Here is a 56,122-nt window from a genome sequence, read left to right as displayed (position 1 = left end):
CGGGATATCACATCCAGTAACGAAGACCTGTTCCAGGAAGAGGTGAGTGAGCTCAAGGGCCACCTCAAGGAGGCACTGGAAGTGTGCCAGAGCCAGGGCGTGGAAACAGAAACCATGCTGCTGGATGGCGATGCCCGCAAGATGCTGCTGTTTGCAGCCGAGAAGAAAGTACGGCCCGACATGCTGGTACTGGCCCGCCACAGCCATGAGCCTGATGGCGGCTTTATCGCTCGTTCCCTGACCTATTTCGTGGATGAACTGGACTACATGACCTTCGGCAGCGTCAGCTCGTTTCTGGCCCGCCGTGTCCAGTGCCCGCTCCTGATTCTGCCCAGCCGCTGAAGTGGCTGGGATTATCTGTTCCCCTCGTTGCTAGCCCCGGAGGCTCAAAATGAAAGTCGCTGACGTCTTCCGCGTCCGCAATCCGGAGATCAGGGCCCTGCACCTGACCTGGATTGCTTTCTTTATTACCTTTTATGTCTGGTTCAATATGGCGCCCCTGGCATCCAGTATGCTCAAAAGCGTCGATTGGCTGACCAAAGACGATCTACGCCTGTTCGCCATCTGTAACGTGGCGTTGACGATTCCTGCCCGAATTATCGTCGGCATGGCTCTGGACCGGTTTGGGCCACGCCGCGTGTTCTCGGTGCTGATGGTGGTGATGGCCATTCCCGCCCTGGTGTTTGCCTTTGGTAACACCATGGCCCAGCTGCTGATCAGCCGTCTGGTGCTGAGCTCCATCGGTGCCAGCTTTGTGGTCGGTATCCACATGACCGCCATGTGGTTCAAGCCGAAGGACATCGGCTTCGCCGAGGGCTTCTACGCCGGCTGGGGTAACTTTGGTTCTGCGGCTGCGGCGATGTCTCTGCCGACCATCGCCATCACCATGTACGGTGGCGATGACGGCTGGCGTTGGGCGATTGCCCAGAGCGCCATCGTGATGGCCGGTTACGGTGTCTGGTACTGGTTCGCTATTACTGACGGCCCGGAAGGCACTGTGCACCGCAAGCCGCGCAAGGCGTCTGCCATGGAAGTGAGCAGCTGGGGTGACTTGGTCAAGCTCATCCTGTGGACCATTCCGCTGATCGGCGTGCTGGCCATCCTGGTGTGGCGTATCCAGAACCTGGGCTACTTGAGCCCCATGGGTGCCGCTATCTGCTACGCAGTCATCTTCGCCATTGTTTGCTATCAGATCATCCAGATTCTGCGGGTGAACATTCCCATCCTTAAAAAAGGTGTTCCGGAAGACGACAAATACCCGTTCAGCAGCGTGGCTGCCCTGAACAGTACCTACTTCGCCAACTTTGGTGCCGAGCTGGCGGTGGTCTCCATGCTGCCGATGTTCTTCGAGGAAACCTGGAGCCTGAGTGCCACTGCGGCGGGTCTGATCGCGGCTTCCTTTGCCTTCGTTAACCTGCTGGCGCGCCCGATGGGTGGTCTGGTGTCTGACCTTATGGGCAATCGCCGGTTTGTCATGCTCAGCTATATGTTCGGTATTGGCCTGGGCTTTGCGCTGATGGGGCTGCTAAACTCCAACTGGCCGCTGATCATCGCCGTGGGAATCACCGTATTCACCTCGTTCTTCGTGCAGGGTGCAGAAGGTGCCACCTTCGGCATCATTCCGTCCATTAAGCGCCGGCTGACCGGGCAGATATCTGGTATGGCGGGGGCCTACGGTAACGTCGGGGCGGTGGTCTACCTCACCATCTTCACCTTCGTAACACCGTCTCAGTTCTTCTTCATTATCTCTGCCGGGGCGTTCATCAGCTGGGTGCTGTGTATCCTCTGGCTGAAGGAGCCTGAGAGCGCGTTTTCTGATGAGTACCATGTGTCTTCTGTGGATCTCCAGATTGAAGAGGAAGAGCGCCAGAGAGCGGCACTGCTTGGGGCAAAGTAACGCCTTAGAGCTGGAGCAAGCCAAGCCCGCCACGGAGCAATCCTGGCGGGCTTTTTTGTGCTTGTGATAAACGGATGGTCAGGGTTTTTCGAGCGACTCTGCATTTTGATCAACGGTTGGATGGACTGGATGTGGTGATGGTCTGCCATGGTTTCCAGAGGGCGGTGCGACTGCGCTGGTCGTGTGTTTTTGAGGTGTGTAGGGGGGGTGGGGGGCGGTTTTGCGATGCTGGAGGCGCTCGTCAGAGGCTTCAGGTGGGCGTTGTTGGTCCGGGTTCCAGCGCTTGACCGCAGGATGTCTGGGCACAAAAAAGCCGGCCCTTGTGGGGCCGGCAAGCAGAGGTCTAACGCGTTGGTTGGTGCAATTACGGGTTTTTGATGTAGGCGTTTTTGCGCAGGTAGAACCACCAGTTAACCACCAAGCATACGGCATAGAATACGGCAAAACCGTACATGGCGATCTCTGGTGTACCGGCCTTGATTTGCTGGCCCATCACAATCGGAGCGATGAACGCACCGTAGGCGGCAACTGCTGAGGTCCAGCCCAAAACCGGGCCCTTCTGCTGCTGATTGAAGATAAAGCCAATGCTGCGGAAGGTCGAACCGTTACCGATGCCGGAGGCGGCAAACAGTAGAATGAACAGCCCCAGGAACAGTGGGAAGTAAGCGTTGGGATCCGTTGAGTTGTAGGCCAGCATCATCACATAGCCGGTAGCAACGGACGCGACCACCATGATCACAGAGATGATCTGGGTAACAATAGAACCGCCCATCTTGTCAGAAATCCAGCCGCCAACCGGGCGAATCAGAGCGCCAACAAAGGGGCCCATCCAGGCCCAGGTCAGGGCGCTGGGGCCGTCGGGATTGCTTACCCGGGTAACCGTGCCGTCGGCGGCCACTTCCATCATGTTGCCGAAAATAATGCTGATAGACAGCGGCAAGGCGGCGGAGAAACCGATGAATGAGCCGAACGTTAGGATATACAGCACCGTCATGGACCAGGTGTGCTTGTTGCTGAAGATGGCGAACTGGTTTTTGATGTTGGGCTTGATGTCACCCGGAATCAGGCGCAGAAGCACCACAGTGAGAACGATGGTCAGGGGCAAGGCAACCCACATGCTCATGATCGACAGCGCCCAGACGCCAACGATGGACGCCAGGATACCAACGCCATACAGCCCGAGAATCTTGCCGAACGCGGAAATGGGGGAGCCTGGATTCGGAGTGACAACTTTCAGGTTGTTCATGCCAAACCAGCCGGCAAAGGCGAGTGGGATCAGGAAGACCAGCCAGATGAAGCCTGCGTTCTGAATCCAGGTTTCGGTACCTGCCTCAATCCGGCCGATCAGGGTACCGCTGGCGCTTTGAAGTTCCAGCGGCCCGCCGGCGAGGGCACCGAAGACGCCAACTGTCATCACCAGCGGAATCAGGATTTGCATGGTGGTTACGCCGAAGTTACCCAGGCCGGCATTCATGCCCAGGCCATAACCTTGCTTGCTCTTCGGGTAGAACGAGCTGATGTTGCTCATGGAACAGGCAAAGTTACCACCACCGATACCGGACAGCAGTGCCAGTGCCTGGAATACGATGAACGGAGTGTCCGGATTCATCAGGGCGACACCGGTACCGAAAGCCGGAATCATAAGCAGTGCGGTGGTCAGGAAGATGGTGTTACGGCCGCCGGCGATCTTGATCATGAACGAGGCGGGAATACGTAGGGTAGCCCCTGCAAGGCCGGCCACTGCCGTTAACTGGAAAAGCTGATCCGTAGAGAATGAAAAGCCCAGGTTGGCCATCTGGGTGGTAATCATGCCCCACATCAGCCAGATGGCGAAGCCCATCAATAGGCTGGGTATGGATATCCACAGGTTGCGGGACGCAACTTTCTTGCCTTCCCGTTCCCAGAATTCCTCATTCTCGACATCCCAGTGTTCAATGTCTGCGTTGGTTTTTGCCATGGTGTTTGCTCCTTGGTGACAACATGCCGGAGCCACGGTCGTCGTGGTTTACGGGCGATGCGCCTATTGTGCAAATGAAGGCGTGGAACCATTCTTGATAAATGTCAGGGAAAATATGCCGCGCGAGTGCGTCGAAAATTGCCTCTGTATTGATGATGTTTGGGGCTTCTATAAATTTATTAAAAACAGTGAGTTGGGGTGGTAATACTTCATCGGTGGTAGGCCCGGGGGCAATTGGTGCAGTAGAGGTAGCCAATCATTTCCAGGCCTTGTCAGGTGTGGTTTGCCTTGTGTTTACTGCGTTGGAATAGCACCAGTAACTGATAAGCCAAACCGGAAAAAGCCAGGGCCCAGACGCCGCTGGCCAGCCACAGCAAAACCGGGTGACCATAGGGCGCGTTGCCGGTTAGATAGCGGCTGATGGCGGCGAGTGCCATGGCACCCGCCAGCGCCAGTACCTGCCAGGCTGGGGGGAAGGTACGGCATGCCCGTTGCCAGGCCAGCCTCAGCATGACGCTGCCAGACAAGGTGCCCAGGGCGCCAATGGTGATCAGGTGCAGGGCTGGCACTGATGAACGTCCAGCAAGCAGGTGTGCCCCGGTAACGCTGGCCCCCACGGCCAGCCAGAGGTAACCGAGAGCCAGTACCAGCAGATCCGGCCTGCCGGTGCAGTGCCAGAGCTTCCACCGGACAGTTCGGACAAGGATCAGGATAGAGGCCAGCAACAGCAGGGCGCCGGAAACCGGCCGGGTGCCCGGAAACGGCAGGCAAACCATGGCCAGGGGGAGCACGATCAGCAAAGCGCCTTCAATTTTTGGCTGAACCCTGGCTTCCAGGGGGATGCCCCGTTTCTCCAGGGTGCCAGCCACCGCCGGCGCGATGATTCGGCCCCCCATAAATGTCATCAGCAACAGCAAGCCCAGAATGGCGACTTCCATCATGCTTCTTTGGTTCAGCGCCACTGGCATCCACTCAGCCAAGGCATAGGCCAATGCCAGCAGGCACAGAGCCAGGATCAGCGGTCCGGCAATTTTGTTGCGCCATTTCTTGGCAGCCTGAAAGCGCGGCACTACCTGCCAGGCCAGCAGCAGGGCAAAGGCCGGGCTGAGCAGCTGGCTTACCAGCCACTCCGGAGCCAGCAGCCAACTGAACCTCGCAGCAAGCCAAAGGCCAAACAGGGGCGCAAGTAGTCTCCAGGGTTGCGGGCCGAGGGTATAACCGGCAATCAGCGCCAGGGCAAACCCGAAAATCAGCTCATGGCCATGGCCGGCACCCAGCAAGCCCGGCGGCCAGCCGGTTCCGGACATGACTGCAAACAATGACATTGGCACAACCACTGCGGCCCACAGAGCGGCAGCGGGAAAGAAAAGCCAGAAGGCGTGGATTCGTCCGGGGCTTTGCGAAGCACTCATGCGGTGGGCGTCTTTCACGATAGTGGCCATCAAGGTGACGGCAATCCATGGTGCCGGTAGCTTAACCTGTGCTAGTGCGTTGAGAAGATGATTTAGGTCATGAACCTCGCTGGGCCCGGCGGATATTGGGGTGTTAACTGTAATTGACGCTATTCAGGATGTACGGAGGGAAACCATGAATATAACGCAGCTTCTGAGTTTGCCGTTTTCCGGCAACGGAGTTTGGCAGGATCTGAAACGAATGGATTTGTCCGTGCCTTTTCTCGCCTGGGTCATCGTTGTTCCGATGTCGTTCTTGCCTCCGGTGCTGCTTTACTACGCCGGTACCCATTATGGCGACAGCTTCATCAACGGATTTGCTGATAAAGAGTGGCGCTTTATCACAACAATTCTGTTTCTGGCGGAGTTACTGACCTTCTTTGTGATGGGTTGGTTAATTCGGTCGGTTCTTGATAGTCACAAGCTTGGTATTGAGTATCAGGATGCGTACCTGCTTGCCGCCATAGCACCGTTGCCTTTATGGCTATCTTCCCTGGCACTTCTGGTGCCTGTGTTAGCGGTCAGCGTCGTGGCGGTGATGGCTGGATTGTTCTTGTCCTGTGCCTTGGTCTATCAGGGCGTGCGCTCGTTGTGCCATCGTGGCGACAATGATGTGGTCACCATGTCGGCGACTTACACGATCATGGCGGCATCTGTTTTGGCCTGGGGAATTCTGATGGCACTCGTCTGGGCATTCTGACAGACGGCGCCACCGCAGCCGGATCAACTCAGACTGTATGAGGCAGAACACCGAAATAGATGGCACTGAAATGGCAGGCACTGCCGCCGATAACAAACAGGTGCCAGACGGCATGCATATAGGGAATGCGGTCGGCCAGGTAGAATGCCACACCGGCAGTGTAGACAATACCCCCGGCGATGGTCAGGTAGAGGGCGGTTTCGCTCAGGTTGGCGACCAGATCGGATGAGGCGAAGATGATCAGCCAGCCCATGGCCACGTAAATGCCCACCCTGGCCAGCTTGAATCGGTTCTTGAAGATTACTTTCAGCACCACCCCGGTCAGCGCCAGGGACCAGATGACTGCAAATAAAGTCCAGCCGGTGGTGCCGCGCAGATTGACCAACAGGAAAGGTGTGTAGGTGCCAGCGATCAACAGAAAGATGGCGCAGTGATCCAGGGTTTTGAATGCGGTTTTCAGTTTCGGATGGCGGGTGCCGTGGTAAAGCGCAGAGGCCATATACAGCAGAATCAGGGAGGCCCCGAACACGCTGAAGCTGACAATCTTCCAGGCATCCCCCATCTGGCTGGCGCCCACTATCAGGGCGACAGTGCCGATAACGCTGAGAACAGCGCCAAGGCCGTGGGTAGCGCTGTTAATCCATTCCTCGATGCGGTTGTGGAGGGATTCTGCGGTGGTCTGGGCCTGGTTCATAGGGATGTTCATCTGCGGTTGTCTGTACAAACGGAAAGTATAATGCAGCTCAGCGTACACGTGTACGCAAATAAATGCCATGAACATCCTGTGACCATGTTCAGAAAAACTGAATGACCTGTCGGAAATCTTCCGTTTTCACCATTTGCCCCGGCCCGTTACGCTGTGATCATTCATAGCGAACAAGGAGATTATCCGATGACAAAAGTACTGGTTCTTTATTACTCAATGTATGGCCACATGGAAACCATGGCGAACACCGTGGCTGAGGGTGCAAAAAGTGTTTCAGGTGCCGATGTGGTGGTGAAGCGGGTGCCGGAGACCATGGCAGACCAGACATTCCTGAATGCCGGCGGCAAGGCCGATCAGGCGGCCCCGGTGGCCAGCCCGGCCGAGCTGGCGGATTATGACGCCATCATTTTCGGCACCCCGACCCGGTTCGGTAATATGGCCGGCCAGATGCGCACCTTCCTGGACCAGACCGGCGGCTTGTGGGCCGAAGGCAAGCTGCACGGAAAAGTGGCGAGTGTGTTTACCTCAACCGGCACCGGTGGCGGGCAGGAGCACACGATCAGCTCCTTCTGGACTACGCTGGCGCACCACGGCATGGTGATCGTGCCTCTTGGTTACGGCATTCCGGACTTCTTCGATATCTCCGAAGTTAATGGCGGCACGCCCTATGGCGCCTCCACCATTGCTGGTGGTGATGGTTCACGCCAGCCCAGTGAAAAAGAACTCAACATTGCCCGCTATCAGGGCAAGCATGTGGCGGAGCTGGCAGTAAAGCTGCATGGCTGATTGACGGATTTGTGATTCGTTAAACGCGAACAAGGGCAGGAGGTGACCTCTGCCCTTGTTGTTTCTGGCGTTTTTTTTGCGGCGCGATCAGAACCGATAGTTCACCTGGGCCGCCAGGTTGTGCAGTGTGCCTTCACTGGTGCCGATAGCCCGATGATTGCTGCCCGCCGGGTTCTCCACCGCGGTTACATCACCCTCAGTGATTCGAATCCAGGAGTAGGCCAGATCAACCGACAGGTTGTCCCACCACTGATAGCTGGCCCCCAGGCCGACGATGTAGCGGTCGTTATCCGGCCCCCTCGGGGTGCGGAAATCCGAGTTGCGCAGGGGGCTCTGGTCAAAGCTGGCGCCGGTCCTGAGGGTCAGGCGGTCATCCCAGGCATAGCTTGCACCAACGCCGAAACGGTAACTGTCCTCAAATTCCAGAGGCTGAACCAGATCTCGCCGGCGCACATCGTCACCGCTTTCGGTAATGTCTGAGCCACCCCGGGCAGAGGTGTCTACGTACGATAAACGCAGTTCGTCATACACACTCCAGTTGGTGTAGGTGACGCTGCCCATTACCGCAATTCGATCGGTCCACTGATGGAAGGCGCTCAGCGTCAGTACATCGGGCAGGGTGATGGTGGATTCCAGGTCGCCGCCCAGGGCGCCACGCTCATCGAACGCGGAGGCAACGGCATCCCGGGCATCCTCCTCGGTGATGTTGGCGAAGCCCTGAACCGTCTGTACCAGGCGTTCCCGGAACTCCGGGTCAAACACTTCTTTACGCGTGGCCTGGCCGGTGGCCACGTGCTCGGTGCGGCTGCGGTAATTCAGCCCGAAGCGGGTCCGGTCGCTGTATTCCCACAACAGGCCAAAGCTCAGGCCGAAGGCCATGCTGTCGATTTCAATGTCGTTCTCGATATCGAACTGGGAGCCAATGCGGGCGACGGCATCTTCCGCCGTGGCGCGGGCCGCGGCTTCGCCTTCCTGTTCCCGAACCCGATCCACCAGGGCTTCCGCTACCAGATAACCGGTATCAATCTGGTTGGTGAGTTTTGCGTCGTACATCTGGATGAAACCACCAAAACCAACCGTCACCGTGTCGGTAGCGCGGAACGCGAACACCGGATTGATGTTCACCGTAGTCTGGGAAGTTTCCTCGGAGTGATAGCGCCCAGCCCAACCTGCGGGGAAATCACTGCCCGAGGCGAAGGGTGCATAGATGCCGACGCCCACAGCAGCATCGTCACTGATCCGGTGCGCCAGGTACAGGTGGGGCGCGATGGAGACTTCCTTACTGGTGGCGTTGCCCGGACCACTGACCGGTGTCGGATCCAGGCCGTAGGGCAGCTCGATTTTTTCCCGCTGCACGCGCACGTTGTAGTTCAGGTCAGCGTAGATGGCGCTGACGCCCAGACTGGTCTGGGTGCCGCTCAAGCGCAGCAGGCCTGCGGGGTTGTGGGCAACCACCGAAGCGTCTTCCAGCAGGGCCGCAGTGCCGGCAAAGCCATGGCCTGTTTCCTTGGTGCCGTGCTGGGTCAGCTCCAGACCGGCGCCGTGTGCAGTCGATGAAGCAGCCATGATGGCTACGGGCAGCCATGCCCGCAGCGGAGTGTTTGCAGAAAACATAATACTGTCCTGTTAACGGGTCACAGACGAACGTCGATAAATTCTTCGATAACGGTGAGTTCAGATGGGGTACTGAAGAAATCCGCCACCTGCATCTGCATTTCAAAGTGGACTTCTTCTCCGTTTGGCAGCGCCACGGTGGCATCGGGTTCATCGCTGCGAGGGTCGTCTACCAGGGTGTCTGGCAGCAGCGGCGAGGAATGCGCGCCGAAGCGGAAAGGCACGGCAATTTGCAGGCCCTGTGGCGTGGTGCCGTCGCTCCGGGTTGATGGGGTAACCTTGCCATTATTCAGGTTGCCCTGGCGGACGAACTCCAGCCCCATGGCATTGGCCAGGGGGGTGCTGCCGGCAAGCGGTGCGTTCTGGCCAACCGAGGGTGGCAACACCAGGTCAGACGGGCTGGCCTCGCTGCCATCATTGCCGACTACCTGCGAGAGATATACCGGGCGGGCGAAACTCTCTCCATTGGCATCCACCGGGTTGGCGATGGCCTGTGCGTGATTGAGCGGGTCCACCGAATCAATGGCGGCCTGCACCACCGCAAAGAATCGGAAGTAGTCCTCGGTGCCCGGAAACACGCCGGATTCCGCCAAGCCTGAAGCCAGTTGTGGCCCGATGGTGTCAGAGGCCGCCAGGGTTTCCATGATGCCGCCTGTGGGGGTCAGCATGGCAACGGAACGAATGTCCGGGTCCTGGGCCAGGAAGGGTGCGGCAACGATGTTGCCCACGGAATGGCCGAGGAAGTGGAGTTCGTCGAAGTTGACGTGATTGAACAGATTGATGTTAAAGCGGCTGGCATTGCAGGTTTTCAGCAAACCCGCCTCGCCGAACAGGGCGTCGGCCATACCGCACTGGCTCATCTGGCCACTGCGAATGTAATGGGCAAGCGAAACCAGATCCAGGCCGCCCTGGCGCAAGGTGTCGCGCTGGGTGAGTGGTTGTGACGGGTTCAGGAAGTGCGCGCCGGAGCCGTCGATGATGCCATCGGAAGTATCGTCGTCACCGCCAACGAGGTCCAGATAATAGGTGCGCTCGATTTTCAGGGGAATGATGTCCCTTGCGGCGTTCAGCGATGAGTTATAGAGCTGGTCGTTCAGGTTGGCCGCGTGCAGGGCCAACCGGCTGTCGTCGGTCGGTAACTGGTTGCGCACCAGTCCGTGCAGGGGCATGTCGATGGCAATCACTGCGAATCCTTTCCGGGCAAGCTCGGAGGCAATGGCCAGGGCATTGGTTCTGTCCTGCTGGATGGCGTGTTGGAAAATCACCAGCGGATAACCACCCGCAGGGCGCGCCGGCACCCCGGACGCGCTCGGGTCTGGCACGGCAAGTACCACGGGAACGGTGTTCCAGGTTGTCAGTTGGGGCATCTGGGCTTCACCACCGTTGCTTAGGCCGCGGGCATCGTCCGAGTTGCAGCTTCCAGCTTCACAGGTCCACTTGGTTGAAAGTACAACCTCGTCCGTCGCCGGGCTGTTGCCCCAGATATCCACGTTATCAGGTGTTGCGATAAACGATGGCAGCTGGATAGTTCCCGGGTAGATGATGGCTTTGTCGCCCGGAGCCTTCGGAGCATCCTGGCCTAGTAGCGAGCCGATGGTCAGAAAACAGATGGCCGTCTGGCAGGTTGTGCTGCCATTGCCGGGCATCGAAAGCTGGTTGTCCTTGATGGCCTGGGCGGCTGCCAGGAAGGTGTCGTCCTGTTGCTGCGTGGTCACACCCCAGCCCAGCAACAGATCATCCCGGCTCAGGCCGAAACGGCTGTCCTCCACCAACGGTGCGATGGCCGGGTTGGTGGTGCACTGCAACAGGGCTGGGTCGGAGCGGTCCGGGCTGTCGCACTGGTCCAGCAGGTTAGTGCCTTTGGCAATGGACCATTGCAACGGGCTGCCAACCAACGCGCCGTCAGGGTCCAGCACGCCTTTGGTAATGACGGCGGTATAGCTGGTGCCTTTCTCCAGGGCGCGGGTGGGAACGATCAACAGCTCGCGGGCTTCAGCGTTGTACTGCACACGGTAATCGGTTTCCGGTACCAGCTCGCGGTCGACGGCGGTGGGTTGAACCCGCTCCGGGTAGGTGTTGGCGGCCGTGGTCATCCGGAACACGCGAACTGTATTGCCTGCCAGCAAGCTGGCCGCATCCACATCACCGGTAAAGGCGACGCGCCAGGGAGCGATGGTGGAGAAGCCATCCAGCTCGTTCAGTCCTTGAACCAGTGCGGCAGAGGAGGCTTCCGGGTCTGCTACCGGCGCGTTGATGGTGCCGTCTTTCGGCGCACTGGCATCTGCTTCGAACAGCAGGTTGGTGGGAAACGGCAGAACCTGGTTCGCCGGGTCGAAGGCCACGTTCACTGTGGAAAACGCGCGCCCATCCTGACCGTCGGAACCGTTGCCGGCGCCTGTGGCATCGTTAGAGGTGGCTTCACCTCCTGTGCTCAGGCACCCGGCCAGCATGATGGCAATGGAACTTGCCAGTAATCCTTTTATCGAAGCAACCGGCAGACGGCTTGACTGCAACTTCATTGTGCAACACCCCATGTTACGACTTTTCGTATTTGTTTACGGAACGGAACAGGATGTTACGTATGTGGCGGAGAGGTTTATTGGCCTGATCAGCAAAGGGCCGCGTCAGAATGGCATAATTTGCACGTTGACGGGTCTCCGGCCCTTGGCATGGCGGTCATTGGGCAGCTTTGTGCGTGATGTCTCAAATTGGCCGGTTCAAGCCTTTGCTGCAGTTTTCAGTCGGGAGAAAGTGGCGGGTACAACACCAAGCCACGAGGCAAGCTGGTTATCCGGTACCCGTTTGATCAGTTCCGGGTATTCGTCCACCAGAAGGGCGTAGCGTTCTTTGGCAGACATAGTGTGCTTGCGATATTCCCGCATGCTGGTGAGCTCTGCCATTTCCTCTGTGAGCACCAGGGCAAATCTGGCCCACAATCCGTCGCCGTGGCTCTGAATAGCTGACCGGAAAGCCGCGAAATCGGCAACCCAAACGGTGGCGGGCAGCACGCTGGTAAGGCACAGGGTATTGCGCACGGTGCGGCTGCGCCCGAACACCGGCCAGATCAGGTCGCCTTCGGTGAAGAAGTGATGAATGGCCACTTTGCCGGTCGGGGATTCCCTGAACAGTCGGAGGATGCCGTACTGGATGAGGTAAACGTTGGCCCAGGGGCGGTCGTGTTTTTCCAGTGGTGTTTCGGCGTCGATGCGTTTCTGGTGGAACAGGCGGGCCAGGTCGCTGAGGAACAGGGCTTCGGGGGTGTCCTGTTTTTCATTCAGGCAGATCCCGAACGCATGGCTCAGGCCATTTAACAAGGCCACTTCCGCCGGGGCTGCGTCGTAGCGGATTATCTCGTTGGTTTCATCCCCCAGCAAGCAGGGTGCGGAGGCCATGGGTGGCCTGAAACTGCTGTTCATAATCTAACCTTCGCGACATTGGCGTAGGTCAATTATCCTACCATAAAACAAACATCCAAAATGACTTATATTATTAAGCTTATTTGACGAAATCGATAAGTATATTGCCGCTGCTGGATGCCACAGGTGGGGAGGCTCTTTCCGAAACTGTGCGGAGCCAGGGATGGCGGAGCCCAAGCGACACATGGATGTGCCGCAAGGAGCGTGTTTCGGAAAGAGCCTCCCCACCTGTGGCAAAGGCACAATCTTGAAGGCTAGGTAATTAGAGAGCCACTTAGTGGCTGGTTCCCTCCTCGTAATTAATCTTGTTCCACACGTTGTACTTACCGGACGGCTTTTTCATTGGAATGCGCTTTTCTTCTTCGAGCGTGTCGGCGTCGTAAACAATGATGGCGCCGTCGTCGTCCCAGATGCTTAGTAGTAGTTTCTCACCATGGCGGTCGAATTCCACGTGGGCGGCGACTTTGCCGGGTTCCGGTTGCAGGGTTTTGACGATTTCCAGGGTTTGTTTGTCGATGATGTGGACCTTGTCGGCGTTGGGGCCGAAGAATACGTCGGCCCAGGCGTAGCGGGAGTTTTCATGGCTGCGCATGAAGAAACCGGGGCCTTCGGTGTCCAGGGTTTTGATCACGTCCCAGGTGTCCATGTCGATGATGGAGATGGCGCCGGCCCGGAAGTGGGGGGTGGCCATTACGCGGCGGCCTTCGTGTTCCCAGGTGATGCCGGAGCCCAGGTGGGGCATGCCCGGTAGTGGCAGTTCGGCGGTCGTTTTACCGGTATTCAGATCGATCACCACGCCGTGTTTGCCGTCGCGGGCGGCGCCGATGAGGTGCTGGTAGCCAGGGTCGAAGAAGAAGTCGTCCAGCAGGGTGTCGGTGGTCATCCGGCGGACTTTGGCCTTGCGGTTTTCAACGGTGATTTCCCACGCTTCCGGAATGTCTTTCAGGGCGGCGATGAAGCTGCCGCGTGGTGGCGCGGTGTAGACGGCGCTGACCCGGGAGGTTTCACCGGCGTCGTTGTCGACGGGGATGAGATCCAGCATGTCCAGATTGACGGCATCAAACAGTACCAGAGTGTGAGGAAGGTAGTTGGCGGCCATCAGGTAGTTACCGTCAGCCGAGACGGCGATGTTGCGCATGTTGATGCCAGCGCGGACTTCCGCCACCACTTTCAGGTTGTAGATGTCGTATTTGGTGATCCAGCCATCCCGTGAACCAAAGTACACATAGCGGCCATCCGGGCTGTATTTGGGGCCGCCGTGCAGGGCGAAGCGGCTGGGGAAGCGGTGAATCGGTTCCATGCTGTCGCCATCCAGCAGGGTGACGTGGTGGTCGCCGATTTCTACCACCAGGAACAGGTTCATCAGGTCGGCTTCGAATACCGGGTCGTCGGGTAAGGCGCCTTCAGGGTGGATAACCTCCCGGCTGGCGCGGATTTCGGCTTCGCCCCATTTCAGCGGGTGTGTCGGCGCCTGGTACATGAACTCGGTCAGAGCGGTGATCTGCTGGTCGTTCAGGACGGTTTCATAGCCCATCATCTGGGTGGCGGCCCGGCCCTTGCGAATGACGTTTTCGGCGTCAGCTTTTCTGAGCCGGGACAAATTATCCGGCAACAGGGCCGGGCCCATGCCGCCGAGGCGGTCGGTGCCGTGGCAGGCGGCGCAGTGCTGCAGGTACAGGGTGTCTGTGTCTACGGTATCACTGGCCATCGCATGGCCTGTCATCAGGGCGGTGGCGAGCACCAGTGCCTTGCTCCGTTGAATGCGCGCTTTGTTGAGGTTCACCAGCAACTGCTCCCGGTTCAGGTTGATCAGAATGGCGTGTTCAGGCCGGCCTGCGGGCGACGGTTGCCGCCGGGCCAGTCAGGGCGCTGTTCCAGCCGGCCTGTGCCGGGCGGGCCAGTTTCTCGGCCAGTTGCACCACTTCCCCTACGATAATCAGCGTGGGTGGCTGGAAGTCTTCCCGGGCAATGGTCTCCACCAGGTCGTCCAGGGTGGTGACGGTCATGTGCTGAAGCGGCGTGGTGCCCCGTTCAACGAGAGCCACGGGGCACTGCCCGGATAAGCCATGGGCGGTCAGTTCCCGCACAATGGTGGGGGCATTGTGCAGGCCCATGTAGAACACCCGGGTTTGGCCGGGCGCAGCCAAGACCTGCCAGTTCAGTTCCAGGCTCTGGTCCGCCTTGCGGTGGCCGGTGACAAAGGTCACGCTCTGGGAATAGTCCCGGTGGGTCAGGGGTATGCCGCAGTAGGAGGCACAGCCAGCAGCCGAGGTAATGCCGGGCACAACCTGGAAGTCGATGTCGTTCTCCACCAGGAACTCGGCCTCTTCCCCGCCGCGGCCAAAGATGTAGGGGTCGCCGCCTTTCAGGCGAACCACCCGACGCTGTTTCATGGCCAGTTGCACCAGCAATTCGTTGGTTTCTTCCTGGGGCACGTAATGGCAGCCGCTGGCTTTGCCAACGTGGATGCGCTCGGCCCGGGGGTTGACCAGTTCCATGATCTGGGGTGAGACCAGCCGGTCGTAGACAATGGCATCTGCCTGCTGGATCAGCATCAGGGCCCGCAGGGTCAGCAGTCCCGGGTCGCCGGGGCCGGCGCCGACGATGGCGACCTCGCCCGCCCGCAAGGGTTGTTCCGCCAGCTGGAATTCCACCAGGCACTTTTTCCGTGGATGTGTGTTCATGGCGTGTTCCTTACAGGTTGTGAACCGGGATTTCGTCAATCGGGGCTGCCACTCTTCGTGGCAGGTCTCCAACCACACCAATTTCGTCATTGGTGAGGTAGCAGCCGGGGTCTTCCTCCCAGTAGTCGCCGGACACGTTATAGGCCCGTACCCGGGTGTTGCCGTTGCAGATAGTCAGGTATTTGCAGTCTGCGCAGCGGCCCTTCACCGGGCGCGGGTGCTGGCGGAAGCCCTGCATCAGCGGGTCGGTGGTTTCAGACCAGATTTTTGAGAACGGGGTCTGGCGCACATTGCCCAGGTTGTGGTCCCACCAGAAGGTATCCGGGTGGACCACGCCCAGGTTGTCGATGTTGGAAATGTTCACGCCGGAGGAGTTACCACCCCAGTTGGTCAGGCGCTGGGTGAGGGCATCTACCTGGTCCGGGTAGTGTTCCTTGGCCCACTCGATCAGGAAGGGGCCATCGGCGTCGTTGTTGCCGGTGACGTATTCCCGCTCGATGCCCCGCTTGAGTTCGTCGTGGCAATGGTTGAACAACAGGTTCATGGCGTCGCGGGTCATGTCGTACCAGGCGTCGCGCTTCTTGTTGCGACCGCCTCGGCCGGAGTAGTTCAGGTGCGACAGGTAAAATTTGTCGATCTGGTGCTCGTCGAGCATCTCCAGCATGGCCGGCAATTCCGGGTAGTTGTCCTGGGTCAGGGTGAAGCGCAGGCCTACCTTGATGCCAACCTGCTTGCACAGGGCCACGGCGTGCATGGATTCCCTGAAGGCACCCTTTTTCTGGCGGAATTCGTCGTGGGTGGCCTCCAGACCATCGATGCTGATGCCCACATAGTCGTAACCCACGTCTTTGATCTTGCCAATGTTGTCTTCGGTAATCAGGGTGCCGTTGGTGGACAGGCCCACATAGAACCCCATTTCCTTGGCGCGATGGGAGATGTCGAAAATATCCGGGCGCATCAGGGGCTCACCGCCAGAGAGAATCAGCACAGGCACCCCAAACGCTTTGAGATCGTCCATCACGGCGTAGACTTCCCGGGTGCTCAGCTCGCCCTTGAAATCGATATCGGCAGAGATCGAGTAGCAGTGTTTGCAGGTGAGGTTGCAGCGGCGGATCAGGTTCCAGATCACCACCGGGCCACTGGGCTTGGGCAGCGGGCGCACCGGTGCCGGGTTCATCAGGCTCTTGATGTAGCGGGTCATGCGAAACATGGTGTTGCTCCCTATTTCCTCAGCCGCAATCCGGTTTTCTTCAGGATGGCGGAGCTGTAGAGAATGGTGTGGCCCGAGCAGCTTTCGCCAAGTAGTTCCCGAATCTGCTGAGCCTTGTTTTCCACTTCATCCCGGCTGGTGCCGTGGACCATGGCGAACAGGTTATAGCTCCAGTAAGGCAGGTGTCTGGGGCGCCGGTAGCAGTGGCTGACAAACGGCAACTCGCCCACTTTCTCACCGAGTTCAGTAATGGCCTCGTCGCGGACATCCCAGACGGTCATACCGTTGAAACGGTATCCGAGTTTGTAATGGTCTGGCACGGCTGCCACCCGGCGAATAATTCCGGTTTCCTGCATACGCTGGAATCGGGCAAGCACTTCGTCGGCGGGCATAGCGAGCTGGTGCCCGAGTTCGGCCCAGGGGTCGGGCACCAGAGGCAGACCGCCCTGGGTGGCCAGGATCAGTTCCCGATCCCGGTCACAGAGTTGGTGATCAGATCGGGAAGTGGAGGTGGACATGGAACTCCTGCTCCTTGGGCATGTTGTAAACCGGGTAGCCGGTGAGGTCTTCAATCTGGCTGATGGTGTCGGCAATCGCTTCCGGAGTTTCGGTGGCCAGCACAAACCACATATTCAGCTCATGCTCCCGCCGGTAGTTGTGGGCCACTTCGTCGAAGCGGTTTACCTGCTCCGCTACTCGCTCAAAGTCCTGTTCGGGAATGCGCATGGCGGCGAGGGTCAGGCCGCCCCCCATTTCGCCGGCGTGGAACATGGGGCCGAAGCGGGTCAGGGTGCCGTTGGCGAGCAGAGCCTTGAGGTGGTCCAGCAAGTCCTGTTCGGTCATGCCGATTTCCTCGGCCACATCTTTATAGGGCGTTCTGGTTAACGGCAGCCCTGTTTGCAGGCGGTTGATGATCGCCCGCTCGACCGGTGTGAAATCCGGGACTTCGATACGGCTGTGTTGCTCAGCGGTCGCTGACATAGCGTCCTCCGCGCTGGAGGTAGGCTTTGTTACTGAACAGAACGGCATGGGGGATGCCTTCCAGCCCGTGTTCGAGAACAAGCTGTTCGAGCTGGCTTTGAACACGGTTTCGGTCAATGCCGTGAATCATGCAAAACAGGTTGTAGGGCCAGTCTGGCAGGCGCCGTGGGCGCTGATAGCACAGGGTGACTATCGGTGACGCGGCCAGGGCATTGCCCAGCTCGGATACCCGATCATCCGGCACGTTCCAGACGGCCATGGCATTTGCGCGATAGCCCAGTGTGCGGTGCTTCACCACAAGGCCAAGGCGCTTGATCAGCCCCTGCTGCTGCCATTGGCTGACCGCTTGCATGACCTGTTGTTCGGTCAGGCCGGTACGCTCTGCCAGGGCCAGATAAGGCCTTGGGGTCAGTGGCAGGCCGTTTTCGAGTTGCTCCCGGAGCCGCAGTAAACCCCAGGCGCTGATGGACTGGGTGTCAAACAGGTAGTTCTGATCCTGGCGGGTGGCGGGCAGGTTCATGGCAGCGCCTCCCAGTCGATATCGAAGCCAAGATCAATGTGATAACCCTCAACCATTGGAAGTCTTAGCATGGGTAGCTTCAAATGGTGTTCCAGTTCGTCCAGACGCTCTTCCAGAATGTCGTCATTGGGTGCTGTCATCACGAACCAGAGATTGTAGGTGTGCTCCCGGGCATAGTTGTGGTTTACCCCCGGGGCACGGTTGATCCGGGCGGCCACCAGATCCATCTGTTCATCGGGTGCCGCCACGGCAGCCAGCAGGCTGGCGCCCGCCTGGCTGTGCTCAAACACCGGTCCAACCCGGCTGAGCACCTGCTGTTCCTGCAGGGCAGACAGTCTTTCGATAACCTCTTCTTCGGTCAGGCCCAGTTCCCGGGCCATGTCCTCGTAGGGGCGTTCACTGACGGGCAGGTCACGCTGGTACCTGTCGATCAGTTGTCTGTCTACCATATCCAGTCTCATCAGATAGCTCCTCCGGGCCGGGGCCGGGATCAGTACACGTCGTGCTGGGTGTTGTAGACGTTGAACTTGCCGGTTGGTGTGACCAGGCGTTCGTCGTCGATGACTTTCTTCAGCTTGCGGGTCTTGTCATCCACCACCACGATGGCGGATTTCTTGTCCTGGGTATTCCAGACAGAGAACCACACCTCGTCACCCTTCACGTTGTACTCAGGCTGAACCACCCGCTTTGGTCCTTCACCCAGATTTGCCCATTCGGCAATGGGCAGCACTTCGTAGCCGGCATCAAAGTTGTTGATGTCAAACACCGCCACGCTCTGGCTGATGCTTTCCAGCGGATGCAGGGCGGTATCTACCCACAGGTTCTTGGACTTGGGATGGGTTTTCACGAACAGGGAACCACCGCCCTGGCCGTTGACCGTGCGAACCACTTTCCAGGCTTTGTCTGGATGGTTTTTCGGGTCGGTGCCGATCAACTGAATGGTCGGGTCACCCAGGTGAGACGTCGCCCAAACAGGGCCGTGCTCTGGATCGATGAAGTTGGCGCCACGGCCCGGGTGAGGGATCTTGCCAACGTCCACGATGGCCTCCAGGTTACGGTCCTGGGCATCCACAACGGCGATCTTGTCGGAGTTGTTGGCGGCGGTCAGGAAGTAACGCATGCTGGCGTCCCAGCCTCCGTCGTGCAGGTACTTGGCTGCATCGATAGAGGTGATGGTCATGTTGTCCAGGTCTTCGTAGTTGGCCAGCAGGATCTTGCCGGTTTCCTTGACGTTGATAATGAATTCCGGATGCGCGTGGGAGGCCACGATAGCGGCAACACGGGGTTCCGGATGGTATTCCTGGTCGCCCACGGTCATGCCCCGGGTGCCCACAATCTTCTTGGGCTCGAGGGTTTCACCGTCCATGATCACGAACTGGGGTGGCCAGTAGGTGCCGGCGATGGCGTATTTGTCTTCCCAGCCCTTGAACTTGGAGGTTTCAACAGAGCGTGCTTCCATGCCCACCTTGATCTTGGCGACGGTTTCCGGCTCTTTCATCCACAGGTCGATCATGTTCACCAGGGCGTCACGGCCGATCACGAACAGATAGCGGCCTGAAGCACCCATACGGGAGATGTGTACCGCATAACCGGTCTTGATAATCTTGGCGATTTCATGGGTGTCGCCATCGATCAGGGCAATCTCACCGGCATCACGCAGGGTCACGCTGAACAGGTTTTCCAGGTTCAGCTTGTTCATCTGCTTGGTGGGGCGCTTCTCGGGCGGGATCACCACTTCCCAGGTGGCCTTCATGTCGGCCAGGCCGAACTCGGGAGGCTGGGGTGGCTCGTGCATGATGTACTTGGCCATCAGCTCGACGGTTTCTTCGTCGAAGTCACCGGAGGTAAGCCAGTTCGGCATGCCAGCCGGGGAGCCGAAGCTGATCAGGGCTTTCAGGTAATCCATGCCCCGTTCCTGGGTGATATCGGTGGTCAACGGCTTGCCGGTCGCACCCTTACGCAGCACACCGTGGCAGCCGGCGCAGCGCTCAAAGTAGATCTGCTTTGCGCGGGCGAACTCCTCATCGGTCAGGTCGGGTGCGCCGGGGGTGCGGACCACTTTGGCAGACGCCGCATCAATTGAGCTTGGGGTGCCTTCGTAGGCTACGGCGGACTCATCAACGTTCTTGTGTGGCTGAGCCTGCGCCGTCATCACGCCCATAGACGTAATGGCCACCGCAAAGGCCAGAGGTTTGATCATCATGTCGGTCACTCTCATCAGGTTCTCTCCTTGGTGTTCAAGAGTGCTTACTAGGTTTCTCCTGTTGGTGTTTCTGAACATTGATTAATGTCACGGGTTTACATCTTTTCAAGAGAGTACCCCTAGGTGGGTATGCCCAAAGATCTCTGGCCGGGAAGGAAAAATTTAATCAATATCAAGGTTAAGAAGTTGGGTGTTCCTCAGCATGGAATCTCAGGCAGGGGAGGCGGTGAAATGAGTATCTTGTGGCCATCAAAGGTGAAGCGCTCAGTGCTCGTGATGTTTATGACTTCAGCGCTACCCGTGCTTGCCGGGCAGCCGGCAGAACAGCAAGTGCTAGCCAATTTTGTGATTCAGGATTGCGGTTCCTGCCACGGCCTGACCATGCGCGGAGGCCTGGGGCCACCATTGCGCCCGGACGATCTGGCCATGCTGCCAGAAGCCGCGATTGCAGCCATCATCCGCGAAGGGGTACCCGGCACGGCTATGCCGCCGTGGAAGGCCCTGCTAACGGATGATGAGATTGACTGGATCAGCGAGCAGCTGAAGTCCGGTGCTTTACTGAGTGACTGACGAAGCGCGAAACCGCCCCTTCGTCACTAACCAAGGAACTGCCATGAAAGCATTGTTTCGTTTAACGCTCCCGCTGCTGATGTTGGCCGTGCTGACCGGTTGCCAGTCTGTGGCCACCGCACCGGCGGACAATCTGCGGGGCACTGGTGACCTGGGCCTGATCATTGAACGGGCCACAGGCTCCGTTCTGGTCATTGACCATTCCGAGTACGAAATTCTCAGCCGGGTTGAGGGTTTGGGTGATTTGTCCCATGCCTCGGTGGTGTATTCCCGTGATGCCCGTTATGGCTATGTGTTCGGTCGTGATGGTGGGCTCACCAAAGTCGACCTGCTGACCCAGACCATCGTCAACCGGGTGATTCAGTCTGGCAACAGCATCGGCGGCGCCATTTCACAGGATGGCCGTTATGTGGCGGTGTCTAATTACGAACCTGGCGGCGTGAACATTTTTGATAGCCGCACCCTGGAGAACGTACTGACCCTGCCGGCAACCTATACCAACGCCAGCGGTGAGCAGGACCAGTCCAAAACCGTAGGGTTGGTGGACGCACCGGGCAATCAGTTTGTTTTCAGCTTGTTTGAAGCCGGCGAAATCTGGACGGTGGATATGGTTTCGCAGCCGCCGGTCGTCTCCCGCCACCCGGCGGGCAAACAACCCTACGATGCTTTGATCACTCCCGATGGCCGTTACTACATTGCCGGCCTGTTTGGTGAAGACGGCTTGTCCATGATGGACCTTTGGGCACCGGAGCAGGGCGTGCGAAGCATTCTGCCGGATTATGGCAAGGGCGAACAGCGCCTGCCGGTGTACAAGATGCCCCACCTGGAAGGCTGGGCCATCGCCGATGGCCACGCGTTTGTGCCGGCGGTTGGTCGCCATGAAGTGCTGGTGGCGACAATGGATGACTGGAGCATGGTGCAACGCATTCCGGTGCAAGGTCAGCCAGTGTTTGTGATGGCGAGCCCGGACAACCGCCAGATCTGGGTCAGCTTTGCCCATCCGGATAACGATGTGGTGCAGGTGATTGACGCCCAGACACGGGAGATCATTCGAAGCCTGGAACCCGGAAAGTCTGTTCTGCACATGGAGTTCACGCCCCGTGGTGAGGAAGTCTGGGTGTCGTCCCGGGACAGCGACCGGATAACCGTTTATAGCACCCGCACGCTGGAGGAAGTGGCCACCCTGCCGGCCCGTAAGCCGTCGGGTATTTTCTTTACCAGTCGGGCCCATGCGCTGGGGCTGTAAATTCCAATGGGGCTGGTGCGCGGCGTTGGTCGCCGCCGGCTTTGTGCCTGTGGCACCTGCTTTGGGCGCTGAAGCGCTGGAGTTGCGAGTGCATTCGGAGTTGGCGTCGTACACCGTGGCGCAAAAGCGTTTGCAGGCATATCTCGACCGGCAAGGGTGCGAGGCAAGCATAAACGTTGAGTTGGGCGAGCCCGCGCCGGGAGCAGAATTCGAGGATTGGGCCCTGCGCCCAGAGCTGGTTTTCTCCGCACAGTCTGTTGGGGGTGAACGGGTCCTCAAGGCTGTAAACCCGATAGGGCAAAGCCCGGTGCCGGTGTGGGTAACCCGGAAAACGTCGGGAGTCCGCTCACTGGCAGAGCTGCAGGGCCGGGATGTGTCCCTGGTGGCGGGCGCCGATCCGGTCGGCGGAACCGCAGCTTTACAGGCGTTGGCAGGGCAGGGTGTCACACCCACCCGGGGCCAGCGTTATTTTGCGGCAGATTACAGTTCCGCCCTTGGCCTGTTGCTACACAACAACACCCATGCGGCGGTTTCGGAACTGGGGTTTGTGTCGGGGTTGTTGGAATCGCAGGGGTTGGCGGTTACCTGGCAAGGCCAACCTGTAGAGGGTGCCGGCTGGTATCAAACAGCATTGGAGGGATCGGCTAGCCAGCTCGATCTATGCCTGGCGGCGCTGACCCGGATACGGAGATCCGATGACAGGCAGGTGTTTCAGTTATTCCCGGAATGGGTGTCCGGTTTTGTGCCACCCGAATCCACGCAAGAAAAGGATAGTGCTCCATGACTTTCTACCAGCCAGTAGGCAATGAAGTGGAACTGTTCAGCGCCGCTGCCGATAACGGCTTGCCGGTTCTGATTAAAGGCCCGACGGGCTGCGGTAAAACACGCTTTGTCCGTTACATGGCCGAAAAACTGGGCCGGCCGGTGTACACCGTCGCCTGTCATGACGACCTCACCGCCTCAGACCTGGTGGGCCGACATCTGATCGGCCCGGACGGCACCTACTGGCAGGATGGCCCCCTGACCCGAGCGGTACGAGAAGGTGGCATCTGTTACCTCGATGAAGTGGTGGAGGCCCGAAAGGACACCACGGTGGTGTTGCACCCGCTGGCCGATGATCGCCGGGAGCTGCCTATCGAACGCACCGGCGAACTGCTGCAGGCGGCGCCCGGATTCATGCTGGTGGTGTCCTACAACCCGGGCTACCAGAGCCTGCTCAAGGGCATGAAGCCGAGCACCCGGCAGCGGTTTGTGTCCATGAGTTTTGATTATCCGAAACCGGAAATCGAGCAGATGATTGTGCAGGAAGAAGCCGGCTGTGACGCTGATCTGGCGAAGCAGCTGGTGAGCCTGGCGGCGTCTTTGCGCAAGCTGAAAGATCACGATCTGGAAGAGGCGGCGTCGACCCGGTTGTTGATTCACACTGCCTATCTGATCCGTTCCGGCGTGCCGGCTGTTGAAGCCTGCCTCGCTGGTCTTATCGAGCCGTTGTCGGACGACGCGGTGACTGTCAATGCACTCATGGAGGTGGTGTATGCCTTATTCGGCCAGTCAGAAGAGTGAAACTCCGGGGGCGGTGGCCCCGGTGATCTGGTACCTGCTGAATTTGCTGGCGTTGCCGGTTATTGGTTTTCTAGTGTTGCTTTCGATTGCGATGAAGTCTGGAGACGATAATCCGATACGCCGGGCCCACAGCAAGGCAGGTGTCTATATGTCCATACTGGGCGCCGTGCTGATCAGCTCTGGTGTCCTGATTGCCTGGTTGATACACGGCAATACCGGCAGCTTCTGGACCTTCGCCATCGTCTGGGCCATCGTTCTTCACACAGCGTTTGTACTTTGGGGGATGATTGCTTTGGCGCAGGCTATTGGTGATAAGCCGCCTTATTTTCCGCGGCGCCTGTTGTGAAGATCTAGGTTTGGAGCGGGTCGCAGCCGGGTAGGCCTTTCCAAAACACGCTCCTTGCGGCACATCCATGTGGCGCTTGGGCTCCGCCATCCATGGCTCCGCACAGTTTTGGAAAGGCCTACCCGGCCGCTCCTGTCAACATTTTCATGGTATTCCGCGCAGTCACAGCGTGTTTTGGAAAGCCTATCCCACCGGCCTGTGGCTTACCCCAAAAGCTCAGGCAACAAAATGAATCCCCGCAAGCACCGCAACAACCACAACCGCCCAGCCCTGCGACGCCAATCGCCAGCCGAAGGGTGCGTGTTTCATTTCCATAAAGTGATCAACCAGTAACAGCGCTTTAACCAGCACCAGCACAAAGACCAGCCAGATAAGACCGGTGATATCCGCCCCCATTTGCATGGCAATCACTGGCGCCATCGTGCAAACCATCAGGATGATATAAACCGCGAACATGGTTTGGTCTCCTTACGCCAATACGTACAACATGGGGAACAGCACCAGCCAAACCAGGTCGACCATATGCCAGTAGGATGCGCCGGATTCCATGCCATTCATGTCGTCGCCGTTGTACTCGCCTTTTTTCACTTTTACCGCCAATACCACCAGGACGATCTGGCCCAGAACCACGTGCATGAAGTGGAAGAAGGTGAGGAAGAAATAGAACATGAAGAAGGTGTCGGTGCCCAGGTTGTAGCCGTTGCTGTAAAGGTCGGCGTATTCCCAGAGTTTGCCGAAGGTGTAGATGCAGGAGGCGGCGATGCCGGCCCACAGCAGCCCGGTTACGCCGGGTTTGCGGTCTCGCAGACGATGAACGGACAGGGCCACCAGGTAGCTGGCGGTGATCAGGCCGATGGTGTTGATCAGGCCGGTCCAGGGGTGCAGGGCTTCTTTGCCGGCGGCGAAGGTGGCCGGGTCGAGGCTGCGGGCGACGCCGTAGCCGATGAACAGGATGCCGAACACGGCCAGTTCCGCGAAGATGAAGAACCACACGGCGAGGTCGCCGGGCAGGTGCGGTGATCGGGCGGCCTGACTGTCAGCCATCACATCCTCCGTTATCGGGTCAGGTTCAGGTACAGCTTGGGCAGCTGTGCGGGCAGTTGGGTCGGGTCTTTGATGACCACGTAGTTGGTGCTGCCGAATACGTAGGGCAGGTACTCGTTGGCTTCTTCGTCAATGGTGACGCAGAACGGGGTCAGGCCGGCTTTGTGGGCTTCCTGTACGGCCATTCGGGTGTCTTCCACGCCATATCGACCTTCGTACAGGTCCAGGTCGTTGGGTTTGCCGTCGGTCAGCAACAGCAGGATCTTCTGATGCTCTGGCCGCGCCCGGAGTAGCTTGGTGGACTGGCGAATGGCTGCGCCCATTCGGGTGTAGTAGCCGGGCTCCAGGGCTTGTATGCGCCCGCGGCTGGTGTCGTTGTAGGGCTCATCGAAGCTTTTGATGTGATGGAAGCGGATGTGGTCCCGGCGCCGTGAGGAGAACGCAAACAGGGCAAACGGGTCGCGGCTGGCGGTGAGGGCTTCACTGAGTAATTGCAGACCATCCCGGGCGATGTCGATCACCCGTTGATTGTTGTTGATGTAGGTGTCGGTCGACAGCGAGATGTCAGCCAGTACCAGGCAGGCCAGGTCACGCTGGTTCTGTTTGCACTGGCGGAACAGCTTCTGGTCCATGTCGCCGGCCCCTCGTCTTTGCTGGACTACTCGCTCCAGGCAGGCATCCAGGTCCAGCTCTTCGCCTTCCCGTTGCCGTCGCTCCCATTGCCGCAGGGGTTTCAGGGCGCTGAACTGCCGACGCAGGGTTTGCGCCGGGTTTTTCAGGCGCTCCGGCAGGGGTGAGGGCACCGCTTCTCTGCTTAGCATGGGTTGCAGGCAGCAGAATTTTTCCCGGAAACCCTGACGGCGCCAGTCCCACTCGGGCAGGTGGATGCCCGGGCCCAGAAACAGGTCGTCGTTTTCCTCAGACGGCAGGTCCAGGTCAAACTTGATGGCGGATGAGGCTTCCCGGCGGTCCATGGAAATGGAGATCATGTCCATGTCATCGGCCACGGACTCCGCGTCGTCTTCCTCGCTGTCATCCCCGGCACGGTCCACGGGTATGAACTCGGACCAGGAGAACAGGCTTTCAAGCCGGAACAGCATGATGCCCTGGTCTTTATCAAAGGCATCCACCCGTTCGGCCCGGCGGCGCTTGCGTTTCTTGGCCAGGCCACCGGATTTGGACTGGGTGTTGTCGTCGCCAATGATCTGGCCTTTCAGTTTGCCGCGACCCAGTATCGGGTATAGCCAAAGCACCACTGGCCAGGGGTCGGTGAGGGCATCTGGCAGGTCGGTCACGCTGCCGGGGTGAATCAGCGCCTGGCGAATAGCGTTTTCACGCTCTGCTTCGTTGCCGCGCAGTGTGTCCGGGCGAGGTCGCCATTGCAGGGTGTGGCGCACCAGCCGCTGGTACATGGGTTCCAGCCCCGGCCATTGGCCAAGTAATTGTTGAACCATGGCCTGGTTGCCCTGCAGCCAGCTGTGGTGATGGATTTCTCCGAGTGAGGCCAGGGCCGCAAGCCACAGGTACAGTTCCCGGTTGATCTTTCGGGACGGAAACAGGGCCAGTTGTTCCGGCAGGCGCAGGCTTTCTTCATCCCGCCAGGCCAGTTCAAACTTGCGGTGGGTGCCGGCCAGTTTCTGCACGAATCGTCGGCGAATCTGGAAATGCCGGGGCTCGGCTGTCACCAGGCTCAGGGCCGGGTCGCCGCCCATGGCGCGGAACAGCACGCCCAGGGTGCGTGCTTCGTCTTTCAGGTGCACGGTGTGTTCGGGGAACTCGCCCATGGCCTGGCGGGTTACGTATTCGTGCCACTTTAATCCGACCCACTCTTCCATATCGACTCCTGAATCAGGCGCGGGTTTGGCGCGGAGGGGAATGTATCTGGCGTACCGGAATCAGTACGGTTTGTTTGCCAGGGGTTCCGGGCTCCCAGGTCAGCAGGGAACCTTGCGGGTTGTCTTTTTGCACCTCACGGCAGGCGCTCACACATTGCAGGCACTGGGTGCAGGAAAACTTGGCCCGCTTGTGGCTGCGGGTAGGCAGGCGCATGGGGCAGGCTTCATCGCAGGCCTTGGTGCAGTCCCGGCAGGCGGCGGCCCTTTCGGTATCGAAAGTCACCACCCGCCCTTTGCCGTTGGCCATCCAGGCAATGCTTTGAATCAACCCGAAAGCACAGCCGTATTTGCAGAACAGGTGCCGGGCGAAGAGAAAATCAAAGGTGAAGACGGCGGTGGCAACCGCCAGGAAGATAGCCGGGTACAGGCTTAGTTGGCCGGTTATCAGGTCCAGGTACAAAGGGATAGGCGGTAACAGGTAAGACAGCAGGGCCAAAGCCCAGGAAAAGCCGATGGCGGCGCACACCAGAGTCAGGCCCGCCCAGTGCAGGGCTTTGCCGGTGTTGCCTTTTTTCAGAGCTTCCCAGAGGGTCGGGCGGCCGGTAATTCTTGTCATCCTTTTGTTGATGATTTCAACCACCGAGAAATGCGGGCAAAGCCAGCCGCAGTAAATTCGCCCCCATTTCAGGGATATCCAGAGTACCAGGGGGACCAGGGTCAGTATGGGCAGCACAAACCAGAACAGGATCTGACCAGCCACTTCGGCCGGGGTGCTTTGCGCCACCCAATCAAGATTCAGGTTAAACGACAGGGGAAAGCCCAGCAGAATAAAGCGGGTTTCGGTCAGATCGTATCGGAAAATATTCAGGGCAGGCGCAAGCAGGAACAGCAGGAAAAAGGCGGTGCGGGTGATCAGCCGCTTTTGCTGCAGGTTGTCTTTGGGATTGACGGTTTGCGCATGCACTTGGGTTGTCCAGGGGTTCGGGGGATATGCCGGGGCCGGAAGGCCCCGGCGATCAGCCTTGGTCAGGCGTCAGCCGTCGCAGGACCGCGTACTTCCTCTTCCGGGCTTGCCTGGCCCTTGATGAAGAAACTGCCGAGGTACACGACCAGGCCCGCCATGAAGAAGGCGCCAGCGACGAATCGCATCCAGTAGAACAGGGCAATCTGATCCTGGCCGGCCATGAAGGACAGCGCAGCACCGCTATCGGGGATGCGTTGCAGCCACACCTGCAATACGCCTGCGGCGGTCAGGAACAGGGTGATGAACACCATGGAGATGGTCATCAGCCAGAAGCCCCACATTTCCACCACCTGCGCGGTGTTGCTGTTGCCGTAGGGGCGGCCACGCATGATGGGCACCGCGTAGGAAATGATGGTCAGTACGATCATCACATAGGCGCCGTAGAAGGCCATATGGCCGTGGGCTGCAGTAATCTGGCTGCCGTGGGTGAAGTAGTTCACCGGTGCCAGGGTATGCAGGAAGCCCCACACGCCCGCGCCCAGGAACGCCATCACGGTGGTGCCCATGGCCCAGAGCATAGCGGCCTTGTTCGGGTGATTGCGGCGGCGACGGTTGATCATGTTGAAGGCGAACACCACCATCATGAAGAACGGCAGCGGTTCCAGTGCCGAGAACACCGAACCCAGCCACAACCAGTACGGAGGCGGCCCAATCCAGAAGAAGTGGTGGCCGGTGCCGATGATGCCGGTAATCAGCGCCATGGCAACGATCACGTACAGCCACTTCTCGATCACTTCACGGTCTACACCGGTCAGTTTGATCAGCACATAGGCCAGGATGGCGCCCATGATCAGTTCCCACACACCCTCTACCCAAAGGTGAATGACAAACCACCAGAAGTACTTGTCGGTGGCCAGGTTGCTGGGGTTGTAGAACGCGAACAGCCACAGTACGGCCAGGCCAATCAGCCCCGTGATCAGGATGATATTGACCACGGTTTTGCGGCCCTTGAGAGCCGTCATGATGATGTTATAGAGGAAGCCAAGGATGACCAGCAGCAGGCCTATCTTGGTGAGCGTGGGCTGCTCCAGGAACTCCCGCCCCATGGTGGGGAAGTATTCGTTGAAGGTCAGCTCAGCGAGGCGGGCATAGTCCACGAATAGGTAGCCAAGAATGGTCAGGGTGCCGGCAGCGGCAAACACCCAGAACAGTATCCAGGCAAGCAACGGGCTGTGCAGTTCAGTTTGGGCTTCTTCCGGCACCATGTAGTAGGTGGCGCCCATGAAGCCGAACAACAGCCAGACAATCAGCAGGTTGGTATGAACCATCCTGGCCACGTTGAAGGGGATTTCCGGAAACAGGAAATCACCGACGACGTACTGAAGCCCCAGAACCAGGCCGAACACAATCTGGCCGACAAACAGGATCAGGGCAAAGATGAAGTAGGGCATGGACACCCTTTGCGATTCGTATTTCATGCTTGTTCCCTCAGCCTTCGATGTTGGGTGGCCAGTTGTTGTCGTCGATCTTGGATGTCCACTCCAGGAAGGCAGACAGCGCATCGATATCTTCATCGCTCAGATTGAAGTTCGGCATCTGGCGGCGGCCCGGGATGTTGGTAGGCATGGCGTTCATCCACGCCCGCATGTAGGACTTGAAGACCTCGGTGTCTCCCGCGCCACGGCGGTCAAACACGTTGGCCAGTTCCGGAGCAAAATAGGCACCTTCGCCCATGATGGAGTGACAACCCACGCAGTTGTTGTTCTCCCAAATGTGTTTACCGCGCACCACCTCTTCGGTGAGCTGATCGCGGTTATCCCGCTCGGGCATAGCCCGGACCTGTGTGTCAAAAGTCAGGGCCAGGAACAACAGGACGAAGAAAGCACTTCCTCCCAGATAGATGTTCCTGGCCATGCTTTTGGTAAAGCGCTCGGCCATTGGTCTCACTCCTTGCTTGTTGGAATACCTGACTGCCCTGCTAGGATATAAAGATGTATTCGTAATGCTATTGATGATTATCAAAGATGATGGCCAATTTCTCTATTGCGCCGGGGAGTTACCTCTTCATGGGTAGGTGGTAAACTGCTGCGCCTGAGGTAAAACGTATCCCGGAGGCTCCATGGCGGCCGCGCTGGCTTTGTTGATCAAACTCCTTCCCCTGTATGTCACCGTTGCTCTGGGCTGGGTTGCCGGGCGCTATCTGGAGGCCAGTGGAAAACATATTGCCGGGATCATGCTTTACATCGTGACGCCCTCAGTAGTGTTCTCAGGAGTCATGGCAGCACCGCTGACGCCACAGGTCATTCTGTTGCCCGCCCTGGTATTCGGTTTCTGTACCCTGATTGCCCTGATTCACCTCGCCATTGCCCGCAAACTACTGACTGATGGCAGTGCATCCGTTATCCCGTTATCGGTGGGTACCGGCAACACGGGTTACTTCGGTATTCCCGTGGCTTTGCTGTTGTTCGGAGAGCAGGGGCTGGCGCTCTATATCGTGTGCATGCTGGGCACCACGCTGTTCGAGAATTCGGTGGGCTTCTATCTGGCGGCAAGGGGCAAGTACAGCATTCGCGATGCCCTGGTGCGCGTGGCAAGACTGCCGTCGGTGTATGCGTTTGCGGCGGCAGTGGCATTGAATCTGTCAGGGGTGTCGATTCCGGAGACGTTTGTGCCGCTGTTCGATAATCTGCGCGGTGCCTACAGTGTTCTGGGCATGATGATCATCGGCATGGGCATAATGAGTTTCCGGGGCCTGGCCGGCAATCCGGTGTTCACTGGCCTGGCCTTTTTTGGCAAGTTCGTCAGCTGGCCGGCGCTGGCGCTGGCCTTCTGGTGGCTGGATGCCCAGGTGCTGGGCATTTACGACCTGGCGGTGCACCAGGCCATTTTCCTGATTTCCATCACTCCGATTGCCGCCAACACGGTAGTGATTGCGACTTTACTGGATGCAGCCCCAAGACAGGCGGCCGGTACGACCCTGCTCAGTACGCTGTTTGCGCTCGGTTTTATTCCGGTGATGATTGCCCTGGTGTTCGGGGCGTAAGCAGGCTAAGCCCAGCGAATACTATCCCGCCAGCGAAACCCAGCGCATGAGCCTGCCAGACCACTTGCCCGCCAATGAGGGTGGCGGTATCGGCCAGACCCAGCCCGGCTGACTCCATCACCAGTTTGCCGGCCAGCAAGACAAGAATGCTGGCCGACCACACCCGATCTTCCCTGAAACTACGGACAGCAAGGAGCGCAGCCAGCCCGTGCAGGCAGCCGGAAAAGCCCCGGTAGCCGGGCTGCTCCGGTAGCAGGAAGAGGAGCCCCAGGGAAATAAAAATTGCCAGCCAGATCAGGGCGATGGCCAGGGTTAGCAGTGGCAGAAAGCGCGGGTAGAGGGCCAGCACCACGGCAAGCCCCGCAAGGTTGAGCACCAGGTGCCAGCCGTTCAAGTGAGCCAGATGGCCGGTGACCAGTCGCCACCATTCGCCGGAATGAGCCACGTCTGGCTGCCACTCAAGGCTGCTGGCCGGCACCAGGAACAGAATGGCCAGCAGCGCCATCAGTGCCAGTGCGGGCTTGTTAACCGTTCGATACCCCAAGTGGGACACACTCCTCATAAATACAGACCGTTACGGTAACTGGCTGGCCTCCCGGTTCTACTGTCTCTAGTTTGCGCGAATTCTTGAAGTCTGAACAGAAAGGGATTCTCCCCGTGATACGTAAGTTCCGTTTGATGACCACCATGGTGCTCCTGCTGATGGCCTTGCCGGCCAATGCAGAATCAACCGATTCACTGCAATTGTGGATTGATGGCCAGAGCTACGATGTTGCCTTGACCAGCAATGAGCGGCTGGCCTCGGCTCTGGCCCAGCAGACCAAAGGGCATCACTATCGGGGGCAGGTGGCCGAAGACCCGCAAAGCTGGGTTCGGGTCTCCCGCCTCGACGGCGGCTGGGAGGGACTGGCCTATGTCTTCGGGCGAATGCATTCGGTTGGTGGTGACTCCGCCCGCAACCAGCTGGCGAACCAGAGCTTCAGCTTCCAGAGCGCTCCCCAGTGCGGCCTGGACCACGCCCACACCGAGGCGGAAATCTCCCCGGACTCGATCATGTCGCCGATGATGGCGCAGGCGGTGGCTGCCAGTTACGACAGCCTCTGTGAAAACCGGGTGGCGGGTGCCTGCCTGCTGCTCGAGCTGGAAGTGGCATTTGATCGGCAGTTTCAGGACCGGTTCCCGGGCGATTACCAGGACCGCGCGCTCAGTATTCTGAACATGGTAGAGGGGTTCTATTTCGAGCAACTGGGTATCGGGCTGGATACCCTGAGTATGACGTTTCTGCAGTCGGAAGTGTTCACGACCTCAACCAGCGCCAATGATCTCCTGAATGATGTTCGCGCCAAGGTAGCCGATGGCAGCCTGCCTTTTCAGCAAAATCGCCGGGCACTGTTCCACCTGATCAGTGGCCGAGACTTCGATGGCTCTACGGCTGGTCTCGCTTGGGTCGGAACCTTGTGCAGCGCCCATGGCTATGGAACCGGGGTGACTAACGCCTTTGACTCGAATGTGCTGACGGCTGTGGTGGTTGCCCATGAGCTAGGGCACAACTTGGGTTCCAATCATGATGGTGACAAGAACAGCTGCAGCGACGGTTTTATCATGAGTTCCTGGGCCAATAAGAACGCTACGAGTTTTTCCTCCTGCTCAGAATCCAGCTTTATATCCACCATCAACAATCGCACCTCCCTCGAGCAGTGCTTCAATTTCCCGGCCGATGCATCTATGGCGGAGAGCGAATCGAATCCTGAGGCTTTGGCCGCCTCCGAGAACTTTGTTACCTACTTTGAAGTGGCCTACGAGCAAGCCTCCCAATCCGCGGACTGGCTGGAAGTCTCCGGCGAGATCGAGGGCGACGGTGCGGCGTTTGAACTGGTGACCATTGATGGCGCGGCCTGTGAAACGGACGGAAGCACGTATCGTTGCAAAGACATTATTCCCGGCACCAGCGACATGGCTTTGGTTATTCAGGGCGTGTCCGGCACCGGTGAGGAGCTGTTGATTTCCCAGCGGGTCGCCCTCATCAGCCTGAACGGCGAGGTGCTGGATGTGCGCCCGGAGAATAACCGGCTGGAGAGCCGATTTACCGTGGAACCAGCCACTGAATCAGAGCCGGATAGCGGCGGTGAGCAAACGGGCGACGGCGGCACAATCGTTCGTGCCGACCCGGACCAGACAGGTAATAACGCCTCAGTGGATTCCGGCGGCAGCAGCGGTGGTGGCAGCATGGGGCTTGGCTGGCTGATTCTGGCCGCAGCAGCCGGTACTCTGAAATGGCGCCAGCGCGGGAGGATGGCATGAAGCCAGTCGTTGTCGCAGTGATTCTATCCGTGCTGTTGGCGGGCTGTGCGGGTGCGGGCAAAGACGTCAGCCCTGCAGGCAGCATTGAGGAAGCAAAAGCGCTCTGGCAGTCCCGGGGAGTGATGGGCTATGAAGTTACCATCGAACAAACCTGTTTCTGCCCACCGGACCTACTGCAACCGATGCGCGTGACGGTCAGGGAGGGCAAGGTGATCGACATTGAGGGGCTGGAGCAACCCCTCAACCACCCAGACATTCTGGATGAGCGCAGGCTCACCATCGAAGGTCTGCTGGACCTGGTAGAGCAGGCCCGGGGCAGTGCTGACAAACTGGTGGTGGAATATGACCCGCACTATGGCTTTCCGGCATCGCTGGAAGTCGACTACAGCCCATTCATCGCTGATGATGAGTTTTCCTATCGGCTGACCGACTTCCAGGCCTACTGATCGACTCAGTTTTCTTGGGCGACCAGCCGGTTCGCGGCCCGGGCATTGGCGATGTCAGACCGGGCGTGCCGGACCACGCTGATACCGGCAGTCAGGGCCAGGGTGCCCATAATGCCCGCCACAATCAGATCCGGCCAGGCGGAGCCAGTGCCGAACACCCCCAGTGCTGCGCCCATCACCGCCAGATTGCCGATGGCATCGTTGCGGCTGCAGAGCCAGACTGAGCGCATATCAGAGTCGCCTTCCCGGAACTTGAACAGCATAACCGCCACACCCACGTTGGCCGCCAGGGCCAGCAACCCGACAAGCCCCATGGTCAGTGGCTCTGGTGTCACGCCGCTCTGGAGCACCCAGATGGCACGGCCCCAGACTACTAGCCCAAAGGTGGCCATGGTTAATCCTTTGACCAAAGCTGCCCGCCCACGCCAGAGCATGCCCATGCTGAGAACGGTCAGGGAAAGCAGATAGTTGGCGCTGTCGCCGAAGAAGTCGATGGCATCCGCCATGAGTGCCACGGAGCCAGACTGAAGGCTTGCCAGGCCTTCCACGAAGAACATGGCGAGATTCACCCACAGGGCAATCCAGAGCGCTTTGCGAAAGCCCGGAGCCGGGCCTTGGGGTTCCGGTGCGGAACAGCTGCATGCCATCAGAGACCTCCTTTGAATCAGGTTGTCTCTATTTAAAAGCCTGAAGCTACTACAGGGTCAACGCTTCAGGCGAGATTATTTTCCGTGGGTGCCGGGAACGTGGTTAGCGTGATGGGTACCCTCAAGCTGCCCGATCTCTGAGTTCAGACCATCCAGAATCCCGCATTCGCTGACGCTTCTCCCCCGGGAGCAGGCCTTTTGTAATCGCTCCAGCGTCTTCTCCAACCGGGCCAGTTCCGCGAGACGCTCGCGCACATGGTTCAGATGTCGGGCAAGCAAGGCGTCTACCTCTGAGCAGTCTGCCTCTGGTTGGTTGGCAAGCTGGATCAGCTCCCGGATTTCGTCCTGGGTCATGTCCAGATTGCGGCAGCGTTTGATGAACAACAGGCGGTCACGGTGGTCAGACCGGTACTGGCGATAGCCACTGGCGTTGCGCTCAGGCGCTGGCATCAGGCCGATCTTTTCATAGTAGCGGATGGTTTCTACCGGCAGGCCTGCTGTCTTTGATAGCTCACCTATTTTCAATTTCAGCCCCCTAGGATTTACGCGGCAGATCAACCTCAACGCGCAGGCCACCTTTTGCGCCATCGCTGAAGTTTATACGGCCACCATAGCGCTGTACGATATCCCGGACAATGGCCAGCCCCAGGCCATGGCCGGGTGTTTGCTCATCCAGCCTGAGCCCTCGGCTGCCAAGGTGATCCAGGTTTGCTGCAGCGACCCCCGGGCCATCATCCGTCACAACCATCCTCACGGTGTTCGCTGACTCACTGAGTGACAGCTCTATGCTGTGAGTTGCCCATTTGCCGGCATTGTCGAGCAGGTTGCCGAACACTTCACTCAGGTCGTGCTCTTCAACCGGCCAACGGTGTTCGTCTGTTAAATCCGTCGTCAGCTCGAACGATTTTTCGGGGTGCAAGCGGCCCAACATCCACAACAAATCCCTGGCCTGCTTGACGGGTAACGCACTTTTTCCGACCTGCGGACCGGCAAACTGACTCCGGCGCATCTCGGTTTCAAGCTGTTTGTCGATGTGGCTGAGCCGGCATGCCATTTCGTCCCTTAAGGCCGTATCCAGTGGCCGGCTGTCGTCCTCAAGTATTTGGCGGACCGCAGCAATGGGGGTTTTGACACTGTGGGAGAGGTTGGCCAGGGCGTCCCGGGAGCGCTCCAGGCGCTGATCCAGCGAATCCAACAGCTGGTTCAGTTGGTTTACCAGGGGCCGGAATTCTTCTGGTGCCCGAACATCAATGCGTGAAATGGTGCCGCCCTGCAGTTGTGTCAGCGCAGACTGCAGCGAGGCCACTGGCCTCAGGGCAAGCGCGATACCAACCCAGATGACGGCAACCAGTAACAGAATGAGCAGAATCGATACGATGGCCGTCCAGGCATGTAACTCCGCCTGGCTGGATCGGAGCGCGTCCATGTCTTCTGACACGATGATGACATAGGGCACACCATCAACCGTAATCTGCCGGCGATAAGCCAGGATGTCTGATGGAGCACCTGCCGCCCCGGAGCCCTGAACCCGGATGCTACCTTGCTGATTAGCCTCCAGGAGTGGTTCCAGTAAGGGGCGCCAGGATTCGGGAGAAATCGTGGTTACGGTGGGGGAGTGAAGCGCGAACGCATGGTGGAACACCTCTTCGAAATAGTCCCCGGTTTGGAGGGTGTCCAGTTGGCCGCCGGACTGTCGCACCTGTAGCTCCAGGAAGGCAACTTCGTCGTGCAATCTGCCCTCCACGAAATCCCGCGACATGCGGTCCAACAGCAAGCCATGGACTATCCATGCCAGTGCCATCAACACAATGCCTGATGGCAACAGGAGCGTCAGCAGGGTGGTCCTGACGGACAGGGGTTTAGTGATCGGCATCATTGAACAGATATCCCTGGCCCCGCCGGGTCGCAATGGTTTCAGCGCCGACCAGTTTCCTCAATCGGCGGATGTAGGCTTCGATGACGTTATCACTCGGGTTGTCGTTAAGGCTGTAGAGTTGTTCCATGAGCTGGTCTTTGGAAAAGACATGCCCCGGGCGGTTCATCAGGCATCGGAGCAGGCGGAACTCGGTACCCGTGAGCGAGTGTTCGGTGCCATCCTGCATTTTCAGGCTCTGTCGGTTTTCATCCAGCTCAAACCGGCCCGCTCTAACGGTAGAGGACACGCGCCCATCGCCGCGCCGGATGATTGCATTGAGGCGGGCGACCAGCTCTTCCGTCTGGAACGGCTTGGCCAGGTAGTCATCGGCACCTGCTTTAAGGCCGTCAACCTTATCTTGCCAATCGCCTCTGGCGGTCAGAATCAGCACCGGAAAATCGATGTGGTGAGCGCGCCATTGTTTTAGCACCGTCAAACCATTGCCATCTGGCAGGCCCAGATCCAGCACACACACGCGATAGCTCTCCTGTGAGCCGAGAATGCCAGCCTCTTTCGCTGTACTTGCGATATCGACACTGAAGCCTGATTTTTCAAGCTGACGTGAAAGGCCATCAGCCAATAAGCGGTCATCCTCTACTAGCAGTAATCTCATCTCACTCGCCTCGATTGCAGCGGTTCCTGTTGTACCCCAAAGCACTATGCCGCAGTAGCCTGAATTCAGCCTGAACAGCAATTAATCGGCTTTTTCAGAAAGAATTCAGGTTGGTGGGCCATGGTATCGCCTGTTCGCTCTGCACTTGAATGTTGCTCACTCCGGGCCTGCATTCCTCACCAGTCACAATACAGGAGACATTTCCATGAGAATAACAAAGTTCATCACTGCGGCGGCCGCCTTGTCACTTTCTGCTACCGCCTTTGGCGCCGGCGCCCATGGGCACAGCCACGGGCATGGACACGGCTCTGGCGCTGCCATTGGCGAACCGGCAAACGCTTCGGAAGCCACTCGCACCGTCACGGTGGCTATGTATGACAACTACTACGAGCCGGAAACCATCGACATTCAGAAAGGTGAGGTGGTGCGTTTCGTGGTGGAAAATCACGGCCAGTTGGTCCACGAGTTCAATATCGGAACTGCCGATATGCACGAAGCCCATCAGCAAGAAATGGTCATGATGGTGGAGCACGGGGTTATCCAGGGTGGAACCATCAACCACCAGATGATGGAAATGGATATGGGGGACGGACACACCATGAAGCATGACGATCCGAACAGCGTACTGCTGGAGCCGGGCCAGAGCGGTGAACTGATCTGGCGTTTTTCCGGTGACACCACCCTGGAGTTCGCCTGCAACGTGCCCGGCCATTACCAGGCAGGCATGTACGGTGATGTAAGGTTCCAACAGTAACAGGAGTAGAACCATGACCAGACGCCTGATAGCGGTCACCCTGGCGCTGTTTTTGCCAGCCATCGGTATGGCAGGGGAGTATGACCTGACGGTTGACCGGGTAAAGATTGATACCGGCGATTTCGTCAAGGAAGGCATTGGCTACAACGGCAGTTCGCCCGGCCCGACCCTCCGGTTCAAAGAGGGCGAGGACGTGGTGATCAACGTCACCAACAACCTGAAAGAGACCACCTCGATACACTGGCACGGCCTGATTCTGCCGTTTGAGCAGGACGGTGTGCCCGGCATCAGCTTTCCCGGCATCAAGCCGGGTGAAACCTTTACCTACCGATTCCCGGTGGTGCAGGCGGGTACCTACTGGTACCACAGCCACTCCGGTTTCCAGGAACCGAATGGCGCCTACGGGGCCATCATTATCGAGCCTGAAGGTCGGGAGCCGTTCCGGTATGACCGCGAGTACGTGGTGCAGCTGACCGACAAGCACCCGCATTCCGGTGATCGCATCATGCGCAACCTGAAGTCGTCACCCGACTACTACAATCGCCAGCAGCAAACGGTGATGGATTTCTTTACCGAATCCCGTGAGCAAGGCTTCATGGCAACCCTGCATGATCGCAGGATGTGGGGCCAGATGCGCATGATGAAGGCCGACGTGGAAGACGTTCAGGGCTTCACCGGACTGATCAATGGCAAAGGGCCGGAGCAGAACTGGACGGGGCTGTTCAAGCCCGGTGAGCGGGTGCGCCTGAGGTTTATCAACTCCTCCGCTATGACCTACTTCGACATTCGTATTCCTGGCTTGAAGATGACGGTGGTCCAGGCCGATGGCAATAACGTCCAGCCGGTGAATGTGGACGAGTTCCGGATTGGTGTGGCAGAAACCTACGATGTGATTGTGCACATCCGTGATGAGCAGGCCTATACCATCTTCGCCGAGTCCATGGGCCGTTCCGGCTATGCCCGTGGCACGCTGGCACCCCGCGAGGGCATGGTGGCTGAAGTGCCGGAACTGCGCAAAGCGCCGATGCTGACCATGGCGGATATGGCCGGCCACATGGACCATGGCGATATGGACCACGGCTCGATGAATCATGGCGGTATGGACCATGGCAATATGAGCGATGGGGCGATGGATCACAGCAACATGAACCACGGCAGCATGAACCACGGCAGCATGGATCACGGTTCCATGAACCACGACTCCATGAGTCAGGGTGGCATGGATCATTCGGCCCATGGTGCTGGAATGCCGGAAGACCCCTTCTACGCCAGCGGCAGTGGCTTGCTTCCAACGGCCAGTAATGGCGGTAAGTTTCTGTCTTACTCCGATCTCCGGGCTCAAAGCCCGCTCTATGAAGAGCGTGAGCCGACCCGTGAAATCGAAATGCGCCTGACCGGCAACATGGAGCGTTACGAGTGGAGCATCAACGGCGTGAAGTATGAGGATGCTGACCCAGTGGTGCTTCAATACGGAGAGCGGGTCCGGTTCAAGTTTGTGAACGAAACCATGATGACGCACCCGATGCACTTGCACGGCATGTGGTCAATCCTGGATGTCGGGGCCGGTAAGTGGAATCCGATCAAGCACGTGATCAGCGTGGCGCCGGCGACCACGGTGTATATGGAAACCGAGGTGGATGCACCGGGTGAGTGGGCGTTCCATTGCCATCTCTCCTATCACGCAGCGGCCGGTATGTTCCGCAAGATTGTGGTTGAGGGCGGCCCGGATGAAGAAGTCGCCTCTGGCGATGCACTGGCCAAGGGAGGTGACGCATGAGAACGTGTAACCCATGGCTCGCCCGGATTTCTGCTTTGACACTGATGGGTCCTGCCGTCGTGTTGGCAGACGAGGCGATTGATGCGAACAGCGTTAACGCGTTCTGGGGTGTCAGTGCCGAAAAATTCGAGTACCGCTACAGCGACTCCGATGAAAAGCTGGCGGTGATTGAATCCGATGCCTGGTACGGCAGTGACGAGCTGAAATTCCGGTGGCAGTTCACGGGGGAGTGGGAGGAAGCCCACAACGCGTGGGAAACCCTGGAAAACCAGTTTCTGGCCCAGACTCCGATCAGTGAGTTCTGGGATGCCAAGGCAGGTATTCGCATCGATACACCGGAAGGCCCGGACCGGGTCTACGGTGTGATCGGGCTGACCGGTCTGGCACCGTACTGGTTCGAGATCGATACCAACCTGTATGTCAGTGATGAGGGCGACGCCTCGGTGGATTTTGAGGCTGAGTACGAGCTGCTGATCACTAATTACTGGATTGTCTCTGCCACCTTCGAAACCTTGCTGGCGTTCTCGGAAGACCGGGAGATTGGCATGGGTAAGGGTATAAACTCCACCGAGATGGGCTTGAGGCTGAGTTACGACCTGATCGACCGCTCTTTCTCACCTTATGTGGGCGTGGTCCATGAGCGCAAATACGGCGACACAGCCGATTTCGCTCGCGCCAGTGGCGGAGGTACCGAAGACTGGTTCGCGGTGGTTGGGGCGAGACTGGCCTTCTGATCACCGTTTTAACGGGCTCCGGGAATTCCTGGAGCCCGTTTTCCATCTACTATTTGATGTATGTCAGTTCCATCGAAATCCTTCGTCTCTTTTCAGTTTTAGTTCAGGTTGGGGTGCTGTAATAAAAGGAATTAACCTGGTGTAGAGGTGCAGCCCGATGACAAAAACACACAAAGCAACCAGTCAAGAACAGTTTCTGATGCACAGGAAACTGACAGTACAAGGCCTTGGCGAGCGGCAGTGGGAAGAGCTCATCCAAGAGCTCAACAATAACCCCGGCGTCGATTTTGCCGAGCGCAAATCCGGCAACCAGTTGCATGTCACCTATGATGGCACACATTACTCTACTGACGAGTTGATTGAGTTGATTGGGGCTCATGGCGGCGGCCTGAAGCCCGGGTGGTGGACTCGCCGGAAACTGGCTGGATATCGTTTTACAGATGAAAACGTCCGGGCCAATGCCAAGCATGTACCTGTCTGCTGTTCGAAAATGCCACCGATGAAAAAGTGACCGGAGGCTAAATGAGCAAGGAACAGGACAGAGTCACTCGCTACAAAAAAGGCAGCCTCACGCTGGCGGGTACGGTCATGCTGGGTACCGGTGTCATGATTGGCGCCGGTATTTTTGCATTGACCGGGCAAATGGCACAAATGACGGGTGCTCTGTTCCCGCTCGCGTTCCTTGCAGCGGCGGTGATTGTCAGCTTCAGCGCCTACTCCTATATTAAAATCTCCAATACCTGGCCGTCTGCGGGCGGTATTGGCATGTACTTGCACAAGGCCTACGGCAATCGGCTGCCAACCGCGTTTAATGCCTTGCTGATGTATTTTTCCATGGTGATTGCCCAGAGCTTTCTCGCGCGCACGTTTGGCTCCTACACCATGCAGCTTTTCGGAGGCGATGAAAGCGGGCGAATGGTTCCCATTTTTGGGGTATCACTGATTCTGGTGGCATTTCTTGTCAATCTTCAGGGCAACCGGATGATTCAGGGCGTGGCTTCCTTTATCGGGGTCCTGAAAATCGGCGGTATATTGATTTTTGGGTTGGTTGGTTTGTGGATTGCCGACAGCATTTCGGTCGATTTCTCGAGCCCGGGCGACGCTGGAGCTGCTGGTAATTTTCTGGGAGCTACTGCGCTCGGGATTCTGGCTTTCAAGGGTTTCACCACCATCACCAACAGTGGCTCGGAAGTTAAAGACCCGAAGCGAAACGTGGGGCGCGCCATTGTTATTTCCATTGCGGCCTGCGTGGTGATTTACACGCTGGTCGGATTTGCTGTCGCCAGCAACCTGTCATTGGCTGAAATTATCGAAACGCGAGACTACTCCCTTGCCGCTGCCGCGCGCCCGGCACTGGGGGAATACGCTGTCTGGTTCACCGTTGCCATTGCCATGATGGCTACCGCCGGAGGTATTCTGGCCAGCATTTTCGCGGTATCCCGGATGCTCGCGATGCTGACGGAAATGAAACTGGTTCCTCACCGGCATTTCGGCATGCCGGGTAGCATCCAGAAGCACACACTGGTCTACACTGTAGCTCTGGGGCTGATTCTGACCGCATTCTTTGACCTCTCCCGCATCGCGGCGCTGGGCATTGTGTTCTATCTGATCATGGACATAGCCATCCATTGGGGCGTACTTCGCTATTTGCGCGAAGATGTGCAGGCCAAAGCGTGGGTGCCAGCTATCGCCATTTTGCTGGATTTGCTCGTCCTTGGAGGCTTTGTCTGGGTCAAACTGAATACCGATCCGTTCGTTATCGGCGTGGCAGTTGTCACCATGATTGCAATCGCGGTAGTCGAGCAGATCTTCCTGAAAAAGTCTGAGAATTCCCGGCAATCGGGACATGAGAAGCCTCATGAACATAACCACTAATAACCAGGATACAACGAGGAGGGCAGGACCATGATGGAAGATAATATGTTTGGCCACACCATGTGGGCAGGGCATTGGCTGTGGATGCTGGTGATTGCCATCGTTGTTGTCATTCCGGCCTGGCGCATTTGCCAGCGCACGGGATATCCGGGGTGGATGGGTATCCTGATATTGATACCGATAGTGAACCTGATTCTGTTGTACATCATTGCGTTTGGAGACTGGCCAAGCAACAAAGACGGCGAAGGGAGGTCTTGATGGACAAGGCGAAAAATCAGGCACCGCAGGGACAAAGAGAACTTGAGTTGATTGTGCCGGGAATGGGATCAGACCACTGCGCCGGTATTATCAACAAGACGATCAGTCGCCTGGACGGAGTCAGTAATGTTCAAACCAACATAGCCAGGCACAGGGTGAGTGTACGCTCCTTCACGTCTGGCCCTGACGGAGATGCTGTAAGAAAGGCAGTGGAGGGGGCTGGCTACGATGTGGCTTCCGTCAGAGAGGTTGGCACCAGAACGTTCAAGGTGACTGTTCCGGGGATGGGGTCTGATCACTGCGCAGGCATCATCAAAAGCACACTTGGGCGACACGACGGCGTGCAGACCATTTCAACCAATATCGCCAACCACACCGTAAGCGTGGTGGTCGGCCCGGCGGGTCCTGCAGAGCAGGAGCTGAAGAAGCTGATCGAGGGCGCCGGATACGACGTTGCCGCTGTTGCGCTGGAGGGAGACACCAACCAGGAAGAAGACTCAGCCGTCGAGGAGGCTTACCTCAAGCTTGCCTTGCGAAGGCTCTGGATTGCTGCGGTACCGACCACGCTGATCATGCTGCTGATGATGCCGCATATGTTCTGGCAGCCCATCCCGGGCTATCTGGCGATTGTCGTCGTGCTGGCATTCCCCGTGGTGTTTCTCTTCGGCGGTGCCGCTACCCATAAGGCGTCCTGGCGCTCCCTGAAGAACGGCACCTTCAACATGGATGTGCTGATATCCATGGGCAGCCTGCCACCGTTCATCATTGGCCTGGTGGGCTTTGTCTATCCGATGACCTCCTTCATCGAGATGGCTGCCACCATCATGACCTTCCACCTGGGTGGCCGATATCTCGAGGCCAAAGCCAAGGGCAAAGCCTCCCAGGCGATTCGGCGGTTGCTCACCCTGGGGGCCAAGACGGCTCGCGTCGAGCGGGACGGCGAGGAAATTGAAATTCCCGTGAAAGAACTGGCTCCTGGCGACATCATGGTTGTTCGGCCCGGCGACAAGGTTCCTACCGACGGCGAGGTCGTGGACGGTGAGAGCCACCTGGATGAATCCATCGCCACGGGCGAGTCGATCCCGGTCTATAAAAGTGCGGGCGACACCGTTATCGGCGCGACCATCAACAAGGAGGGGCGCCTGAGGGTGAAGGCAACCCGCGTTGGTGGTGATACCTTCCTGGCACAGGTGGTAAAGCTGATCGACGAGGCCCAGGGCTCCAGGGTGCCGATCCAGGAATTTGCCGACCGCATGACCGGTCGCTTCGTCCCGCTGGTTCTTATTATTGCGCTGGGCAGCCTGCTGGCCTGGCTGTTCGCCGCTGATACCCTGCGCCCAATCCTTGAATGGGGTGCCGGATTCCTGCCCTGGGTAGATCCGGCGGCGGCGACGCCGGTGCTGGCGATCCTGGCGGCGATTGCGGTGTTGGTGATTGCCTGCCCGTGCGCCCTGGGACTGGCAACGCCAACGGCCCTGATGGTGGGGTCAGGTATTGGTGCCGAGCGCGGCATCCTGATTCGCTCGGGAGAGGCTATCCAGACCTTCAAGGACATCAAGGTCATGGTGTTGGATAAAACCGGAACAATTACCCGGGGAGAGCCAAAACTCACGGAAACCGTCGTCGCCTCGGGGATAACGGAAACCGAACTGCTGGAGCTTGCGGCTGCGGTAGAGAATGCCTCTGAACACCCCATCGCCCGAGCGATCGTCGACGGCGCCCGGGAGCGGGGCGTAAAGCCCGGTGATGTATCTGACTTCCGGTCCACCGGTGCCCGGGGCGTGTCCGGAACCGTGGCGGGTCAGACGGTGCTGATCGGTAACCGTCTGCTATTGGAAGAAAGCGGTGTGCAAGGGCTGGACGCCCTGGACCAGGCGCTTCAGGACCTGGAGGGCAAGGGCAGAACCGCCGTCATTGTCGCCCGCGACGGTCAGGCCTGCGGCATTGTCGCGGTTGCCGACACGCTCAAGGACGAATCCGTCGCGGCGATCAAAGCCATGCACGAGCAAGGGCTGCACGTCGTCATGATTACCGGTGACAACGAGCGGGCCGCCAACGCCGTGGCCAAAGAAGTCGGTATTGATGAGGTGCGTGCCGGCGTGTTGCCCGAGGGCAAGGTGGACGCCATTCGGGAACTTCAGGAAAAATACGGCAACCACGTCGCCATGGTGGGTGACGGCATCAACGACGCCCCGGCGCTGAAACAGGCAAACGTGGGTATTGCTATAGGCGCCGGTGCGGACGTGGCCATAGAAGCTGCGGACGTCACTCTGGTTCGTGGGGAGCTGTCGGGCGTTGTCGACGCCATGGTGTTGTCCCGTGCCACCTTCAAAAAGATCGTTGAAAACCTGATATGGGCCAGCGGCTACAACGTCGCCGCTATTCCTATCGCCGCGTCGGGCCTGTTGCACCCGATGATCGGTGTGGTGGCAATGACCGCCAGCTCGCTGTCCGTCATTGGTAATTCGATGTTGCTGCGTCGGCGTTACGATAAAGTGCGCCGCTAACATGGTGAACCGTGGTTGGCGTCGGGTCAGTTGATGTCGATACGATCAATTGTCGGCATGTTGCTTGTCACGGTGTTATGGGCAATCTGCTTTCCCTTTATCGTGGTGGGTCTTCCAGACGCGCCACCCTTGCTTTTTGCGGCGTTACGGGCATTGCTGGCGGGTATCTGCCTGGTTCTGATCGCCCTTGCAAGGGGCGGTCGCGTCCGATACTCCCCCCGACGGTTTTTTTTGTTGACGGCTATCGGCTTCAGTTACACGGGTATGGGGCTTGGCGGGATGTTTCTCGGAGCCGGAGAATTGGGCCCCGGGCTTGCAACCGTTTTGGCAAACGCACAACCACTTTTTGCAGCTGTGTTGTCCTATTTTTTCATCAGGGAAGTTGTGAGCGGGCGTCTGTTTGCCGGATTACTCATTGGCTTTATCGGTGTTGTGGTGCTCGCAGCGCCTGACATGGAAGTAAGTAACTCCAGATTCATAGGATCGGTTTATATTCTTGGTGGCGCCGTTGGTACTGCCATTGGAAACGTACTGCTTAAATACCAGGCCGGCAGCGATGATATCTACTGGTCAATGGGCATTCAGCTTGTAATTGGTTCAGTTTTTCTGGGTTTTGCTTCTGTCATCCTGGGCGAAGGCATGGACATTAACTGGACCTGGTCGTTTGCCACCGCTGCCTTAGTGCTGTCCATTCCCGCTACGGCACTGATGGTCGTGTTGTGGTATGCCCTGCTGGCAAGCGCTCCTTTGAACAGTCTCAATTCGTTTACCTTTCTTACGCCGGCCTTAGGTGTTGTTATCGGGCAACTGTGGTTTGGGGAAACCTTCAGTGTTGTGGAAATCATCGGCATTAGTATCACAATATTTGGTCTGATTATCGTCATGAAAGCACCGGGCGAAGGCGGGAGGGTGCGCGAAGTTCGTCCAGGAATTGATTGAGATCAACTCATTCTCCGAGCTGACGGAATCGTTCAGTTTGAATTCAGGCTTCTTTGATTACCTAGACTTATCACTTGGATTTAGGAGTTGGTGAGTAAATATTGCTTGTCACAGCTTCAGGAGAATTCGTTATGGAATTTAGCCGTCGATATTGGATTACCCTTTCTTTCTTCGGCGTGATTGCGTTGGTGCTTCTTTGGGGTGAACACAAGGTTCATATTCTCGGTGCGCTACCGTGGTTGATTATTCTGCTTTGCCCGCTAATGCATATATTCATGCATGGCGGCCATGGTGGAGATCATTCTGGACATCAGCACGGTTCGAAAAAGGAAGATCACCATGAGCAATGAAGCAACTGACTACGGGCTCTGGAGTCTCGTTGTCCTGAACTCTGCTGTTTTTATCTTTTTTGCGTTCAGCTTTTTCAAGCCTCAAACGAAGCGCGACTGGCGCTCGTTTGGTGCCTTTAGTGCTTTTTTGGTCGCATTGTTTACTGAAATGTACGGTTTCCCGTTGACCATTTATTTCCTGGCCGGCTGGTTACAAAGCAGCTACCCGGATGTTGACTGGTTTTCCCATGACAGCGGGCATTTACTGGAAATGTTGTTTGGGTGGCAGGGTTCTCCTCACTTCGGGCCATTCCATTTGCTGAGTACCGCTTTCATTGTGGGTGGGTTTTATCTGATCGCGGCCGGCTGGCGCACACTGTACACCGCTCAGAAAGAGGGCAAGCTGGCCACCAGTGGACTGTATGCCTGGGTTCGCCACCCCCAATACGTTGGTTTCGCACTGATCATGTTTGGCTTTCTACTGCAATGGCCGACGCTGCTTACCCTGGCGATGTTCCCTGTGTTGCTCTGGATGTACTCACGTCTGTCTATTCATGAGGAGAAAGATATCGAGACAATGTTTGGGCAGGCGTGGCGAGACTATGCAGCTAATACACCGCGCTTTATCCCAAGATTCCGGGATTATCGAAAACGGGTATAGCAGCATGGCCAAGGCGCTGAATTTGCGTCACAACGGCATGCGTTCAACTTAAGGAGAGTAAGCCATCATGGATATCAAAACCTTTGGTGAATTGATCGAATGGACCCGGGACCTACACAAGCATCTGGCCCAGTGTCTGGGGCACTGCGCCACGCGGCATCAGGAGGAAAGGGCAAGAGCGTTGCTGGAGTACCTTGCATCCCATGAGTTGGAACTTTCTAGAATTGTGAATGAGTTTGAGAGCCAGAGTGCCAGTAACACACTGGAAACAAGAGTCTATGACTACCTGAAGCATAATCCGATAGAAACCCATCGCACTTGCGACGAGCCCTATGCCAAGCTGGATTTCCAGGGAATATACCGTGAGGTTATGGATTTCCATGCGCAGGTCATGAGCCTATACAAAAATCTTTTGGGAAAAGCCGAAATCGCGAAAGCCCGTGAGTTGCTGGAAGGACTGTTGGAGATGGAGACGAATGAGTCGATGCGACTGGCTCGGCAAATAGGACGGATGGACGATCTGTGATTCTTCTCAGGGGTTCCTGTTTTCTTTTGCTCTCTTTGCTAGCCGCTCATGTTCCGGCAAGCACACCGTCGGCGGTTTCCCTGATTGAAGGCATGGAGCAGATCCTGTGGTCAGAAAGTAACCACGGTCATTATGTGATGCGTATCGAGAGCGAGTACTGGACCCGGGAATTACAACTCGAGGCCTGGATGGAGCGGCCCGAACGCACGTTGATCCGGATCCATTCGCCGAAAAAAGAGGCGGGGGTTGGCTCGTTAAGAATCGGCGATGCCATGTGGAATTACCTACCTAAGGTCGACCGAACCATCAAAATACCGCCTTCTATGATGTTACAGCCCTGGATGGGTTCTAACTTCAGCAACGACGATCTTGTCAAGGAAAGCTCGTTCGTTGACGACTACGCCCATGAGTTGGGCGGGGTGGATAACTCTGGTGAAATACCTGTGTACCGGATTGTTTCGGCGCCAAATGCCGACGCACCGGTGGTCTGGAGCCGGCTTGAATTTGAGGTTCGTGCAGATGCCATCCCCATCTCAGTGGCCTACTACGGGGAGCGGGGCCAGCTCGTGAAACGGCTGACCTATGAACAGGTCAAGATTATGGACGGGCGCCGGATACCCACGCTTTGGACCATGGTTGATGCGAATAATCCCGAATCCCGCACTGTTATAAGAATCGAATCTATCGAGTTCGATGTTCCTTTGGATGAGTCGCTTTTCTCACTGCGCCGTCTGCGCAACCCGGAATGAGTTCCCGCCATGAGCATCGTCAATGTGCAGAATGTATCGCGGATCTACCGGCAGGATTCCATCGCCGTCAAAGCCCTGGATGACGTATCGGTGGCCATTGAACCAGGTGAGTTCACAACCCTGGTTGGGCCGTCGGGGTCGGGCAAGACCACACTGCTGAACCAGATTGGCGCCCTGGATGAGCCGGATAGCGGGCATATCCAGGTGGCGGGAGAGGAGATCACCGGGCTCAGCCGGAAGAAGCGCACCATTCTGCGGTTGTGGAAGATAGGCTTTGTTTTCCAGGAGTACAACCTGATTGGGGTATTGTCGGCTCAGGAAAATGTGGAGTATGTACTCATGCTTCGCGGCGTTCCGTTTAAGGAACGACGAGCCGAAGCTCAGCGAATTCTTGCGGAGGTTGGGCTGCAGGGGATGGAGCAGCGTCTTCCCCATGAGCTTTCCGGCGGGCAGCAGCAACGTGTGGCGGTGGCCAGGGCTATTGTCAGCAAACCCGCCATAGTTCTGGCCGATGAACCTACTGCCAACCTGGATTCCACAACCGGTGCAGCGCTGCTTGATCTGATGCGAGGGCTGAACTCCGAGCATGGGGTTACCTTTGTTTTCTCCACACACGATCCGATGGTGATGGAGCGGGCTCAACGGGTGATCCATCTCCGGGACGGCGCTATTGAGCGCGAGGAGCGCAGGCCGTGATCGCCTGGCTGCGACTGGCGTTTGGCAATCTCCGGGTCAATCGTCGGCGTACTGGCATCACCCTGTTGTCAGTGGCGGTCGGCGTGGGTGGGCTGGTGTTTCTGTGGGCGTTCATCGACGGCATCAATGCCCAGATGATCAACAACATGACCGGCTATGTGACCGGCGACCTGAAAGTGCATCAGCGCGGGTTTCATGACGACCGGGAAATGAACATCGCCTTGGCCGAACGCTGGAATCTTACCCGGGAGGTCTCGGCCGTAACCGGTGTCGCAGCGATCACACCTAGGGTGGCAGGCAATGCGTTGGCCAGCCATGACGACCAGTCCAGAGCCTTGCAGGTTATGGGGGTCGACAGCGCAATCGAGCCAACGGTCACTCGTCTTGATCGGTCGATTATCCGCGGCCGCTATCTGGAAGAGGACAATGAGATCATTATGGGTGTGGATGCCGCCAGTGCTCTTGGTCTTTCTCCGGGAGACGACTTGGTGCTGTTGGTTCAGGCGGCGGACGGCTCCATCGGTGCGGATCGGTTCATGGTGGTGGGCATCTTCGAAACCGGCATCAAGCGAATTGATGGCTTTGTGGCACAGGTGCCCCTGGCATCGGCCCAGACCCTATATGCGTTTGAGGGGCGGTTTACCGAGATTGCGGCGCGAGTAGAGAGTTCCGACCGGCTTGATGCGGTTGTTGCAGGTGTGCGGAATCAACTCCAGGCCCGAAACGTGGAAGTGCTGGGCTGGCCAACATTGCTGCCTTCGCTGGTTCAAATGGTCGCGTTTCACGACGCCGTCGCCTACATCGTGATCTTCGTGGTGTTTGTGGTGGTGGCGGCTGGTATTGTCAACACCATCCTGATGTCGGTGCTGGAGCGTGGCCGGGAATTCGGTGTGATGATGGCGCTGGGTACCTCCAGCAACCAAATTGTCTGGCTCGTGCTTCTGGAAACAGCCATTTTGGCGGGGCTGGGATACCTGCTGGGTCTGGCTTTGGGGTTGTCACTGACGGGCTACTTCGGTATTCAGGGGCTGGATTTCAGTGCCTATATCAAGGCCATGGATACCATGCCGGGGCTGAGCGGTATCGTCTATCCCACGATCGAATTCCTGCGTCTGGTGGTGATTGGCGTTGTGGTACTGTCTGTCGCTCTGCTGGCAGCGGTCATCCCGGCCTGGAGGGCCAGCCGGAACAACCCGTTGGAGGCAATGGGCACACACCGCACCATGATCAACCGAATCCGCCGGCTCCACTGGCAGGTGACGTCTGATCATCGACTGGTGGTATTCGCGCAAATGGCATTGCGCTCGGTTTTCAGAAATCCTCGACGGTCCGTTATCACGGCCTCCGCCACCGCGTTTGGGCTGGCCGCTTATCTGTTTCTGTATGCCTTTGCCGATGGTTTCTTCGAGCAGATGATCCACAACTCGACACAGCAGCTTAGCGGGCATGTGCAGGTGATGAAGAAGGGGCACGATGTCGATCTGTCGCCCATCTTGCGTATCAATAACGGCAACGCACTGTTACAGCAGTTGTTGCAGCGCCCCGAGGTTGAGGCTGCCGCACCGAGAGTGTTGTTGCGTGCCATGGTGGCCAACCCCGGAAAGAGCCGACCGGTGGAACTGGCAGGTGTTGCCCCGGAACTGGAAAGGGCGGTTACGGAGCTGTCCGGATATATGGTACAGGGCACTTACGTGGAATCCGGGGAGACGGGAATTGTGATTGGCCAGAAGTTGGCCGAGGAGTTAGGTGCCCGTCTGGGGGACAAGCTGGTCATTACGGCCCAGCAGGCTGGCGGAGATCTTGTCTCCAGTGCACAGCTGATTCGCGGTATTTATCGCACTGGCAGTGACTTGTTCGACACCGAGTATGTCTTTGTTGATATTAACGCAGCCCGCCGCCTGACTGGCCTGTTGGAAGACGATGTCTCACGGATCGTACTAAGGCTTTCTGACCGCACACAAAGTGTCGGCCTGGCGCAAACACTCGACCAGTCGACCGTTCTGACCCGCGATGGACTGGTGGCCCATGATTGGGAAACTTTGCTCCCGGTGGTTGTGCAGATGGTGCAAATGAGCCAGGTCAATTTCTACCTCATTCTCTCGGTGGTCTTTTTAGTCGTAGCTATTGGTGTCATGAACACCATGGTGATGTCGGTGATGGAGCGTACCCCGGAACTTGGCGTGATGCTGGCATTGGGCACCAGAGGGGGCCAGCTACAGCTGACAATTCTGTTTGAGGCATTCTTTCTGGCAATACTGGGAATGCAGGCAGGAACAGTGGTTGGTGGACTGCTTGTCGTCTGGCTTGGCAATACCGGCATTGATCTGTCCTCAATCAGCGGCGCTCTGGAAGCCATCCCGGGAATCACTGATCGGATCTATCCGGTGCTGATGTTCGATCATGTCTGGCTGCCCAGCATGCTGCTATTTCTGTGCTCGGTGCTGGTGGCGCTGTATCCGGCGTGGAGGGCCTCACGGCTGGACCCGGTGGAGGCCATCCGGCATGGTTAAGCATACGTCACAGATGCTGGTAACGATGGCTTGGTTGGTACTCGCTTCAAACGCACAGGCGGAGTTCAGCCATGCGGGATCACTCAAGAACCTCGGCGCCGGCTCCCGCTCACTGGTTGACGACAATCACTACTTCTTGAACGTTACCCGCCTACGTATTGAGCCCCGCTACCGATATCAGGACTGGGTTGTAAATGTAGCCTACGACCTGGAAATGTTGACCGGCAGTTTCCTGGACAGCCCGGAGTTTGCCCTGCTAAGGGAAGCTCCCGATCCACGCTACTGGGACGTTCAGGGCAAGGTGTATGAATCGGGAGATGTGTTGGTACGCCATCAGCTTTACCGTGGCACCATTCAGTGGCGCTCGCCGGTTGGCGATTTCCGGTTTGGTCGCCAACAGGTGAATTGGTCGACCGCCCTGATATGGAACCCCATGGACGTTCTCAATTCTGTCAGCCCTCTGCAGCTAGAGCCTGATGAACGTATTGGCGTGGACGCGCTGTTATGGGACAGCGCTTGGGGGGCAACGGGGCGGATCAGTGTCGTGCACGCACCACAACACAGTGCCAGCGATGCCAGTACGGCGGCGAGGGCAAAACGTTTTGTGGCAGGTGTCGATGCCGGAGTGATGATAGGCGAGTTCGCGGATGCTGCCAGGGCGGGGGTCAGTGGTAGCGGCTCGGTGGTCGGCACGGGTTGGCGCACGGAAATCGTATGGAGTGAGCCTAAGGCCGGCGAGAGTTACTGGCAGGGCGTGGTGGATCTGAATTGGTCGTTCCGCAACGGTTTAAACCTGGGACTGGAGTATTTCTACAATGGCCAGCCGTTGCCGCCGGGAAATCCCGACCTTCTGAGGCTGGTGTCCCCGCGCCCGATCTATACCGGGCAGCACTACACAGGCCTGCTGATATGGCAGGAGATCAATCCGTTCTGGCTGTATCAGGTGGTGGCTATTCGTAATACAGATGATGCCAGTTGGGTTCTTTACCCACGTTCCACTTGGACGCTTCCGTTCAGGCGGGAAGTATACCTCACCGCAGGAGCCCAGCTGTTCGGTGGTGACGAGGAGAGCGAATATGGGAGATCAGAGCCGGTTGGGCTAATGGAGGTACAATGGTTTTTCTGACTAATTAATATGCGGCCATGTTATCAATAGCCGGTAATCTTCTCGCAAGATTGCCGGCTATGTTTTAAGGTAATTATTGTGGAATGTCTTCAGTGATGAGTGGAATTAGCAGGTTGTCTCTTTGAATTGTTTTTTTCGTGGTTTACCTTTCTTGATTGGTCTCGGTTTACTTGATGTTTTTCTGTCATGTCACGGCATTTCTTCTCATGCATACAGTTCATATACATGCTTTCAGTATAGTCAGTTTTGTTGGGGTAACTGCGCTCCTCATTGATTCGGTCAGCCAAACCTCCGGCCGTGGCCATGGTTGAAAACAAAGTTGTGATTGCAGTAATAAGAATTAAGTTTTTCATAATTTCGGCCTCTCTTGCTATGAGCTGACTTGCTAATTCAGGTCAGGTTCAGGTTTGTATGGTTAACTCGCTTGTGATTGGGGCGATGGCTGCTCAATATTTGAGCTGGCCAGTGCCTGCGTCTCCGCGAGTTAACGTTGCCGCATGGTTTATTTTGCGGCTTTTTTTTGCTTTTTTTCCAGTGCGTTATGGTAGGCTCGACCCTCTTTGCTCATCATTCTCAGGCGAGCCTCCATGCCTGTTTCGGACATGGCGTAGTGGGTCATGTCCCTGTGTAAGCGCTGCATTTCGGCGTTCTGAAGAATGTTTTTAACGGACTTACTGTCCACCACTTCGCTGTATCTGGTCGTCATATCTTTATTGTCTGATATGTTGCCTGCGAGTGCAGATGCCGAAAAAATAAATGCTACTGAAAAAGCAAATAATGCTCTCATGATTACACCTCCTGTTTGGTTGGTGCTTATATCTAATCATTGCATTCTGAAATGAGGCTGAAATAATAAAATAAATATAATATTCTTATTGGTTGGGACGTGATTTGGTTGATTGGGGCTCGGCTTTTCGCCGAAAGCTCAACAGATGGTGTCCCGGATAGGTTGGGCCGTCTTGCGCTGATTTTTTGTTGAAGGACATAGTACTAGCACAAGCTTTCCACCCACATCCAGATTGCCCCAAGACCGGCTAATGTGCCCACCAGGGCAATGACGCCCATCCTGAATTTGAAGGCGCAGACAAACGCCACGGCAGACAGCACCAGCATTGGAATGTCCACACTGGCAAGATAGGGCAGGTGCATGTCGACACCAAATCCTGTTAGGGCGTATTGCTCGGCGAACAGTGCGCTGATCGCAAACCAAAGTGCCAGGTTGGCAATCACTCCAACGACGACGGCAGTGACGGCCCCAAGGGCGGAAGAAATGGCTTGGTTTGCGCGTAGTTTCTCCACGTAGGGCGCACCGGCAAAGATCCACAGAAAGCAGGGCAGAAACGTCACCCATGTGGTCAGCAGGGCGCCAATAGAGGCGAAGAGGAGCGCAGACTCGCCGGCAGCATCGCGGTAGGCTGCGAGAAATCCAACGAACTGTGTGACCAGAATAAGGGGCCCTGGCGTCGTCTCCGCCAGGCCGAGGCCTTCCAGCATTTCACCGGGCTGTAGCCACTGATAGTTCTCAACCCCTTGCTGGGCCACGTAAGACAGCACCGCGTAGGCGCCGCCAAAGGTGACTGTTGCCATCTTTGAGAAAAACACGGCAATCTGCGAATACACATGGCCGTAGCCCAGGGCGGCCAGCAACCCAAACACGGTCAGTGCCCAAAGTACCAGGCAGGTTAGGGCTGCACGCCGGGTGCCGGGGCGTACAACGGTTTCTGTGCTGACCAACGAATGATTGGCCTCCGTATTGTCCGGCCCAAGTCTACGGGCTACCAGGTAGCCCGCAATGCCCGCCGTCAGAACCACGATCGGAAACGGTACGCTGAAAACAAACAAAGCCAGAAAACCGGCAACGGCGAGGAACGGCCTCAAAGTGCCCTTGAGTGTTCGTTTGCCGATTCGTATCAGGGCCTGAACAACAATCGCGAGCACCGCCGCTTTCAGGCCGAAAAAAACACCTTCAACAAGAGTCAGGTCACCGATGGTGACATACGCCCAGGACAAAAGGAAAATTGCCAGGGCCCCAGGAATGATAAACAGCAGGCCTGCAATAACCCCGCCCCTCACACCATGCATTAGCCATCCGATGTAGGTGGCAAGTTGCTGAGCCTCAGGCCCGGGTAACAGCATGCAATAGTTCAGGGCGTGTAGAAATCGAGACTCATCCAGCCACTTCTTCTCGTCTACAATAATCCGGTGCATTAACGCGATCTGCCCTGCCGGGCCGCCGAAGCTGAGAAGACCAATCCTAATCCAGACTATCAGCGCTTCCCTGAAAGAAACTTCACTCATTAGCCCTTTTCCTTGATTACATTATTCAATATCGTTTATTTGTGCCTCGTCCCTGAGGCTGTCGCAGTGGTGCGTACTTTTACAGCATTTTCTTCAGTTCACCGTAATCACCGCCGGTGCGCAGTACCACGGTCACATCGTTGTTGTTGCGGTTCCGAAAGAACCAGCCATGGTTGCCGGTAAAGGCGGCCTCAAGCTCGCCTTCATCCTCCGGAACGCCCCGGCCCTTTTCGTAAGAGATGGACTGGCCACCACCATCGCCATGGGTGTCAAAGTTAACGGGGCCACCTTCGGATTCCCAGGAAAACCAGGCGATGGCGCCCTCATTCATGGTGAGCTTGAACTCCGTACCCTGGCCCGGCGTCAGCACAAAACGAACCTCATCTTTCCATTCGGTTTCGTTGGTGGTGGCTGGAGCAGGCTCTTCCGGCGCAGGCTCAGCTTCCGGAGCTGCTTCGGCAGTGGCGGCGGGCTCAACCGATGCTGGCGCCGGTGCTTCGGTCTGGGTTTGTACTGCTACCATTTGCGCGGCGGCATCGGCGGCCGCTTCTTCGGCCAGCTGTTGCTTGATCTCGCCCATTTCGGTCAGGCCCAGAACCCGGCCGGCACCGGTCGGGTCCAGAGCATACTCGGCAGGCATAACCACCGTCACCAGCAGCACCAGTGCAACGATAGCGGCGATGATGGTGGATCGAATCAGTTTGGCGGTGGAGGGTAGTTCTTCACGGTTTGGTCTATCGGTGTTGTACATAACGAATCTCCAGAATTAGGCGACAAAATAACCGGTGAGCTGATAACCGAAGAGCAGGAAGCCCGCGCTCATCATGGCTACATTGGTGGTGTAGGCGTGGCGGAAAAAGCCGTCGGTTTTGCGCCAGAAGCTGATGGCAATCAGGATCATGGTCAGGGCGATGAGCTGGCCAATTTCCACCCCGACGTTAAACGCCAGCAGGTTTGGCACCAGGCCGTCCGGCGAGATGTCGTATTCGATGATCTTTGAAGACAGGCCAAAGCCGTGGAAGAACCCGAAGATCAGGGTGGCGGCCTTGGTGTTGGGCTGGAAACCAAACCACCGTTGATAGGCACCGAGGTTGTCCAGGGCCTTGTACACGATGGACAGCCCGATAATGGCATCAATGATGTAGCTGTTGATGCCAATGTTGAAATACACCCCCAGCAGCATTGTGGTGGAGTGGCCCACCGCAAACAGGCTCACGTAGATCGCGATGTGCTTCATCTGGTAGAGGAAGAAGATGACGCCCAGCAGGAACAGCAGGTGGTCGTAGCCGGTGACCATGTGCTTGGCGCCCAGATACATGAAGGCAATCAGGTTAACCCCGGTGATCTCCTGGATATAACCTTTATCGCCTTCGGCGACGGCATGGGCGAGCACATCGGCGCTCATGCCTAACAGTCCGAGGGTCATAAAAATCCAGAACAGACGGTATGCGCGGGAAGCTCTGAGCACATGCTTGCGATCAGCAAGTAAGGTTGAGCGCATAGTGACTCCTGTGAATTACCTTTTTGTTTGCGCGGTTTGATTCGACGGTCGAAGACCATACCTTGCCCGCTTTCCTGATTGGAAATTAAATGTGAAAAATGTTCACTGTCGCGGTAGTTTGGTTCTGGCGATTCGGCCTCTCGGCGGGCAATAAGGAGATAAATGCAATGACATGGCTCATAACCAAATACGCCATCACCGCCGCCCTGGTGGTGCTGATTTCG

General features: G+C 57.6%; 57 protein-coding genes (2 of these 57 running past the window's edge). 28 read left to right on the top strand and 29 right to left on the bottom strand.

All coding sequences use genetic code 11. From position 1 onward, the window contains the following. Together QUE75_RS16075 and QUE75_RS16070 are read left to right on the top strand one after the other, a co-directional pair. Positions 1 to 342: the 3' portion of a universal stress protein gene (locus QUE75_RS16075; protein WP_286251738.1), read on the top strand. 120 nt of this gene lie to the left of the window's left edge; only the last 342 of its 462 coding nucleotides appear in the window; its start codon lies beyond the left edge, outside the window; its stop codon occupies positions 340 to 342. A gap of 49 nt (positions 343 to 391) precedes the next feature. After that, the gene (locus tag QUE75_RS16070) at positions 392 to 1,897 is read left to right on the top strand and encodes an MFS transporter (RefSeq protein ID WP_286251737.1); all 1,506 of its coding nucleotides are present in this window, start codon (positions 392 to 394) and stop codon (positions 1,895 to 1,897) included. 364 nt (positions 1,898 to 2,261) lie between these two features. Here the strand turns inward: QUE75_RS16070 and QUE75_RS16065 are convergent, their stop codons facing one another. Both QUE75_RS16065 and QUE75_RS16060 read right to left on the bottom strand, forming a co-directional pair. After that, entirely contained in the window at positions 2,262 to 3,854 is a 1,593-nt protein-coding gene (locus QUE75_RS16065) for an MFS transporter (RefSeq protein ID WP_286251735.1), read from the bottom strand. 272 nt (positions 3,855 to 4,126) lie between these two features. Further along, positions 4,127 to 5,296 carry an NnrS family protein gene (locus QUE75_RS16060; protein ID WP_286255721.1) on the bottom strand — a complete coding sequence of 390 codons (1,170 nt, stop codon included), beginning with the start codon at positions 5,294 to 5,296 and terminating at the stop codon, positions 4,127 to 4,129. Positions 5,297 to 5,441: 145 nt separating this feature from the next. On the opposite strand from QUE75_RS16060, the gene QUE75_RS16055 reads away from it, so the two are divergent. Then, positions 5,442 to 6,005, top strand: a complete 564-nt coding sequence (locus tag QUE75_RS16055; RefSeq protein WP_286251733.1) for a YIP1 family protein — start codon at positions 5,442 to 5,444, stop codon at positions 6,003 to 6,005. Between the two features lie 28 nt (positions 6,006 to 6,033). Here the strand turns inward: QUE75_RS16055 and trhA are convergent, their stop codons facing one another. After that, complete coding sequence (gene trhA / locus QUE75_RS16050; RefSeq protein ID WP_286251731.1) at positions 6,034 to 6,711, bottom strand: PAQR family membrane homeostasis protein TrhA; 678 nt, start codon at positions 6,709 to 6,711, stop codon at positions 6,034 to 6,036. Between the two features lie 186 nt (positions 6,712 to 6,897). Here trhA and wrbA point away from each other — a divergent pair, with 186 nt between their 5' ends. Next, positions 6,898 to 7,497, top strand: a complete 600-nt coding sequence (gene wrbA, locus QUE75_RS16045; protein ID WP_286251730.1) for an NAD(P)H:quinone oxidoreductase — start codon at positions 6,898 to 6,900, stop codon at positions 7,495 to 7,497. 87 nt (positions 7,498 to 7,584) lie between these two features. On the opposite strand, the gene QUE75_RS16040 is transcribed toward wrbA, so the two are convergent. From QUE75_RS16040 to QUE75_RS15990, 11 genes are all read right to left on the bottom strand, one after another. Continuing rightward, entirely contained in the window at positions 7,585 to 9,111 is a 1,527-nt protein-coding gene (locus QUE75_RS16040) for an OmpP1/FadL family transporter (RefSeq protein ID WP_286251726.1), read from the bottom strand. A gap of 20 nt (positions 9,112 to 9,131) precedes the next feature. Beyond that, positions 9,132 to 11,630: an Ig-like domain-containing protein gene (locus QUE75_RS16035; RefSeq protein ID WP_286251724.1), complete on the bottom strand. Its 2,499-nt coding sequence runs from the start codon at positions 11,628 to 11,630 to the stop codon at positions 9,132 to 9,134. Between the two features lie 198 nt (positions 11,631 to 11,828). Continuing rightward, on the bottom strand, positions 11,829 to 12,527 hold the full coding sequence (locus tag QUE75_RS16030; RefSeq protein ID WP_286251723.1) for a Crp/Fnr family transcriptional regulator: 699 nt from the start codon (positions 12,525 to 12,527) through the stop codon (positions 11,829 to 11,831). Positions 12,528 to 12,801: 274 nt separating this feature from the next. Then, entirely contained in the window at positions 12,802 to 14,250 is a 1,449-nt protein-coding gene (locus QUE75_RS16025) for a cytochrome D1 domain-containing protein (protein ID WP_396631716.1), read from the bottom strand. Between the two features lie 100 nt (positions 14,251 to 14,350). After that, entirely contained in the window at positions 14,351 to 15,211 is an 861-nt protein-coding gene (cobA, locus tag QUE75_RS16020) for a uroporphyrinogen-III C-methyltransferase (protein WP_396631668.1), read from the bottom strand. A gap of 10 nt (positions 15,212 to 15,221) precedes the next feature. Next, entirely contained in the window at positions 15,222 to 16,421 is a 1,200-nt protein-coding gene (gene nirJ / locus QUE75_RS16015; RefSeq protein ID WP_286251719.1) for a heme d1 biosynthesis radical SAM protein NirJ, read from the bottom strand. 11 nt (positions 16,422 to 16,432) lie between these two features. Beyond that, entirely contained in the window at positions 16,433 to 16,939 is a 507-nt protein-coding gene (gene ahbB, locus QUE75_RS16010; RefSeq protein ID WP_286251717.1) for a siroheme decarboxylase subunit beta, read from the bottom strand. Continuing rightward, entirely contained in the window at positions 16,914 to 17,402 is a 489-nt protein-coding gene (locus tag QUE75_RS16005; protein WP_138435429.1) for an Lrp/AsnC family transcriptional regulator, read from the bottom strand. The genes ahbB (QUE75_RS16010) and QUE75_RS16005 overlap by 26 nt, the downstream gene beginning before the upstream one ends. Continuing rightward, positions 17,386 to 17,922 (bottom strand): siroheme decarboxylase subunit beta, encoded by a 537-nt coding sequence (ahbB, locus tag QUE75_RS16000; protein WP_286251714.1) that lies wholly within the window; start codon positions 17,920 to 17,922, stop codon positions 17,386 to 17,388. The genes QUE75_RS16005 and ahbB (QUE75_RS16000) overlap by 17 nt, the downstream gene beginning before the upstream one ends. Further along, positions 17,919 to 18,383, bottom strand: coding sequence for an AsnC family transcriptional regulator (locus QUE75_RS15995; RefSeq protein ID WP_286251712.1), 465 nt, complete (start codon positions 18,381 to 18,383; stop codon positions 17,919 to 17,921). Before QUE75_RS15995 ends, ahbB (QUE75_RS16000) begins: the two co-directional genes overlap by 4 nt. Before the next feature lie 29 nt (positions 18,384 to 18,412). Continuing rightward, a complete protein-coding gene (locus tag QUE75_RS15990; protein ID WP_286251710.1) occupies positions 18,413 to 20,140 on the bottom strand; it encodes a nitrite reductase in 1,728 nt (575 codons plus the stop codon). A 216-nt stretch (positions 20,141 to 20,356) separates the two neighbouring features. Between QUE75_RS15990 and QUE75_RS15985 the strand changes: the two genes are divergently transcribed. From QUE75_RS15985 to QUE75_RS15965, 5 genes are read left to right on the top strand one after another with little or no spacing between them, the layout of a single operon-like run. After that, positions 20,357 to 20,695: a c-type cytochrome gene (locus tag QUE75_RS15985; protein WP_228715438.1), complete on the top strand. Its 339-nt coding sequence runs from the start codon at positions 20,357 to 20,359 to the stop codon at positions 20,693 to 20,695. A gap of 43 nt (positions 20,696 to 20,738) precedes the next feature. Beyond that, positions 20,739 to 21,941, top strand: a complete 1,203-nt coding sequence (locus tag QUE75_RS15980) for a cytochrome D1 domain-containing protein (protein WP_396631667.1) — start codon at positions 20,739 to 20,741, stop codon at positions 21,939 to 21,941. Next, entirely contained in the window at positions 21,925 to 22,725 is an 801-nt protein-coding gene (locus QUE75_RS15975) for a PhnD/SsuA/transferrin family substrate-binding protein (RefSeq protein ID WP_286251704.1), read from the top strand. The genes QUE75_RS15980 and QUE75_RS15975 overlap by 17 nt, the downstream gene beginning before the upstream one ends. Then, a complete protein-coding gene (locus QUE75_RS15970; protein WP_286251703.1) occupies positions 22,722 to 23,504 on the top strand; it encodes a CbbQ/NirQ/NorQ/GpvN family protein in 783 nt (260 codons plus the stop codon). The genes QUE75_RS15975 and QUE75_RS15970 overlap by 4 nt, the downstream gene beginning before the upstream one ends. Then, positions 23,476 to 23,850, top strand: a complete 375-nt coding sequence (locus tag QUE75_RS15965; protein WP_286251701.1) for a hypothetical protein — start codon at positions 23,476 to 23,478, stop codon at positions 23,848 to 23,850. The genes QUE75_RS15970 and QUE75_RS15965 overlap by 29 nt, the downstream gene beginning before the upstream one ends. Before the next feature lie 216 nt (positions 23,851 to 24,066). Here the strand turns inward: QUE75_RS15965 and QUE75_RS15960 are convergent, their stop codons facing one another. The 6 genes from QUE75_RS15960 to QUE75_RS15935 all read right to left on the bottom strand — a co-directional run bounded on the left by QUE75_RS15960 (position 24,067) and on the right by QUE75_RS15935 (position 29,631). Further along, positions 24,067 to 24,306 (bottom strand): cytochrome C oxidase subunit IV family protein, encoded by a 240-nt coding sequence (locus QUE75_RS15960; protein WP_286251698.1) that lies wholly within the window; start codon positions 24,304 to 24,306, stop codon positions 24,067 to 24,069. A 12-nt stretch (positions 24,307 to 24,318) separates the two neighbouring features. Further along, positions 24,319 to 24,894: a cytochrome c oxidase subunit 3 gene (locus QUE75_RS15955; protein ID WP_286251697.1), complete on the bottom strand. Its 576-nt coding sequence runs from the start codon at positions 24,892 to 24,894 to the stop codon at positions 24,319 to 24,321. 11 nt (positions 24,895 to 24,905) lie between these two features. Continuing rightward, a complete protein-coding gene (locus tag QUE75_RS15950) occupies positions 24,906 to 26,729 on the bottom strand; it encodes a nitric oxide reductase activation protein NorD (protein WP_286251695.1) in 1,824 nt (607 codons plus the stop codon). 13 nt (positions 26,730 to 26,742) lie between these two features. After that, positions 26,743 to 27,693 (bottom strand): 4Fe-4S binding protein, encoded by a 951-nt coding sequence (locus QUE75_RS15945; RefSeq protein ID WP_286251692.1) that lies wholly within the window; start codon positions 27,691 to 27,693, stop codon positions 26,743 to 26,745. Positions 27,694 to 27,755: 62 nt separating this feature from the next. After that, complete coding sequence (locus QUE75_RS15940; RefSeq protein WP_286251691.1) at positions 27,756 to 29,171, bottom strand: cbb3-type cytochrome c oxidase subunit I; 1,416 nt, start codon at positions 29,169 to 29,171, stop codon at positions 27,756 to 27,758. 10 nt (positions 29,172 to 29,181) lie between these two features. After that, positions 29,182 to 29,631, bottom strand: coding sequence for a c-type cytochrome (locus tag QUE75_RS15935; RefSeq protein ID WP_072676399.1), 450 nt, complete (start codon positions 29,629 to 29,631; stop codon positions 29,182 to 29,184). 181 nt (positions 29,632 to 29,812) lie between these two features. Here QUE75_RS15935 and QUE75_RS15930 point away from each other — a divergent pair, with 181 nt between their 5' ends. Then, positions 29,813 to 30,736 carry an AEC family transporter gene (locus QUE75_RS15930; protein ID WP_286251688.1) on the top strand — a complete coding sequence of 308 codons (924 nt, stop codon included), beginning with the start codon at positions 29,813 to 29,815 and terminating at the stop codon, positions 30,734 to 30,736. On the opposite strand, the gene rrtA is transcribed toward QUE75_RS15930, so the two are convergent. Then, entirely contained in the window at positions 30,699 to 31,280 is a 582-nt protein-coding gene (gene rrtA, locus QUE75_RS15925) for a rhombosortase (RefSeq protein WP_286251685.1), read from the bottom strand. The genes QUE75_RS15930 and rrtA overlap by 38 nt on opposite strands. A 113-nt stretch (positions 31,281 to 31,393) precedes the next feature. On the opposite strand from rrtA, the gene QUE75_RS15920 reads away from it, so the two are divergent. Beyond that, complete coding sequence (locus QUE75_RS15920) at positions 31,394 to 33,037, top strand: M12 family metallo-peptidase (protein ID WP_286251682.1); 1,644 nt, start codon at positions 31,394 to 31,396, stop codon at positions 33,035 to 33,037. Beyond that, positions 33,034 to 33,483, top strand: a complete 450-nt coding sequence (locus tag QUE75_RS15915; RefSeq protein WP_286251681.1) for a DUF6174 domain-containing protein — start codon at positions 33,034 to 33,036, stop codon at positions 33,481 to 33,483. Before QUE75_RS15920 ends, QUE75_RS15915 begins: the two co-directional genes overlap by 4 nt. 5 nt (positions 33,484 to 33,488) lie before the next feature. Here the strand turns inward: QUE75_RS15915 and QUE75_RS15910 are convergent, their stop codons facing one another. The 4 genes from QUE75_RS15910 to QUE75_RS15895 all read right to left on the bottom strand — a co-directional run bounded on the left by QUE75_RS15910 (position 33,489) and on the right by QUE75_RS15895 (position 36,658). Next, positions 33,489 to 34,130 carry a cation diffusion facilitator family transporter gene (locus tag QUE75_RS15910; protein WP_286251680.1) on the bottom strand — a complete coding sequence of 214 codons (642 nt, stop codon included), beginning with the start codon at positions 34,128 to 34,130 and terminating at the stop codon, positions 33,489 to 33,491. A 75-nt stretch (positions 34,131 to 34,205) separates the two neighbouring features. Further along, entirely contained in the window at positions 34,206 to 34,655 is a 450-nt protein-coding gene (gene cadR / locus QUE75_RS15905; protein WP_286251679.1) for a Cd(II)/Pb(II)-responsive transcriptional regulator, read from the bottom strand. Positions 34,656 to 34,665: 10 nt separating this feature from the next. Next, complete coding sequence (locus QUE75_RS15900) at positions 34,666 to 36,006, bottom strand: ATP-binding protein (protein WP_286251678.1); 1,341 nt, start codon at positions 36,004 to 36,006, stop codon at positions 34,666 to 34,668. Next, positions 35,990 to 36,658: a response regulator transcription factor gene (locus tag QUE75_RS15895; protein ID WP_106694694.1), complete on the bottom strand. Its 669-nt coding sequence runs from the start codon at positions 36,656 to 36,658 to the stop codon at positions 35,990 to 35,992. Before QUE75_RS15895 ends, QUE75_RS15900 begins: the two co-directional genes overlap by 17 nt. A 205-nt stretch (positions 36,659 to 36,863) precedes the next feature. Here QUE75_RS15895 and QUE75_RS15890 point away from each other — a divergent pair, with 205 nt between their 5' ends. From QUE75_RS15890 to QUE75_RS15820, 15 genes are all read left to right on the top strand, one after another. Further along, positions 36,864 to 37,412 (top strand): cupredoxin domain-containing protein, encoded by a 549-nt coding sequence (locus QUE75_RS15890; RefSeq protein ID WP_061332940.1) that lies wholly within the window; start codon positions 36,864 to 36,866, stop codon positions 37,410 to 37,412. Between the two features lie 13 nt (positions 37,413 to 37,425). Further along, the gene (locus QUE75_RS15885; RefSeq protein ID WP_286251675.1) at positions 37,426 to 39,189 is read left to right on the top strand and encodes a copper resistance system multicopper oxidase; all 1,764 of its coding nucleotides are present in this window, start codon (positions 37,426 to 37,428) and stop codon (positions 39,187 to 39,189) included. Further along, positions 39,186 to 39,923, top strand: a complete 738-nt coding sequence (locus QUE75_RS15880) for a copper resistance protein B (protein ID WP_396631666.1) — start codon at positions 39,186 to 39,188, stop codon at positions 39,921 to 39,923. The genes QUE75_RS15885 and QUE75_RS15880 overlap by 4 nt, the downstream gene beginning before the upstream one ends. 157 nt (positions 39,924 to 40,080) lie before the next feature. Then, on the top strand, positions 40,081 to 40,434 hold the full coding sequence (locus tag QUE75_RS15875) for a hypothetical protein (protein WP_058091910.1): 354 nt from the start codon (positions 40,081 to 40,083) through the stop codon (positions 40,432 to 40,434). An 11-nt stretch (positions 40,435 to 40,445) separates the two neighbouring features. Next, complete coding sequence (locus tag QUE75_RS15870; protein WP_286251673.1) at positions 40,446 to 41,798, top strand: APC family permease; 1,353 nt, start codon at positions 40,446 to 40,448, stop codon at positions 41,796 to 41,798. 30 nt (positions 41,799 to 41,828) lie between these two features. Next, positions 41,829 to 42,056, top strand: coding sequence for a DUF805 domain-containing protein (locus QUE75_RS15865; RefSeq protein ID WP_058091911.1), 228 nt, complete (start codon positions 41,829 to 41,831; stop codon positions 42,054 to 42,056). Further along, a complete protein-coding gene (locus tag QUE75_RS15860; protein WP_286251670.1) occupies positions 42,056 to 44,563 on the top strand; it encodes a heavy metal translocating P-type ATPase in 2,508 nt (835 codons plus the stop codon). The genes QUE75_RS15865 and QUE75_RS15860 overlap by 1 nt, the downstream gene beginning before the upstream one ends. Positions 44,564 to 44,596: 33 nt before the next feature. After that, positions 44,597 to 45,502, top strand: a complete 906-nt coding sequence (locus QUE75_RS15855; protein ID WP_286251668.1) for a DMT family transporter — start codon at positions 44,597 to 44,599, stop codon at positions 45,500 to 45,502. A gap of 131 nt (positions 45,503 to 45,633) precedes the next feature. Continuing rightward, complete coding sequence (locus QUE75_RS15850) at positions 45,634 to 45,852, top strand: DUF2933 domain-containing protein (RefSeq protein WP_286251666.1); 219 nt, start codon at positions 45,634 to 45,636, stop codon at positions 45,850 to 45,852. Next, on the top strand, positions 45,842 to 46,492 hold the full coding sequence (locus QUE75_RS15845; RefSeq protein ID WP_286251664.1) for a methyltransferase family protein: 651 nt from the start codon (positions 45,842 to 45,844) through the stop codon (positions 46,490 to 46,492). Before QUE75_RS15850 ends, QUE75_RS15845 begins: the two co-directional genes overlap by 11 nt. Positions 46,493 to 46,559: 67 nt before the next feature. Then, positions 46,560 to 47,018: an ATPase gene (locus tag QUE75_RS15840; protein WP_286251663.1), complete on the top strand. Its 459-nt coding sequence runs from the start codon at positions 46,560 to 46,562 to the stop codon at positions 47,016 to 47,018. Beyond that, the gene (locus QUE75_RS15835) at positions 47,015 to 47,767 is read left to right on the top strand and encodes an outer membrane lipoprotein-sorting protein (RefSeq protein WP_286251661.1); all 753 of its coding nucleotides are present in this window, start codon (positions 47,015 to 47,017) and stop codon (positions 47,765 to 47,767) included. The genes QUE75_RS15840 and QUE75_RS15835 overlap by 4 nt, the downstream gene beginning before the upstream one ends. Positions 47,768 to 47,776: 9 nt before the next feature. Next, entirely contained in the window at positions 47,777 to 48,463 is a 687-nt protein-coding gene (locus QUE75_RS15830; protein WP_286251658.1) for an ABC transporter ATP-binding protein, read from the top strand. Continuing rightward, positions 48,460 to 50,973, top strand: a complete 2,514-nt coding sequence (locus QUE75_RS15825; protein ID WP_286251656.1) for an FtsX-like permease family protein — start codon at positions 48,460 to 48,462, stop codon at positions 50,971 to 50,973. The genes QUE75_RS15830 and QUE75_RS15825 overlap by 4 nt, the downstream gene beginning before the upstream one ends. Then, entirely contained in the window at positions 50,966 to 52,099 is a 1,134-nt protein-coding gene (locus tag QUE75_RS15820) for a hypothetical protein (protein ID WP_286251654.1), read from the top strand. The genes QUE75_RS15825 and QUE75_RS15820 overlap by 8 nt, the downstream gene beginning before the upstream one ends. A 502-nt stretch (positions 52,100 to 52,601) precedes the next feature. Here the strand turns inward: QUE75_RS15820 and QUE75_RS15815 are convergent. From QUE75_RS15815 to QUE75_RS15800, 4 genes are all read right to left on the bottom strand, one after another. Next, on the bottom strand, positions 52,602 to 52,886 hold the full coding sequence (locus QUE75_RS15815) for a hypothetical protein (protein ID WP_286251652.1): 285 nt from the start codon (positions 52,884 to 52,886) through the stop codon (positions 52,602 to 52,604). 203 nt (positions 52,887 to 53,089) lie between these two features. Then, the gene (chrA, locus tag QUE75_RS15810; protein ID WP_286251649.1) at positions 53,090 to 54,397 is read right to left on the bottom strand and encodes a chromate efflux transporter; all 1,308 of its coding nucleotides are present in this window, start codon (positions 54,395 to 54,397) and stop codon (positions 53,090 to 53,092) included. A gap of 79 nt (positions 54,398 to 54,476) precedes the next feature. Next, on the bottom strand, positions 54,477 to 55,148 hold the full coding sequence (locus tag QUE75_RS15805; RefSeq protein WP_286251648.1) for a hypothetical protein: 672 nt from the start codon (positions 55,146 to 55,148) through the stop codon (positions 54,477 to 54,479). 15 nt (positions 55,149 to 55,163) lie between these two features. Further along, a complete protein-coding gene (locus tag QUE75_RS15800; protein WP_396631665.1) occupies positions 55,164 to 55,898 on the bottom strand; it encodes a HupE/UreJ family protein in 735 nt (244 codons plus the stop codon). 167 nt (positions 55,899 to 56,065) lie between these two features. On the opposite strand from QUE75_RS15800, the gene QUE75_RS15795 reads away from it, so the two are divergent. Continuing rightward, on the top strand, positions 56,066 to 56,122 hold the 5' end (the start) of the coding sequence (locus tag QUE75_RS15795) for a DUF3147 family protein (protein ID WP_061333244.1). The gene runs 294 nt beyond the window's last position; 57 of the gene's 351 nt are visible here — the first part of the coding sequence; the start codon lies at positions 56,066 to 56,068; its stop codon lies beyond the right edge, outside the window.

This window comes from Marinobacter shengliensis, from assembly GCF_030297115.1.
In the GTDB taxonomy this organism is placed as follows: domain Bacteria; phylum Pseudomonadota; class Gammaproteobacteria; order Pseudomonadales; family Oleiphilaceae; genus Marinobacter; species Marinobacter shengliensis.
This window is presented reverse-complemented; position numbering and strand designations above follow the sequence as displayed.

Coding starts and splice junctions, on each gene's coding strand:
- ahbB (WP_286251717.1), bottom strand. CDS start 16,939: ATGTCCACCTCCACTTCCCGATCTGATCACCAACTCTGTGACCGGGAT.
- QUE75_RS15935 (WP_072676399.1), bottom strand. CDS start 29,631: ATGGCCGAGCGCTTTACCAAAAGCATGGCCAGGAACATCTATCTGGGA.
- QUE75_RS15995 (WP_286251712.1), bottom strand. CDS start 18,383: ATGAGACTGGATATGGTAGACAGACAACTGATCGACAGGTACCAGCGT.
- QUE75_RS16005 (WP_138435429.1), bottom strand. CDS start 17,402: ATGTCAGCGACCGCTGAGCAACACAGCCGTATCGAAGTCCCGGATTTC.
- QUE75_RS16055 (WP_286251733.1), top strand. CDS start 5,442: ATGAATATAACGCAGCTTCTGAGTTTGCCGTTTTCCGGCAACGGAGTT.
- wrbA (WP_286251730.1), top strand. CDS start 6,898: ATGACAAAAGTACTGGTTCTTTATTACTCAATGTATGGCCACATGGAA.
- QUE75_RS15975 (WP_286251704.1), top strand. CDS start 21,925: ATGCGCTGGGGCTGTAAATTCCAATGGGGCTGGTGCGCGGCGTTGGTC.
- QUE75_RS15960 (WP_286251698.1), bottom strand. CDS start 24,306: ATGTTCGCGGTTTATATCATCCTGATGGTTTGCACGATGGCGCCAGTG.
- chrA (WP_286251649.1), bottom strand. CDS start 54,397: ATGAGTGAAGTTTCTTTCAGGGAAGCGCTGATAGTCTGGATTAGGATT.
- QUE75_RS15870 (WP_286251673.1), top strand. CDS start 40,446: ATGAGCAAGGAACAGGACAGAGTCACTCGCTACAAAAAAGGCAGCCTC.
- QUE75_RS15800 (WP_396631665.1), bottom strand. CDS start 55,898: ATGCGCTCAACCTTACTTGCTGATCGCAAGCATGTGCTCAGAGCTTCC.
- trhA (WP_286251731.1), bottom strand. CDS start 6,711: ATGAACATCCCTATGAACCAGGCCCAGACCACCGCAGAATCCCTCCAC.
- QUE75_RS15820 (WP_286251654.1), top strand. CDS start 50,966: ATGGTTAAGCATACGTCACAGATGCTGGTAACGATGGCTTGGTTGGTA.
- QUE75_RS16025 (WP_396631716.1), bottom strand. CDS start 14,250: ATGACAGGCCATGCGATGGCCAGTGATACCGTAGACACAGACACCCTG.
- QUE75_RS16060 (WP_286255721.1), bottom strand. CDS start 5,296: ATGGCCACTATCGTGAAAGACGCCCACCGCATGAGTGCTTCGCAAAGC.
- QUE75_RS15840 (WP_286251663.1), top strand. CDS start 46,560: ATGGATATCAAAACCTTTGGTGAATTGATCGAATGGACCCGGGACCTA.
- QUE75_RS15890 (WP_061332940.1), top strand. CDS start 36,864: ATGAGAATAACAAAGTTCATCACTGCGGCGGCCGCCTTGTCACTTTCT.
- QUE75_RS15855 (WP_286251668.1), top strand. CDS start 44,597: ATGTCGATACGATCAATTGTCGGCATGTTGCTTGTCACGGTGTTATGG.
- QUE75_RS16030 (WP_286251723.1), bottom strand. CDS start 12,527: ATGAACAGCAGTTTCAGGCCACCCATGGCCTCCGCACCCTGCTTGCTG.
- QUE75_RS15885 (WP_286251675.1), top strand. CDS start 37,426: ATGACCAGACGCCTGATAGCGGTCACCCTGGCGCTGTTTTTGCCAGCC.
- QUE75_RS15845 (WP_286251664.1), top strand. CDS start 45,842: ATGAGCAATGAAGCAACTGACTACGGGCTCTGGAGTCTCGTTGTCCTG.
- QUE75_RS15930 (WP_286251688.1), top strand. CDS start 29,813: ATGGCGGCCGCGCTGGCTTTGTTGATCAAACTCCTTCCCCTGTATGTC.
- QUE75_RS15970 (WP_286251703.1), top strand. CDS start 22,722: ATGACTTTCTACCAGCCAGTAGGCAATGAAGTGGAACTGTTCAGCGCC.
- QUE75_RS15990 (WP_286251710.1), bottom strand. CDS start 20,140: ATGAGAGTGACCGACATGATGATCAAACCTCTGGCCTTTGCGGTGGCC.
- QUE75_RS15950 (WP_286251695.1), bottom strand. CDS start 26,729: ATGGAAGAGTGGGTCGGATTAAAGTGGCACGAATACGTAACCCGCCAG.
- QUE75_RS15875 (WP_058091910.1), top strand. CDS start 40,081: ATGACAAAAACACACAAAGCAACCAGTCAAGAACAGTTTCTGATGCAC.
- QUE75_RS15900 (WP_286251678.1), bottom strand. CDS start 36,006: ATGATGCCGATCACTAAACCCCTGTCCGTCAGGACCACCCTGCTGACG.
- QUE75_RS16040 (WP_286251726.1), bottom strand. CDS start 9,111: ATGTTTTCTGCAAACACTCCGCTGCGGGCATGGCTGCCCGTAGCCATC.
- QUE75_RS16035 (WP_286251724.1), bottom strand. CDS start 11,630: ATGAAGTTGCAGTCAAGCCGTCTGCCGGTTGCTTCGATAAAAGGATTA.
- QUE75_RS15815 (WP_286251652.1), bottom strand. CDS start 52,886: ATGAGAGCATTATTTGCTTTTTCAGTAGCATTTATTTTTTCGGCATCT.
- QUE75_RS16065 (WP_286251735.1), bottom strand. CDS start 3,854: ATGGCAAAAACCAACGCAGACATTGAACACTGGGATGTCGAGAATGAG.
- nirJ (WP_286251719.1), bottom strand. CDS start 16,421: ATGTTTCGCATGACCCGCTACATCAAGAGCCTGATGAACCCGGCACCG.
- QUE75_RS15860 (WP_286251670.1), top strand. CDS start 42,056: ATGGACAAGGCGAAAAATCAGGCACCGCAGGGACAAAGAGAACTTGAG.
- QUE75_RS15830 (WP_286251658.1), top strand. CDS start 47,777: ATGAGCATCGTCAATGTGCAGAATGTATCGCGGATCTACCGGCAGGAT.
- QUE75_RS16070 (WP_286251737.1), top strand. CDS start 392: ATGAAAGTCGCTGACGTCTTCCGCGTCCGCAATCCGGAGATCAGGGCC.
- cobA (WP_396631668.1), bottom strand. CDS start 15,211: ATGAACACACATCCACGGAAAAAGTGCCTGGTGGAATTCCAGCTGGCG.
- QUE75_RS15955 (WP_286251697.1), bottom strand. CDS start 24,894: ATGGCTGACAGTCAGGCCGCCCGATCACCGCACCTGCCCGGCGACCTC.
- QUE75_RS15865 (WP_058091911.1), top strand. CDS start 41,829: ATGATGGAAGATAATATGTTTGGCCACACCATGTGGGCAGGGCATTGG.
- QUE75_RS15895 (WP_106694694.1), bottom strand. CDS start 36,658: ATGAGATTACTGCTAGTAGAGGATGACCGCTTATTGGCTGATGGCCTT.
- QUE75_RS15910 (WP_286251680.1), bottom strand. CDS start 34,130: ATGGCATGCAGCTGTTCCGCACCGGAACCCCAAGGCCCGGCTCCGGGC.
- QUE75_RS15805 (WP_286251648.1), bottom strand. CDS start 55,148: ATGTACAACACCGATAGACCAAACCGTGAAGAACTACCCTCCACCGCC.
- QUE75_RS15940 (WP_286251691.1), bottom strand. CDS start 29,171: ATGAAATACGAATCGCAAAGGGTGTCCATGCCCTACTTCATCTTTGCC.
- QUE75_RS15880 (WP_396631666.1), top strand. CDS start 39,186: ATGAGAACGTGTAACCCATGGCTCGCCCGGATTTCTGCTTTGACACTG.
- QUE75_RS15985 (WP_228715438.1), top strand. CDS start 20,357: ATGAGTATCTTGTGGCCATCAAAGGTGAAGCGCTCAGTGCTCGTGATG.
- QUE75_RS15915 (WP_286251681.1), top strand. CDS start 33,034: ATGAAGCCAGTCGTTGTCGCAGTGATTCTATCCGTGCTGTTGGCGGGC.
- QUE75_RS15850 (WP_286251666.1), top strand. CDS start 45,634: ATGGAATTTAGCCGTCGATATTGGATTACCCTTTCTTTCTTCGGCGTG.
- ahbB (WP_286251714.1), bottom strand. CDS start 17,922: ATGAACCTGCCCGCCACCCGCCAGGATCAGAACTACCTGTTTGACACC.
- QUE75_RS15965 (WP_286251701.1), top strand. CDS start 23,476: ATGCCTTATTCGGCCAGTCAGAAGAGTGAAACTCCGGGGGCGGTGGCC.
- QUE75_RS15980 (WP_396631667.1), top strand. CDS start 20,739: ATGAAAGCATTGTTTCGTTTAACGCTCCCGCTGCTGATGTTGGCCGTG.